Here is a 46,254-nt window from a genome sequence, read left to right on the forward strand (position 1 = left end):
CGGCTCGGCTGCTGCCGCGTCGTCTCACACTGCCGTCCGCGGGCCCGGTGTTGGATGTTTTTAAGGAGCGGCCTGGGGGGGAAATTTGGTGAGTTTGAGCCGACTCGGCATCAGGCGAGGGTGCGGACGAATGTCACCGGCATCGAGGTCGGGTAGCGGTAGGAGAGCGAGTCGGTGTTGCGCTCGACCTGGTCGGCGGGCACCGCGAGGGAGACCTCGGGGAGGCGCTCCAGCACGGTGCGTACGGCCGCCTGCACGATGATGGTGCCCGGCCGCTGGGCGGGGCAGGAGTGGGGGCCGGCGCTCCACGACATGTGGGCGCGGTTGCCGATCTCCAGCCACGGGTCGCCGCCGGTCATCATCGGGTCGACGTTGGCCGCAGCGATGCACGGCACCACCGCGTCACCCTTGCGGATCAGCTGACCGCCGAGCTCGACGTCGCGCAGCGCGAACCGTGGGGTGATGTTGTAGCACGGCGGGTCGCGCCACATGACCTCCTCGATCGCCTGGTCGACGTCGAGGCGGCCGCCGCGCAGCCGGCCGGCGAAACGCTCGTCGGAGAGCATCAGCAGCAGGGTCTGGGTGATGGTCGCGATGGTCAGCTCGTTGCCGGCGATGATCATCACGATCATCGCCTCCATGACCTCGTTGTCGTCCCAGAGGCCGGGGTCGTCGATCAGGTGCGAGGTGAGGTCGTCCTGGGGGTCCCTGCGGCGCTTGGCGATGTGGTCGACGATCTCGACGGCGAGCTCGATGACCCCCTCCTGGGCGAGCTGGCCGCCGCCGAGAACCTTGTGGGCCGCCTTGCGCATCGAGTCGCCCACCTCATGACCCATGCCGAACATCGCGGCGACCGAGAGCAACGGGATCAGCACGGCGTAGTCCTGGACCAGGTCGGCCTCGCCGCGCTCGAGCATGTCGTCGACGAGGTCGTTGCAGATGCTGCGTACCTTCGCGGCGTAGCCGTGCTCGTCGACCCGCGAGAGGGCCCGGTCGACCGGCGAGCGCAGCCGTCGCCGGAGCTCGCCGTCGTTGTGGAAGGAGTTCTGCCGGGTGGTCACGAAGGGGTAGATCGGCATGTCCGGCAGGATCTTGCCCTCCTGCACCGCGCTCCAGTTGTCGCCGTTGCGGGAGAAGACCTCCTCGTTGCGGATGACCTCGCTGAACTCGGCATATCCCATCGCGAACCAGACGCGTACGCCGGGGGAGAGCTCGCCGGGGGCGACCGGACCCCACTCGGCCCGGAGCCGCTGGTGCACCTGCCTCGCCCGAGGGCCGACGGTGTCGGGTGCCTGGATCAGGTCGGTGAGGTCGGCGAGACGTACGGTGCGGGTGGGAGTCATCGCGGGTGCCTGTTCGGGTCGTGTGATCGGGTCAGTGATCGGGTCAGTGCGTCTTCAGCGCGTGGCGCACGAGCGCGGCGAGCGCACGGGCGCAGGCGTTGCGGTTCTTGGCGTTGCACACGACGATCGGGGTCTCGTCATCGAGGTCGAGCGCCGTGCGGATCTGGTCGGGCTCGTAGTTCGGCGCGCCGGGGAACTGGTTGATCGCGACCACGAACGGCAGGGACGTACGCGTCTCGAGCTGGTCCAGCACCTCGAAGGAGTCCTCGAGGCGGCGGGTGTCGACCAGGACCAGGGCACCGGCGGCGCCCTCGGCGAGGCCTGACCACAGGTCCCAGAAGCGGCGCTGCCCGGGGGTGCCGAACAGGTAGAGCGCGATCTCGTCGGTCAGGGTGATCCGGCCGAAGTCCATCGCGACCGTGGTCGTCGTCTTCTCCGGGGTCGCCGCGATCTCGTCGATCCCCTCGCTGGCCTGGGTGATCGACTCCTCGGTCCGCAGCGGCTCGATCTCGCTGACCGAGCCGATCAGCGTGGTCTTGCCGACCCCGAAGGAGCCGACCACCAAGATCTTGACCGACTCGACGACCGTCGGCGCCAGGTAGCGGTTGTCGTCAGAGGTGGTTGAGAGCATGCAGGACCTTCTGGAGGGTTTCGCGGGAGGGGCCGGTGGCGGTGTCGCTGTCGGGGCGTACGCCGATCAGGCCGGCGTCGATCATGTCCGAGGCGATCACCGCCAACACGCTGACCGGCTGGCCGAGATGGACGGCCATCTCGGCCATGGAGATCACGCCGAGGCACTGGGAGAGGACCTCGCGTTCCTGGCGGCCGACCTCCGCGGGGGCCGCAGCCGGGCTGGTGTGGCCGAGCAGCAGCGTCGCCGGCGTCAGCCGGTGGGTCGGGCGGGCACGACCGCCCGTCCGGACGTAGGACCGGATCGGGTGGTCGACGTAGTCGTCAGCGGCGTCGGGCATCGGCTCGGATCTGCTCAGACCGAACGTCTCGGGGTGCTCATCGCGCGCTCCCCGATCATCAGGACGGTCGCCTGCATCTGCTGGGCGACCAGCGCCGGGTCGATGCTCATCTCGGTGACCACCGCGAGGCGGGAGCCGTCGCCGGCGCCGCGGATGAACAGGAAGCCGCCGTTGAACTCCACCATCACCTGACGGGGGTGGGCATCGGCGCCGAACTGGCGGCTGATCCCGTGGCCGAGCGAGGTCAGTCCGGCGCACGCCGCGGCCAGCTTGTCGGCCTCTTCGCGCGGGGTGTGGCTCGTGCGGACCCGGACGAGCCCGTCGGCGGAGAGGACCACGACATGACGTACGCCGCGTACTCCCGCGACCAGCTCCAGCATCCAGCTGTTCTCATCGGTCATGGTTCCTCCAGTGGTTCTCGGGTGCGGAATCGGTCTCCGCGGCGGTGCTGCCGTCCATGCGGTCGACGGCCTGGTGCGGGATGGTCGTGCCCGTCGCGGGCGTGACCGGGGTGCTGAGGAAGCTGCTCATCCAGGCGCCGGCCTGCTCAGCGGTCGGCTCCGGGCGCGCAGGGACTGCTTGGCTCACGGCTTGCTGGTGTCCGGTGGCGAGGCGTAGGCCGCGCTTCGATCGGCGCTGGGGCAGGCCGTCGGAGGTGAACAGTGCGGACTCGCGCTGCTCGTGGTCGGGTACGGGATCGGGTGCCTCCGCGGTGGTGTAGACCGGCCAGGCCGGCGTCGCCGAGGCCGGTGGCGCCTTCGGCGCTCGCGCCAGGAGCGAGGAGGGGACCGGGGTCGAGACCGGCGTACGCGGCGCCACCTGCTCCGGAACGGCCGGGGTCAGCGAGGCCGTCATCGACTCGGGGACGAGGACGGCCACCCGCAGGCCACCGTGGACGGACTCGGTCAGATCGACGCGGAACCCATGTCGGCGTACGTAGGTGCCGACCACCGCCAGGCCGGTCTGCGGGATCTCACCGAGGTCGTGCAGGCGAACCTGCCGGGTGCCGGAGGCGATCTCGCGCATCCAGGCCAGGTTGGTCTCGTCCATGCCGACGCCTGCGTCGTCGATCTCGAGGGCAGCGCCGCGGCGTACGGAACGGATCGTGACCAGCACCTCCGTCGCGGGCGGCGAGGACTGGGTCGCGTTGGCGAGGAGCTCGGCGACGAGATGGATCAGCGGCTCGACGTAGGCACCCTGGATCGCCACCGGCGGGTCGCCCTCGACCCGGACCCGGCGGTAGGCGGTGATCCGGCCGGCCGCGCCGCGTACGACGTCGGCGATCGCGAGCGGGTCACGCCAGTGCTGCCCGGGCTGCTCCCCGCACAGCGTGGCGATGCTCTGTGCCAGCCGCGCCTGCTGCGCCGCCGCATGGTCGACCCGCATCCCCGCCTCGAGCACATCCGGCTCGGCCGGGAACTTCGCCACCATCCGCGTCGACTCCTCCTGGATCCGGTGCGCCGACGCCTGCACCTTGCGAGACAGCGACAGCACCGCCACCCGCATCCCGGCATCTCCGCCCCGCCCATTCGACTCAGCCGAATCCGCACTTGCGGGGGCCGAGTCGTCATTTGTGGCGGGCGAATCTGCGCTTATGGGGGACGAGACGACACTTTCGTCGTCCATTTCTGCAGATTCGGTCTCCGGTTCTACAGACTCGGGCGCCACTTCTACGGATTCGGCCACCGTTTCTACAGATTCGGCCGGGGTGCGGTCGTACGCCATCGCGGTGAGCCACAGGGTGAGGGCGACGACGGGTACGCCGGCGAGGATCCAGGGCCAGAACCACTGATCACCGGTGGTGACGAAGATGACGGGGGAGAGCGCGACGAAGAGGACGATCGCGGTACTGCAGAACCATGGACCGGCTCGGTGGAGTCGGGCCAGGAGTGGTCGGGTCATGTCAGGGCACCTGGTGTGGGGGTGAACAGTCAGGGCATGAACCCGCGGGTTCAGGGCGGTCTGGACGAATCCTGATCCAGTCCCCGGAGACCGGCGCACACACGCGCTCCACTTCATATCACCAACAGAGCGCTTGGTCACCTACCGCGGGTGATTTTGACCATATTTCGATGATGCATCCTCGACGCGGCCGGATCCGCCCGGGCGACTAAGGTGACGGGGTGTCACAAATGGGTCCAGGCTTCGGTGCGAGCGGCGGGGCGATGGGCGGCGGCGGAATCATGCGCAACCTGCGTGCCGACCGGACGGTTCTCCAGCGCGGGCTGCCGAAGGGCACGCTGAAACGCGTCGTCTCCTACGCCAGGCCGCACCGGGCCCTGATCAGCGCGTTCCTGGTGTTCACGGTCTTCGACGCCGCGCTCGTCGTGGTGACCCCGCTGCTGACCCAGCGCCTCATCGACGACGGTGTGCTCGAGCAGAACGTCTCGCTGGTGGTCTGGCTGGCCCTTGCGATGGCGTTGGTGGCCGTGGTCGACATGGGATTCGGGATCGTCTCGGGCTGGCTCTCGACCCGCATCGGTGAGGGACTCATCTTCGACCTGCGTACCCAGGTCTTCGGCCACGTCCAACGCCAGTCGCTGGCCTTCTTCACCCGGGCCCAGACCGGCGCACTGGTGAGCCGCCTGAACACCGACGTGCTGGGCGCGCAGCGGGCCTTCACCTCGACCCTGTCCAACAGCGTCTCCAACCTGATCTCCCTCGTCGTGGTCGGCGCGGCGATGCTGGTGCTGTCGTGGCAGGTGACGCTGATGTGCGTCGCGCTGTTCCCGATCCTGTTCCTGACCTCGCGCTGGGTCGGCCGCCGCCTGGCCGGCCTGACCCGCGAGCAGATGGACGGCAACGCGGCGCTGGCCACGACGATGACCGAGCGGTTCAACGTGGGCGGCGCCCTGTTGCTCAAGCTCTTCGGCCGCCGCGAGGAGGAGGATGCCGCGTTCGCCCAGCGCGCCGATGTCGTACGCCGCCTGGGCATTCGGATCGCGCTGCTGACCCGCCTGTTCGGGGCGACCATGCAGGTGGTGCCGGCGCTGGCGACCGCGCTGGTCTACGGCGTCGGCGGCTGGATGGTGATCCAGGGCGACGTCACGCTCGGCACCCTGACCGCGCTCGGTCTGTTGCTGGTGAGGCTGCTGGGGCCGTTGCAGGCGCTCTCCAACGTACGCATCGACGTGATGACCGCGCTGGTCAGCTTCGACCGCGTCTTCGAGGTCCTCGACCTGCCTTCGCTGATCAAGGAGAAGCCCGACGCGGTCGAGGTGCCGGCCGACGCCGCGTCGGTGCGGTTCCGCCATGTGGCCTTCACCTACCCGCACTCCGAGGAGGTCTCGCTCGCCTCCCTGGAGACCATCGCGCGGCCGGAGAGCCGGGAGGTGCGCGAGGTGCTCTCCGACATCGACTTCGCGGCCGAACCGGGGGAGATGGTCGCCCTGGTCGGTCCCTCCGGTGCCGGGAAGTCGACGATCACCCACCTGATCGCGCGGCTCTACGACGTACGCTCCGGGGCGGTCGAGGTCGGCGGCCTCGACGTGCGCGAGGTGACCCTGGAGTCGCTCGAGGCCGCGGTCGGCTACGTCACCCAGGACGCCCACATGTTCCACGACACCGTGCGCGGCAACCTGCTCTACGCCCGCCCCGGCGCCTCCGACGACGAGATCTGGGCCGCCCTCGACGCCGCCCAGGTCGCCGGGGTCATCAAGGGGCTCCCGGACGGTCTGGACACCGTCGTCGGTGACCGTGGCTACCGCCTCTCCGGCGGCGAGCGCCAGCGGCTCGCGATCGCCCGGCTGCTGCTCAAGGCACCCCACATCGTGGTGCTCGACGAGGCCACCGCCCACCTCGACTCCGAGTCCGAGGCCGCGGTCCAGACCGCCCTGGATGCCGCGCTGGAGGGACGTACGTCCATCGTCATCGCCCACCGGCTCTCCACCATCCGCGCCGCCGACCGCATCCTGGTCGTTGAGGCCGGGCGGGTCGTCGAGGCGGGCACCCACGAGTCGCTGCTCGCCGCCGGTGGGCTCTACGCGGAGCTCTACGAGACGCAGTTCCGTCGCTAGGCGGGGCGGTCAGCTCTTCCCGCTGCGCTCCTTCTCGTACGCAGCCTGGTAGGCCGCCTTCACGGCCTGCTTCTGGGCCAGCTTGGCGGCCTTCTTGCGGGCGCGCTCGTCGGCCGGCTTGTCGCCGTCGGCGGTGCCATCGTCTTGTGCAGGCTCGTCCGGGCGCTGCGTACGCCGCTCGTCATACATCAGGTAGAAGAACCCGGCGATCGCGAGGATGCCGAAGAACCACCACTGCAGTCCGTAGAAGAAGTGGGGGCCGTTGTCGAGCTCGGGCAGGTCGGCCGGGCGCAGTTGCGTGGCGGGCTCGGGGGACTCGGTGTCGAGGTGGAGCCAGCCGGTCAGGAGCAGTTCGTCGACCACCTTCGCGACCTGGGTCGAGGAGAGCGCGCGGGTGGCGTGGTAGCCGTCGACCTGGGCGACGTCGGTGGAGTCGCCGGTGCCGTCGGCGCGCACCCAGCCGGTGATCGTGACCTCACCCGAGGGCGGTGCCGGGAGGTCATCGAACTCGTCCTGCGACTCGGTCTGGAGCCAGCCGCGGTCGACGAGCACCGCGCTGCCGTCGGCGAGCACCAACGGGACGACGATGTCGACACCCTTCGCGTCGTCGGGGGTGCGGTAGCGCCAGATGATCGTGTCGTCGACCGCGTACGTCCCGGTAGCGGTCACCCGCCGCCACTCGTCCTCCTCGGAGACCTCGCGGCCCGGGGCCAGCACGTCGGAGACGGGCGACGCCTCGGCGTGCTCGTTGGTGCGGACGATCTGGTTGCTGGTCTTGCGGTCCTCGAGACGGTCGAACTGCCACTGGCCCAGCCACCAGGTCCCGTAGGCCAGGATCAGCACGAACACCGTGAAACCGGCCCAGCGTCGGCTGAGCAGGAAACGGAACGAACTCACCCGACGAGACTAACTGGCATGCGGTCCTCACTCACGATCCGGGTCCAGCCTGCCTAGACTGGTGTGATGACGACCTCCCCGACAGATCAGACCGAGCAGAGGCTCGTCGACCGGTTCGGCCGGGTCGCGACAGATCTGCGGGTCTCTCTGACCGACCGCTGCAACCTGCGGTGCACCTACTGCATGCCGGCCGAAGGGCTCGACTGGCTGCCTGGTGACGAGGTGCTCACCGAGGACGAGGTGGTCCGGCTGATCGGAGTGGCCACCGGTCACCTCGGGGTCCGCGAGGTGCGGTTCACCGGTGGCGAGCCGCTGGTCCGCCGCGGGCTCGTCTCGATCGTCGCGCGCACCCGCGAGATCGCTCCCGAGGCAGAGCTCTCGATCACCACGAACGCGCTGGGGCTGGCCAAGATGGCCGGGTCGCTCGCCGAAGCCGGGCTCGACCGGGTCAACGTGTCGCTGGACTCGATCCGGCCCGAGACCTTCGCGCAGATCACCCGCCGCGACCGGCTGGCCGACGTGGTCGCCGGGCTGGAGGCCGCGGCCGCCGCCGGTCTGGGCCCGATCAAGATCAACGCGGTCCTGCTGCGGGGAGTCAACGACGACCACGCCGCCGAGCTGCTCGGCTGGTCGGTCGAGCGCGGCTACGAGCTGCGGTTCATCGAGCAGATGCCTCTCGACGCCCAGCACGGCTGGTCGCGCGACAAGATGGTGACCGCCGACGAGACCCTGGCGGCGCTGTCGGCGGCCTTCGAGCTGACGCCCGCGGAGGAGCCCCGCGGCAGCGCCCCTGCCGAGCTCTTCTACGTCGACGGTGGCCCGGCCAAGGTCGGCATCATCGCCTCCGTCACCCGCCCCTTCTGCGGCGACTGCGACCGGGTGCGCCTCACCGCCGACGGGCAGGTGCGCGACTGCCTGTTCGCGCGCTCGGAGTCGGATCTGCGTACGCCACTTCGTGCTGGCGCCTCCGACGCCGATCTCGCCGCCCGCTGGGTCACCGCCATGGCCGGCAAGCGCGCCGGTCACGGCATCGACGACCTCGGCTTCCTCCAGCCCGACCGTCCGAGGGCCGCCCGGGGCGCCTAACCACCCGCGGTGCCGACCCCGGCGTGGGCGGTGTTGGCGCCGCGTTGACCCGCCGCCCGACGGGAGTGACGCCTCGTCAGGTGCCTACGCGGTCCAGGGCGTCCAGGACGAGGTCCCAATAGCCCCGTACGTCGAGGGTGATCGCCACCTGGGCGTTGGGTGGCTCGCCGAGGCGGCCGTGCAGGTCGACGACGGTGGCGCCGCGGGTCCAGCGGCCCTCGGTCTCGGCGGCCACGAACGACTTGTGCCAGGTGATCAGGCTGGGGTCGATGAGAGCCGCGATGGTGCAGGGGTCGTGGACCGGGGGAGCGGCGAAGTCGAAGACGTCGGAGTAGGTGCCGCCGAAGAAGCCCATCAGGTCGGCGCACGCCCGGCCGACCGGATGATCCATGGCCTGCATCCGCGCGACGACGTCGGGGGTGGCCAGCGCCTGGTGGGACAGGTTGAGCCCGACCATCCGGATCGGGAGGCCGCTGGTGAGGACGAGCTCGAGAGCCTCAGGATCGGCGTAGGCGTTGAACTCGGCGGCCGGCGTGGTGTTGCCGCGCTCGGTCGAGCCGCCCATGAAGACGATCTCGGCGATCTTCGGGCCGACCTCGGGATGGTCGCGCAGCAGCAGGGCGATGTTGGTGATCGGTCCGGTGGCGACGACGGTGACGGGCTCCGGGGCGGCCAGGAGGGACGTACGCAGGAACTCGACCGCTCCGGCGGCGACCGGGGGAGCGAGCGGGTCGGGGAGGTCGGGACCGTCGATCCCGGTCACGCCGTGGATGAAGTCGCCGATGTGGATCTCGCCGGCCAGCGGCCCGGCGGCTCCGGTGGCGACCGGGACATCGGGCCGCTGCGCCAGCGCCAGGATCCGCTGGGCGTTGTAGGTCGCCTTCTCCACCCGGCAGTTGCCGAACGTGGTGGTGATGCCGAGCAGGTCGATGTGCGGGCTGCCCAGGGCCAGCAGGATGGCGATGGCGTCGTCGTGGCCGGGGTCGCAGTCGAGGAGCACAGGGATCGGGTTCAACGCACGACCTCTCCGGGGGAACAACTAGTGAGGGACGACGTCCTTGAGGAATCCGCGCGCTCCCAGGAAGTCACCGAGCGACTCCTTGTGGGTCTCGCACGCGAGCCAGATCTTACGCCGATCGGCCGTGTGGATCTTGGGGTTGTTCCACTGCAGTTCCCACGAACCGGGGTCCTGGCAGCCCTTGGCCGAGCACAGGTCGGAGTCGAGCGCGCCCATCAGCGCTCGTCCTTCTCGTGGAGCTGCTGTTCGCGTCCGCTCTCGAGCTGGCGGGGGCCGTAAGGAGAGTCCATCAGGTTCATCTCGTCGCTCTTGGTGTTGGTCGCGTTGGCCATGACGACTGCGACGTAGGGCAGGATCAGAGCCGCCGCGATCAGGATCGGCCACAGCCAGCCGATGCCGGCCAGACCGGCGATCACGGCACCGATGAAGCACAGCGAGCGGATCGACATCGAGATGGCGTAGCGCTTCTGGCGCATGGCGATGTCCTCGGCGCGGCTACGGCCTGCGGTGGTGATCCTGATCGGTTGTGCCTTGGACATACCGCCAGTCTAGGTCGTGGCCGATGGCCTCCGGTCAATGGTGCGGACCCAACAGGGGCGCTCCGATGGACTTTGGATGGTTCTCACAAGCAAATCCAAGACATTGGTCGTACGCCGAAGTAATCGCTACCGTCGCGCCTGTGACTGACAGTGAAAACCCCACAAGCAAGCTGCCCCGTTCGGTGCTTGTCACCGGCGGCAGCCGCGGCATCGGCCGGGCGATCGCCGAGGCCTTCGTGGCCAACGGCGACAACGTGGCCGTGACCTCCCGCAAGGGCGGGGCTCCGGAAGGGGCCCTGGACCTGGTGTGTGACATCACCGACCCGGCCGCCGTCGAGGAGGCGTACGCCGCCGCCGAGGCCGCCCACGGACCCGTCGAGGTCCTCGTCGCCAATGCCGGGATCACGAAGGACACCCTCGTGCTCCGGATGTCGGAGGACGACTTCACCTCGGTGATCGACACCAACCTGACCGCGTCGTTCCGGCTCGCCAAGCGGGCCTCGAAGGGCATGCTGCGGCTGCGCCGCGGGCGGATCATCTTCATCTCCTCGGTCGTCGGGCTGCTGGGCAACCCGGGCCAGGTCAACTACGCGGCGTCGAAGGCCGGGCTGGTCGGCATGGCCCGCTCGCTCGCGCGTGAGCTCGGCTCGCGGGGGATCACCGCCAACGTGGTCGCGCCGGGGTTCGTGGAGACCGAGATGACCGCGGTCCTGACCGATGAGCAGCAGAAGGCGATCACGGACCGGGTGCCGTTGGGGCGCTACGCGTCACCGGACGAGGTGGCCTCGGCCGTGACGTGGTTGGCTGATGCGGGTTATGTGACCGGGGCCGTGATCCCGGTCGACGGCGGACTTGGAATGGGGCACTGATCATGGGTTTGTTGGACGGCAAGACTGTTCTCGTCGCAGGGGTCACGATGGACTCCTCGATCGGCTTCGCGGTGGCGAAGGTGGCCCAGGAGCAGGGCGCCCGCGTCCTGATCTCCAACTTCGGCCGCGCGCTGTCGATCACCAAGCGGATCGCGAAGCGGCTCCCCGAGGAGCCGCCGGTCCTCGACCTCGACGTGACCAACCAGGAGCACCTCGACGGCCTCGCCGACGCGCTCCGGGCCGAGGGCGTCGAGCGGCTCGACGGGGTCGTGCACTCGATCGCGTACGGCAACCCCGAGACGCTCCTCGGCGGCAAGTTCCTCGACGGCCCGTGGGACGACGTCTCCCAGGCGGTCCAGGTCAGCGCCTACTCGCTGAAGTCGCTCGCGATGGCGACCCGGCCGCTGCTGTCCCCTGGCTCGTCGATCGTGGGGCTGACCTTCGACGCGACGATCGCCTGGCCGGCGTACGACTGGATGGGTGTCGCCAAGGCCGCGCTCGAGTCGACCTCGCGCTACCTCGCCCGCGACCTCGGTCCGGACGGGATCCGCTGCAACCTCGTCTCCGCCGGGCCGCTCAAGACGCTTGCCGCCAAGGCCATCCCGGGCTTCGAGGAGCTCGACGAGGGCTGGGGCACCCGGGCGCCGCTGGGCTGGGACAACACCGACCAGGGCCCGACCGCGAAGGCCGTCTGCGCGCTGATCTCGGACTTCTTCCCGGCGACCACCGGCGAGATCATCCACGTCGACGGGGGCTATCACTCGCTGGGGGCGTGAGGTCATAGGGTTGCCCGCATGCGGACCCTCGTCATCATGCGGCACGCCAAGGCGGAGTCGTCGGCACCCACCGACTACGAGCGCCAGCTGACCGAGCGCGGCCATGCCGACGCGGTCGCGGCGGGGAAGTGGCTGGCCGAGCAGGGCGTGGTCCCGGACTACGCCCTGGTCTCGGCGGCCGACCGCACCACCCAGACCTGGGAGGACGTCGCGCTCGGCGCTTCGTGGGACCTGACGCTGGCCGAGTACGACCAGGGTCTGTACGCCGCCGGCACCTCCACCGCCCTCGACCTCGTCCGCGGCGTCGATGACGGCATCTCGACGGTCATGGTGATCGGTCACAACCCGACCGTGTTCTCGCTCGTGCAGCTCCTGGACGACGGCGAGGGCGACGACGAGGCCGGCAACGAGCTCGCCCTCGGCTTCCCGACAGCCGCCGTCGCCATACTCACCTACGACGGCGACTGGTCCGAGCTCGACGAGGCCGAGGCCTCCGTCACCGCCCTCCACGTCGGCCGAGCCTGACCGCCGAGAGGTCACCCGCGTCGGGCGAGACGTCACGTACGTTGCTCGAGAGGTCACACTGCTGCCACCTCGGCCAGCGGGAGTGACGTCTCGACAGATCGGCTTGGGCGGGTACCCGGACTGAGTCTGAGGTTGTGCGGTCGAGACGTCACTCGCGTCGGTCGAGACGTCACTCGCGTGCCACTCGGCCGACGCGAGTGACGCCTCGGCCGACCTACGTGACGCCTCGGCAGGATCTCAGAGGAGGGGAGGGGCGGGGGTGACGATGCCGGCTTCGGCGTCGGCGGCCTCGATCTCCTCACGGGAGATCCCGAGGAGGTACATGATCGTGTCGAGGTAGGGGACGTTGATGGCGGTTCCGGCGGCGGAGCGGACCGCGGGCTTGGCGTTGTAGGCGATCCCGAGGCCGGCGGCGGCGAGCATGTCGAGATCGTTGGCGCCGTCGCCGATGGCGACCGTGGCGGCCTCGGGGATGCCGATCTCGGCGGCGAACTCGCGAAGCGCGCGAGCCTTGCCGGCGCGGTCGACGACCTCGCCGACGACCTCACCGGTCAGCACGCCGTCGACGATCTCGAGCTCGTTGGCGCGGGCGTAGTGGATGCCGAGGTCGGCCGCCAACCGGTCGGTGATCTGCGAGAACCCGCCGGAGACGATGGCGAAGCGGTAGCCGAGGCGGCGCAGGGTGCGGACCATCGTCCGCGCTCCCGGGTTGAGCTGCAGGCCGGCGTAGACCTCGTCCAACGCGGTCGCGGGGACACCCTTGAGATACTTCACCCGCCCGCGGAGCGACTCCTCGAAGTCGAGCTCGCCGCGCATGGCCGCCTCGGTGACCGAGGCGACCTCCTTCTCGTAGCCGGCGTGGGCGGCGATCATCTCGATCACCTCCCCGTCGATCAGCGTCGAGTCGACGTCCATGACGATCAGGCGCATGCCGCGACGGACCAGATTGGCGGGCTGCACCGCGATGTCGACGCCCTGGGCGGCGGCCTCGGCCGCCAGCGTCACGCGCAGCTCGTCGGGAGCCGCACCGGAGACGTGCAGGTCGAAGGCGGTGACCGGGTAGCGGGCCAGCCGGATGATCCGGTCGATGTTGCCGCCGGCCGAGGCGATCGTGCGGGTCACCGACGCGAGCGCGGCCGCCTTCAGCGGCAGGCCCAGCACCGTCACCCGGGCGCGGTCGGCGGGCTCCCGCGGGGTGTCGCCGACGCCCTCCTCGATCTCGACGGTCATGTCGAGAGCGTGGGCGGTCTCCTCGATCGCGTGCTTGAGCGCGTCGGTGCTCGCCGCGTCGGCCGGCGCGGTCACCAGGAGCCCGAGCACGAGCCGCGCCCGCAGCACGATCTGCTCCAGGTCGACCACGTCGACCCCCGCCAACGCGAGCGTCGCCAGGGTGGCCGAGGTCAGCCCGGGACGGTCGTTTCCGGCGAGGGTGATCAGCAGAGTGTCGGGACGGCGCTCGAGCGCGTCGAATTCCTCGGTCATCGCTGCAAAGCCTAGTGGAGCCGGTCCCCGCGTCTCAGTTCGGCGGCCACACCTCGGGCGATCCCGCCGCGGTGAGCGCCCTCCGTGCCGCGCGGTCGAGGCCGACCAGCGCCTCTCGCCGCCGGAGCATCTCCGAGGCGGACACGGCACCGCCGTCGTCCTCGAGTGCCACCGCGACGATCTCCCGGGCCTGTACGCCACGAGCAGCGAGCTCCACGCACCGCGGCGGCACCCCGGGCGCCCCGGCCAGGGAGGGCCGGTGGCGGAGGTTCATCAGGCGGTCGGCGACCTCGGGCCGCCACCGGGCGACGTCGAGCTCGGCGAGCGCCGTCGCGGACTCGCTCAGCGCGAGCCGCAGCGCACGGTCGGCCTCACCGACGTCGGGCAGCTGACGTCGGGAAGCCGCGTACGCCTGCCACTCGACGACCGCGCCGACCCGGACCGGAACCAGCCCGATGCCGGCGTCGCACACCGCCGCCTCCCCGGCCTCCATCGCGGCCGAGTTGAAGGCCCGCGGCCCACCCAGCCCGACCGGGTCGCCCTCGGCCGGGAACGCGACCCCGACACCGGTCGCCCCCTCCGTACGCAGCCGTCCCATCCCGCTGACCAGGGTGTCCGCGACCCCCTCGGTGCCACCGAGCCCGAGTGCGGCGAGCCCGCTGACGGTATGGGTCGCATCAGGCCCGATCACCGCATCCAGCACCAGGTCGGTGACCGCCTCACCGCGCAGCCACGCCGTCACCCACCAGGCCAGCCGCAGTGTCTCCGGCGTGGTCTCCAGCGACTCGGATTCGTCAACACTCACAGCCGCCTACCCTAACCCCGAGCCGGCCGACCCCTGCCGATAGATTTGCCGCCATGGCAGCCGTGCTGGAGTTCACCGACGTCACCGTACGCCGCGGGGGCAACGCCCTTCTCGACTCTGTGAGCTGGGTGGTCGAGGAGGACGAACGCTGGGTCATCCTGGGCCACAACGGCGCTGGCAAGACCACGCTGCTCCAGGCCGCCGCGGCCCAGCTCCACCCGACCTCGGGCGTCGTGAAGATCCTCGGCGAGCAGATCGGCCGCATCGACGTCTTCGAGCTGCGCCCGCGCATCGGCCTCACCTCCGCGGCGCTCGCCGACCGGATCCCGCGCCACGAGCTCGTCCGCGACGTCGTGGTGAGCGCCTCCTACGGCGTGGTCGGGCGCTGGCGTGAGCACTACGACGACCTCGACCACGACCGTGCCCAGGCACTGCTGATCGAGGTCGGCATCAAGCACCTCGGCGAGCGCCGGTTCGGCACCCTGTCCGAGGGCGAGCGCAAGCGCGTCCAGCTGGCCCGCGCGCTGATGGTCGACCCCGAGATGCTGCTCCTGGACGAGCCCGCCGCCGGGCTCGATCTGGGCGGTCGCGAGGACCTGGTCTCGACGCTGTCGACGCTGGCCTACGACCCCGACAGCCCGGCGACCGTGCTCGTCTCCCACCACGTCGAGGAGATCCCGCCCGGCTTCAGCCACGTGCTGATGATGCGCTCCGGCCGGATCACCGCCCAGGGGCTCATCGAGGACACCCTGACCTCGGCCAACCTCTCCAAGACCTTCGGTATGCCGCTCGAGCTCGAGGCGAGCGAGGGCCGCTTCTGGGCCAAGCGTCGCGCCCGTCACACCCGGTAGGCGGAACGTTAAGAAGTCGGTACCCGAACGTCCCCACAACGCATGGCCCGTCTGGATAGGGTGACGCCCATGGACTGGCAGGACTGGGACTGGGCGATCTGGACGGCACTCGGAGCGCTGCTCGTCGTCGGAGAGCTCTTCAGCCTCGACCTGATCCTGCTGATGCTCGCCACCGGCGCCTTCGCGGGTGCCTTGACCGGCGCGTTCACCGACAGCTTCGTGATCCAGGCGATCGTCGCGATGGCGGTCTCTGTCTCCATGCTCGCGGTCGTACGCCCGGGGTTGGCCAGGCGGCTCCACAACGGCCCGGAGATCCAGATCGGCGCGCAGAAGCTGATCGGTGTCCAGGCCATCGCGCCCGTCGAGATCAGCGCCCACAAGCCTGGGCAGCTCAAGCTCGAGGGCGAGCTCTGGACCGCTCAGCCCTATGACGAGACGCTCGTGATCGCGGCCGGCACGCCGGTCGAGGTGCTCGAGATCAGAGGAGCGACGGCGTACGTCCATCCTCTTCCGGAGCTCGGGACTCCGTAGCTTCCGGGCAACCTGACGCACAACGAACAGACAAGGACTGATTGGCAATGGGTGGCATCATCCTGGCCCTCCTGGTCATCTTGGCGGTGCTGGTGATCACCACGCTGGCCAAGACGATCAAGATCATCCCGCAGGCGCGGGTCGGCATCGTGGAGCGCTTCGGCAAGTTCCAGTCGAAGCGTGACCCCGGCCTGAACGCGGTGATCCCGTTCGTCGACAAGGTGCGCTACATGATCGACATGCGTGAGCAGGTCGTCGCGTTCGCACCGCAGCCGGTGATCACGGAGGACAACCTGACCGTCTCGATCGACACGGTCATCTACTTCCAGGTCAACGACCCGGTGGCGGCAACGTACGAGATCGCCAACTACATCCAGGCCGTCGAGCAGCTCACCATGACCACCCTGCGCAACATCGTCGGTGGCATGACCCTGGAGGAGACGCTGACCAGCCGCGAGCAGATCAACTCGGGTCTCTCGATCGTCCTGGACGAGGCGACCGGTCGCTGGGGCATCAAGGTCAAGCGCGTCGAGATCAAGTCGATCGACCCGCCCATGTCCATCAAGGACGCGATGGAGAAGCAGATGCGCGCGGACCGCGACAAGCGCGCCGCGATCCTGACCGCCGAGGGTCAGCGCCAGTCCGCGATCCTCTCCGCCGAGGGAAACAAGCAGTCCGCCATCCTCAACGCCGAGGGCCAGCGCGAGTCGCAGATCCTCGCGGCGCAGGCCGACCGGGAGGCCGCGATCCTTCGCGCCCAGGGTGAGGGCCAGGCCATCCAGACCGTCTTCCAGGCGATCCACGACGGCCGCCCCGACCAGTCGCTGCTGGCCTACCAGTACCTGCAGATGATGCCGAAGATCGCCGAGGGTGACGCCAACAAGGTGTGGATCATCCCGAGCGAGATCGGCGCCGCGCTCGAGGGCCTCGGCTCGACGATGAACAGCCTCAAGGGCATCCCGGACGAGGTCGAGGGCCCGGTCAAGCGCGTCGACATGGGCTCGGCCGAGCCGAAGCTCGACCTCGAGCAGTCCGCCGCGGCCAAGGCCGTCGAGCAGGCGCTGGCCGAGGCCAAGGAGGCCGAGGCCCCCAACCGGCCGAAGCCTCCTGCAGAGCCGACCGCCTAAGTGGATCCTCTTCAGTCCGCCCTCATCCTGATCGCCGGGGTGGGGGCGGGCACCATCAATGCCGCCGTCGGTTCCGGGACTCTGATCACGTTCCCGACGCTGCTGGCCTTCGGCGTACCTCCGGTCGTCGCCAACGTGTCCAACACGATCGGCCTGGTGCCGGGCTCGCTGGCCGGCGCCTGGGGCTACCGTCGCGAGCTCGCCGGTCAGCGCGGGCGGATCCTGCGGCTCGGGGTGGCCGCGCTCATCGGTGGCGCGGTCGGCGGGATCCTGCTGCTGGTGCTGCCGCCGGGTGCCTTCGAGGCGATCGTCCCGGTGCTGATCGGGCTCGGCGTGGTCCTGGTGATCACCGGTCCGCGCATCTCCCGGTGGGTGGCCAAGCGCCACGGCGACGCACCCGCCGATGGCAGCGAGCGCTGGTGGGTCTGGCCCGCGATCGCGATGCTCGGCGTCTACGGCGGCTACTTCGGTGCCGCTCAGGGCGTGCTGATGATCGCGATCATCGGCATCGGGGTCGCCGAGTCGCTGCAGCGCCTCAACGCGCTCAAGAACATCCTCGTCGCCATCACCAACGGCATCTCCGGGCTCATCTTCGCCCTCGTGGCCGACGTCGACTGGCAGATCGCCGCCCTGATCGCCGTCGGCGCCACGATCGGTGGTCTGCTGGGTGCCAGGATCGGCCGCCGGCTGCCGCCCAACGTGCTCCGCGGTGTGATCGTCGTGGTCGGCATCACCGCGCTGGTGGCTTTCCTGGTGGGCTGAGTCCGGCCGGAGTCTGATGGGATGGGTCCCATGGAGCTCTACGACGCGATGCGGACCACCCATGCCGTACGCGAATTCACCGACGACCCGCTGCCCGACGAGATCCTCGCCAGGATCCTCGACAACGCCCGGTTCGCGCCCTCGGGCGGCAACCGGCAGGGCGCCCACGTCGTGGTCGTACGCAGCCAGGAGACCCGCGAGCGTCTGGTCGAGCTGACGGGGACGGGTGCCCGCAGGTACCTCGCGCAGCAGCGGTCGGGGGAGATGCCGTGGAACACGGTGCACCCGACGGCGGTGACCGACGAGCAGATCGCCGCGACCCGGGTCCCGCGCGGGATGACCGAGCCGCTGCGTACGGCTGCGGTGGTGCTCGTCTTCCTCGTCGACCTGGCAGTGGTCGCCTCGATCGACTCGGAGCTGGACCGGGTGGGCGTCGTCTCCGGCGCCTCGGTCTACCCGCTGGTGTGGAACACGCTCCTGGCCGCCCGCAACGAGGGGTTCGGTGGGGTGATCACCACGATGGCGGTCGCCGAGGAGCCGGCGCTCCTCGAGCTGCTCGGCGCCCCCGAGGGACATGCCGTCGCCGCGGTGGTCCCGATGGGCAGGCCGGTCAAGCAGCTCACCAGGCTGCGCAGGCAGCCGGTCGAGGAGTTCGTCACCCTGGAGACGTACGCAGGGACACCGCTGAGAGACGACTGATGGCGGGTCCCGGAGGACCCGCCATCAGACTCAGACCTCGAGGATCAGGCCTTGTCGGCCGGGACCGCTTCGGCAGCCGGGTCGGCGCCGTTGCTGCTGTGGTCGTCCTCAACGACCGCGAGCGCGAAGTCGTCGCCGTGCTCGGTGACGCCGGTGATGACGGCCTGCTCGACCGCCTCCGCGGCGTACTGACCACGCACGATCAGCGGATCATGGGCCAGGTCGCGCTGCAGCGAGACCGCCAGCCCGACCATGATCACCGCGAACGGCAGTGCGGCCACGATCGTGATCGTCTGCAGACCCGACAACGCATCCGCACCGCCGGCGATCAGGCCCAGGATGGCCACGACACCGGTCGCGACACCCCAGAAGACCACCGTCGGCCGGCTCGGCTCCTCGGAGCCGCGCTCGGAGAGGGTGCCCATCACGATCGAGGCCGCGTCGGCGCCGGAGACGAAGAAGATCGCCACCAGGACCATGACCAGGATGCTCATCACGGTGGCCAGCGGGAACTGGTCGAGCGTGGTGAACAGCTGCGACTCGACCCCGCCGAGACCGGCGATGTCGACGGTGCCGTCACGCTGCAGGTCGATGGCGGTGCCGCCCATGATGCAGAACCAGATCACGCTGACGGCGCTCGGGACCAGGAGCACGCCGGCGACGAACTGCCGGATGGTGCGCCCACGCGAGATCCGCGCGATGAACATGCCGACGAACGGCGTCCAAGAGATCCACCAGGCCCAGTAGAAGACGGTCCAGGAGCCGAGCCAGGCGGAGGTCTCCTCGCCGCCGACACCGGTGCGGGCCGACATCTGAGCGAGGTCGCCGATGTAGGTGCCGAGCGAGGTCGGGATCAGGTCGAGGATGAAGACCGTCGGGCCGACCACGAACAGGAACAGCGCCAGGAGCAGGGCCAGCACCATGTTGATGTTGGAGAGCCACTGGATGCCCTTGGCCACACCCGAGACCGCCGAGATCACGAAGCAGACCGTCAGGACCGCGATGATCCCGATGAGGACGTTGTTTCCGACCTCGCCGAGCCCGGCCACGATCTGCAGGCCGCTCTCGATCTGGATCGCGCCCGTGCCGAGCGAGGTGGCGGAGCCGAACAGGGTCGCGAAGATCGCGAAGATGTCGATCGCCTTGCCGGCCGGACCCTCGACGGTCTTCTTGCCGAGCAGCGGCGTGAAGGCCGAGGAGATCAGGCTGACGCGACCCTTGCGGTAGGCGCCGTAGCCGATCGCCAGACCCACGACCGCGTAGATCGCCCACGGGTGCAGCGTCCAGTGGAACATCGTGGTCGCCATCGCGTGCTGGATGGCTTCGGGGTTGCCTGCCTCGCCGGTGCCCGGCGGCGGGGTGACGTAGTGCGAGATGGGCTCGCTGACGCCGTAGAACATCAGACCGATGCCCATTCCGGCGCTGAACATCATCGCGATCCAGGAGGCCGTGTTGAACTCCGGTTTCTCGTCGTCACGGCCCAAGGGGATGTTGCCGTACTTGCTGACGGCGAGCCAGACGATATAGATGACGAAGCCGCTGGCGGTCAGGACGAAGACCCAGCCGGCCTTGTCCAGCACCCAGGTGAGGGCGTCGCCGGCGACCTTGCCCATGCCGTCGGTGTTGATGAAGCCCCAGGCCATGAACGCGATGGCGATGGCCGCCGCGACGCCGAAGACTACCCAGTCGATTCCCTTGCGTTGGTCCTGTTCGCTCGAGATCGGCAGGTCCAGCGCGGGGTGGGGGACGACTTCACCGGTAGGGGACTTGATGAGGCCAGAGGGGATGTGATTTTCGGAATGTTTCGGACTGTCTGTCTTCTTCTCAGAAGTCACACTGTTGTCCTTCCGGTTGGGTTCGGGACCACAGCACCCTAACGCGCACCGTCTTTGCTTTACGTTCACCGGGGGACCTCGGCCGACCTGCCGAGGGTGACTTCTGGCCGGACCGTGTCCGGTCGGTGCGCGTGTTGTTCCGCCTTCGTGGCCGTGCTACGCCGCCCCTCCGACCCTAAGTTCGGCGGACATATTGTGGCTCGACCGTGACCATTGCGGTGCCGGGAGAACCACCCGCGAGCTATTGCTGGGGTTGGCCGAGGTGTGACTCGGGCCTGAGGTCGGCGGCGAGACCGTCGCCGGTAGTGGCCCGGGCTAGGGCGCGACCCAGCGCCGGTGCCTGCTTGAAGAGGTTGTGACCGGCGACGAAGAGGACCTGATCTGCCTCCCAGGCGGCCACGCCGTCCTCGCTCCACGGGAGGTCGGTCACCCAGCAGTGGACGAACTCTCGCGGCTCGGGGTCGAGGCCGGGCAGCGCTCGTGCCACGTACTCACGCGCGCGTTCGTCCAGGGATCGAACCGCCGCCGGGTCGAGGAACGTCCCGTCGTCGCGGACGCCGACACTCTCACTGAGCCCCAGCGCATAGCGGCCGTTGCCCGGCAGCGGCGTCGCGTAGACGCCGACCTCGCCGAAGTCGCCGCTGCCGTCCTGCAGGCAGGCCACCCGTTCCGGGGCGGCGCCCTTCACGGCGAAAGTCAGCCGTACGTGGGCGGCGAGGCGGACAGGGAGGGAGAGGCCGACGCTCCGCGCCAGGCGGGCGGTCTCGCGCCCGGCGCACACGACCACCTTCGAGTAGACGGCACGCTCGGTGACACTGCGCACCTCGACCGTTCCGTTGTCGCGGGGCTCGATCGCGATGACCTCGCCGGTCACCACGGCGTCCCCGAGCTGATCCGTGAGCGCCTTGATGGCAGCGCGCGTACGGATCGCGCCACCCGCCTCGTCGAGCACCGCCGGGCCGGAGTACCCGGCGAGCAGCGGCATCCGCTCGGAGAGCTCGTCGGAGTCGATCGCACGCGCGGCCACGCCACCGACACGGTCGAGCACACGAAGCCGCGCGAGCGCGTTCTCACCGATCGCCACCACCCCGTCTGAGGAGACCAGCTCGACGTCGAACCGTTCGGCCCACTCGGCCCACACGCCACGGCTCTCGCGCGCGAACGCGACGAGCCGCGGGTCGTCGTGCGCATGCCGGAAGATCCGCGACTCGCCCGCGGACTGGCCGTGACCGGGCAGACCGGTCTCGTACAGCCGCACTCCGACGCCCTGCTCACCTAACGCGTAGGCAGTCGAGAGGCCGACGATGCCGCCGCCGATCACGGCAACTTCAGGCGAACCCGTCATCGGGCCGCGCGTGCTGCGCCGAGCTCGGCCACGAGCGCGTCACAGAACGCGGGCAGGTCATCGGGTGAACGGCTGGTGATCACGTTGCCGTCGACCACCACTTCCCGATCGACGACTTCCGCGCCGGCATTGCGCAGGTCGGTACGGATGCTCGGGTAGGACGTCAGGGTCCGACCCTTGACCACGCTGGCCTCGATCAACGTCCAGGGCCCGTGACAGATGGCAGCGACCGGCTTTCCGCTGTCCACGAAGTCACGTACGAAGGCGACGGCGTCGGCGTCCACCCGCAGCTGGTCAGGGTTCACCGTGCCGCCGGGGAGCAGCAACGCGTCGTAGGCGGCCACGGTGGCGTCCGCCACCAGACCGTCGACGGGGAAGGTCCCCGCCGGGTTCAGATCGTTCTCACGCGCCCGGATCTCCTCATCGTGGACCGACAGCAGCGTGGTCTGGGCGCCGGCAGCGTTCAGGGCCTCGCGGGGTTGCTCGAGCTCGACGCGTTCCACGCCGTCCGCGGCGAGGATGGCGACCTTCTTGCCGTGCAGTGCCTGGGTCATGAGAACCTCCAGATCGATACGGTCTGATCTCCTCCGCCGACCCTGGTACCCGGGCCCACCGTGTTCATGCTCCACGGCCACATCGCGGAAATATTGCGGCTCTACCGTTGATCTCATGCGCTACCGGCAGAGTCTCCACGGGCACGGCTTCGAGTTCGACGGCCTGGTCGAAGTGATGGCGCGGGCGACGCCCCTGCGCTCCGGCGACGTCCTGGCCGGCTGCGCCGCGCGGTCCGACACCGAGCGGGTCGCGGCGCGGATGGTGCTGGCCGATCTCCCGCTCAGCATCTTCCTCGAGGAGCAGGTGGTCCCGGCCGAGTCCGACGACGTCACCCGGCTGATCCTGGAGACGCACGACATGGACGCGTTCGCCCAGGTCAGCGACCTCACCGTGGGTGCCTTCCGGGAGTGGCTGCTCGACGCCGCCGCCCGTCGCGACACCGCGGCCCTGACCGCCCTCGCGCCCGGGCTGACCCCGGAGATGGTGGCGGCGGTGTCCAAGATCATGCGCAACCAGGACCTGATCACGGTGGCCGCGGCCACCGAGGTGGTGACCCGGTTCCGCACCACGATGGGCCTGCGGGGGAGGTTGTCGACCCGGCTGCAGCCCAACCACCCCACCGACGATCCGGGAGCGATCGCGGCCTCGATCCTGGACGGGCTGCTCCTCGGCTCCGGGGACGCGCTGATCGGCATCAACCCCGCCTCGGACAACCCGCGTACGGTCGCCGACCTGCTCCGGCTCGTCGACGACGTGCGTCTGCGCTACGAGATCCCCACGCAGAGCTGCGTCCTGACGCACGTCACCACGACGATCGACCTGATCGAGGCGGGGCTGCCGGTCGACCTGCCGTTCCAGTCGATCGGCGGCACCCGAGGCGCCAACGAGGGCTTCGGGGTGACCTTGGCGATGCTGGCGGAGGCCGACGAGGCCGCCCGGTCGCTGGATCGGGGGACCGTCGGGAACGATGTGATGTACTTCGAGACCGGTCAGGGCTCGGCGCTCTCCACCGGCGCCCACCTCGGCCGCGGCGGCAGACCGGTCGACCAGCAGACCCTGGAGGCCAGGGCATACGGGGTGGCGCGGGCGTTCAAGCCGTTCCTGGTCAACACGGTGGTCGGCTTCATCGGTCCCGAGTACCTCTACGACGGCAAGCAGATCATCCGGGCGGGGCTGGAGGACCACTTCTGCGGCAAGCTGCTGGGCGTCCCGATGGGCGTCGACGTCTGCTACACCAACCACGCCGAGGCCGACTCCGACGACATGGACAACCTGCTCACCCTGCTCGGCGTCGCCGGCTGCACCTACGTGATGGCCGTCCCGGGCGCCGACGACGTCATGCTCGGCTACCAGTCGACCTCCTTCCACGACGCCCTCTACGCCCGCCAGGTCCTCGGCAAGCGCCCCGCGCCGGAGCTCGAGGAATGGCTGGCCGCGGCCGGCCTGCTCGACCCCGACGGCTCCGTACGTCACGTCGACCCGGCCACCACATTGCTGAAGGAGCTGGCCCGGTGAGTGACTTCTGGGAGCCGTTGCGCCGGGCCACGCCGGTGCGGATCGGCCTCGGCCGGGCCGGCAACGCCGTCCCGACCGCCGAGGTCCTGGCCTTCGGTGCCGCGCACGCGGCTGCACGCGACGCGGTCCATCTCCCGCTCGACGTCGACGCCCTCGTCGAGCGCCTGACCGACCTCGACCTCGGTACGCCACGCGTGGTCGCCTCCGCGGCACCTGACCGCGCCACGTACCTCACGAGGCCCGACCTCGGCCGGATCCCGGAAGCGGGAGGGCTGGACCTCCCGGAGGAGACTCCCGACCTCGCGATCGTGATCGCCGACGGACTCTCCGCCGAGGCGGTCGCGAAGCACGCGGTGCCGCTCCTGGAGCACCTGCTCCCGCTGCTCGACAGCGCCACGACCGTCGCCGCGCCGGTGGTCGCCACCCAGGCCCGGGTGGCCCTGGGCGACCACATCGGGAAGGCGCTCGGCGCACCCCTGGTCCTGGTGCTGATCGGCGAGCGGCCAGGGCTCTCCTCCAGCGACTCGCTGGGGGCCTACCTCACCTGGGACCCGCGGCCGGGCGTGCTCGACTCGGCCCGCAACTGCATCTCCAACATCCGGCCGCCCCACGGCCTGGACCACGCGAGTGCCGCGCGCACCATCGTGAGCCTGATCGCCGGGGCCCGCGAGCTCGGCGCGACCGGCGTGGCGCTCAAGGACGGATCTTTCACAGGGCCGTTACCTGGCGCGACCGCAGCCGCCACGGACGATTCCTAGCCTCACGATCTCCACCCCCACGAGATCCGGAGGCGTGCCATGCCCGAGGCACACGAAACCGTCGAGCCGGTCCAGCTCGACGACGAAGCACATCTGGCCAGGCTCGGCTACAAGCAGGAGCTGGCCCGCACCTGGTCGGGGTTCTCGAACTTCGCCATCTCGTTCTCGATCATCTCGATCCTCGCCGGCTGCTTCACCACGTTCGGACAGGCCTGGAACAACGGCGGTCCGGTGGCCATCTCGTGGGGCTGGCCGATCATCGCGGGCCTCATCCTGATCATCGGCTTCACGATGTCCGAGCTGGTCTCGGCGTACCCGACCTCGGGCGGCATCTACTGGTGGGCGGCCAAGCTCGGCGGACCCGCCGCGGGCTTCTTCACCGGGTGGCTCAACCTGATCGGGCTGCTCGCGGTGACCGCGAGCGTGGCGTACGGTGCCGCCACCTTCCTCGACCTGACCCTCTCGACCCTGAGCCAGGGCTGGGCGGAGGGCTACTCCCTGGGCCGTGTCTACCTGATCTTCCTGGCCATCCTGGTGCTGGCCGCGCTCGCCAACATCTTCTCCAGCCACCTGCTGGCCGTCATCAACAACATCTCGGTGTGGTGGCACGTCGCCGGTGCAGCGGTCGTGGTCCTGGTGCTGGTCATCGTCCCCGACCACCACCAGAGCATCGCCTATGTCTTCACCGAGCGGATCAACAACTCCGGCTACGCCGACGCGAAATACTGGTTCCTGGTGCTCCCGCTCGGGTTCCTGCTGACGCAGTACACGATCACCGGCTTCGACGCCTCCGCACACCTCTCCGAGGAGACCCAGGGTGCCGCCGACGGCGCCGCCAAGGGGATCTGGCGCTCGATCTTCTACTCCGCGGTCGGCGGGTACGTCCTGCTGCTCGCGTTCGTCTTCGCCGTGCAGGACCCCGAGGGCGTGAGCGCGGGCGGCGGCGCGGTCGACGTGATCTTCGGCCAGGCGCTGCCCACCTCCTGGCACTTCGTGGTGCTGCTGATTTCCACCGCCGGGCAGCTCTTCTGCACCACCGCCTGCCTGACCAGCGCCTCCCGGATGACGTACGCCTTCGCTCGCGACGGCGCGGTCCCGGGCTCGTCGCTGTGGGCGAAGGTCAACGAGACCAGGAAGGTCCCGGTCAACGCGGTGCTCCTGGTCGCGGTCGTCGGAGCGGTCATCACCCTCCCCGCGCTGTGGGGCGTCGGGGGCATCCCGCTGGCCTTCTACGCGATCACCTCGGTCGCGGTGATCGGCCTCTACCTCGCCTTCGCGATCCCGATCTTCCTGCGCTGGAAGGCCGGGGACTCCTTCGAGACCGGGCAGTGGACCCTGGGCCGGCACTACAAGTGGCTCAACCTGGTCGCCGTCGCCGAGATCGCGGTCATCTCGGTCTACTTCATCCTGCCGTTCGTGCCGTCCGGTTGGATCACCAGCGACGACTTCTCCTGGAAGTCGGTCAACTACGCGCCGGTCCTCACCATCGGCTCGCTGATCGTGCTCGCCCTGTGGTGGAGGCTCTCGGCGCGGACGTGGTTCAAGGGTCCGAAGACAACCCTCGACTGAGCCGGGCTCAGACGCCGTACGCAGCCAGCCAGCGCTCGATCTCGGCGTAGGCCTGCTTGCGGACCTCGGGGCGGGACAGGATGACGTCGTGCTTCGCCCCGGGGACCGCGATGTAGGTGACGTGGCTGCCGATCGCGGTCGACCAGCGGCGGATCTGGCGCACGTCGAGGACGATGTCGGTCGAGTGGACGAGCTCGCCCATCGCCTTCGGCTTGCTGGAGCGGTCCGAGGAGAGGACCAGCACGGGGGCCTTTACGTTCAGGCCCCGATGGAGCCGGGAGTGGCCGTCGCGGATCGCCTTGAGCCAGCCGAGCCGGATCGGGTAGGAGCCGACCGGCTTGAGGCCGAGGTCGAACTCCCACTCGCCGTCGTGCTCGACGTGGAGCGACATGGTGTAGAAGCCGCTGACGTCGCGGCCGAGCTCGCGCATCGGGGCCCGGTGGCCGACCCGGCGCACGACCGGGGTGGCGACCTCGCGCAGCAGGAACGAGCCCTGCAGGTCGAGCCACGGCGAGTTGAGCACCATCCCGGCCAGGGCGTCGGGCTGCCGATCGTCGGCCCACAGCGAGACCGTCAGTCCGCCGGTGGAGTGGGCGCTGAGCATGACCTTGGAGTGGCCGTCGCGCTCGGTGATCCGCTCCCAGGCCGCGTCGATCTCGTCGAAGTACTCAGCCAGATCACCGACGTACGTCCCCGACTGGTGCTCACGCAGCGAGCGACCGTACTTGCGCAGGTCGAGACCGTAGAAGTCGTAGCCGCGGGCGGTCCACCACTCGGCGTACTCCTTCTGGAAGAAGTAGTCGGAGAACCCGTGGACGTAGAGGACGGCACCCTTGGCGTCGCCGTCGGCCGGCCGCTTGACGAGCGTGGCCACGACGGTGCCCTCGAAGTCGTCCGCGAGCTCGATGGTCTCCACGGTGTAGGGGTCACCGAGTACGTCGATCGTCATGAACGCATCCTCTCACCAGGCTGTGCGTTACCAGAAGGCAGGAACCAGGCCCCAACGTCCGTAGACGGTGGTCACGATCTCCTTCAGGCGCTCGGAGTCGGGGATCGCGTCGGGGTCGAGCGCCCGGATGCCGAAGGTGCAGGTCGCTCCGACCTCGCTCCACCACGACGTGACGCCCCCACGCATCCGGCGCAGCTCGCCCCGGGTCGCGCCGAGCGCCAGCGCGCGGAAGAGGATCGAGTCGGCGGCCACGCCGAACGGCGCCACGAAGTCGGGGTCGGGCCGGCCCAGGTTGGAGGCGAGACCGAGCGGCGTGACGACCCCCTTGAGCAGCGGCTTGGCGAGCCTGTCCGGGATCATCTGCGCCAGCGGTGCGATGTGCGCGATCGGGTCGGGGCGGGTGCCCTTGAAGAGAGCGGAGAACTCCTTCTTCGAGCGCTCCCGGATGTGGGCGAGATCGGTGACCCGGCCGACGCCGTCGCGCAGCTCGGTCTCGACCGCGATCGAGACGCCCGAGGTGGCGTTGGAGCGCAGGTCGCCCTCGCCGCGCATCGAGACGGGCAGCGACATCTTGACCGGCTCGCCGGGGCGTACGATCCCGGCCTCGAGGAGCACCTCGACCGAGATCGCGACCTGCAGCGCGTTGGAGGTGCCACCGGCCCGCTCCACGGCCGCGTTCCACTCCTCGGCGGGGCAGTCGGCGCCGGCGAAGGCGACCTCCTGGACGACGTCGTCGTCGGGCTGCGGGGCGGGCAGCGGCCGCTTCTCGGAGGACTGGGCCTCCAGCACCGGGGGCTTCCCGGCCTTCCGGGCCGCCCGCAGGCCGCGAGCGGCGGCGCGGGCCATCGTGCGCGCGTCGCGCCGATCGTCCTTCCGGGTGCCCTCGGCCTCCGCTTCAGTCATGGGGAGGCGGGGCAGGGGCTGGCGGCGTACGGCCGCGACCAGCGCACCGAGCTTCATCCCGCCGTCGCAGACGATGTGGGAGGCGTTGTAGGTCACGACCGTGCCGCCGTCGGTGGTGTGCGCCATGAAGAACGCCCACAGCGGTCCCGCGACCGGGTCGAACGGCACCTCGTCGGCGGTGGTGTCGAGCCAGGCCATGACCTGGTCGGGCTTGATCCGGTCGGGGTGCAGACGGACCGGTTCGGCCGTCGTCGCCGGCACCCAGCGCGAGCGCGCGCCGATGGCGCGGGGGCGCACCACCAGCCGGTTGAGCGGACCCCTGGCCAGCTCCTCGACGACCTCCTGGACGGCCTCCACCGGGATCTCCGCCGGGAACCTCCAGGCACTCTGGGCGACCACCGGGACCCCGATCACGGTCGCAGTCCGGAGGAAGACCTCGTCGTCGTAGGTCAGCCGGTTGGTCGGCTGGGGAGTGAACGGCGCCGGGCGGGCACCGAGGCTCGCGGGCGGCAGCATCACCACACCTCGACGCTCAGACCCCATGAGCCGAGCTCCTCGACCACCAGGTTCTCGAGGAAGCCCAGGTCGGGCACGCGGTCCGGCTCGGCGGCGACCAGGTTGAGCGTCGTACGCGGTCCCGACTGGATCAGCCAAGAGATGATCCCGCCACCGACGTCGTAGGCATCCTGGGCCGTGGCGTTCTGGTAGCCGGCGAGCCCGGCCACGAGGCGTACGTCCTGGCCCATCGCGTAGCGGTAGTCGTCGGGGAGCTGCGGCAGGTTGGAGGCCATGCACGCGGCCGCCGGCGGCTGCGGAAGCTTGTCGAGCACCGCGTCGGGGAGCATCTGCATCATCGCCAGCGGCACCGGGACCAGCCCCGGACCGGCCTGGCCGAGGCGGATGTAGGCGGCCTTGGAGAGCTTCTTGATCGCAGCGAGATCGCGCGCGTCCAGCACGTCGCGGGGCACCTCGACCATGGCCACGCGCGTCGAGTTGGAGCGTACGTCCCCGGGCTGGAAGTCGCTCATCGGCAGCGAGACCGGGACGTCGCCCCGGTCGACCGGCACGTGGTCGATGCGGACGAGCAGGTCGGCGACCACGTTGATGAACCAGGCGTTGGTCGAGCCGCCGTGCTCGGCGGCGATCTTCGTCATCGCCTCGGTGTCGAACTCGGCGATCATCCGCGGCATCCGCCAGGTCTCGGGCGCCGGGTTCGGGGTGGCCTCCGGGTAGACCCGCGGTGCCTTGGTGGCCAGGGCCGCGGTGCCGTCCTTCTTCGCCTGACGACGGGCCTTGGTCCAGTCGCGGACGGCGCGCCATTGCGCTCGACTGTCGGCGGCCTCGGCACGGACGCGGTCCCAGCCCGTGGCGGGCGCGGGCGGGAGCCGCAGCGGCTCGCCGCGAGCGGCCCTGGACACGGCGTCGAGGACGGAGCCACCGTCGCCGACGGCGTGGGCGAGCAGCATCGAGACGACCGAGGTGCCGTCGTCGAGGTTGATCGCGGTCAGCCGGTAGGTCAGGCCCTCGTGCGGGTCGAGGTGGTCGCTGTGACGCTCCTGGAGCCAGCCGGTGATCTCGGCGACGGGGAGGACCTCGTCGTAGAGCTCGATCGACGGGTCGCGGTCGGAGTTGGTCCACAGGTCGCGAGCGCCCGGGAACTTCGCCCGGTGCAGCAGTCGCGACAGCCCGCCCTCGGCCAGGCCGGCAGCGATGTAGCGCAGCCGCTCGGCGTCGTAGGGACTGTTCATCCGCCAGATCCACTGGTTGGCGATCGGACTTCCGAGACCGCGATGACGGCGGGCGAAGAGATCGTCGGCGAACTGCAGGCGACCGGAGTTGTCGATCGGCGCACGGGTGGCAGCGGGCATGGGGGAGTCCTCGAGATAGGGCGGGCGGCCAAGAGGGAGGAGTCAAGCGGAGTCGATACCGCATGTAAACCCCCAGGGGCAATTTGGTTGGTGTGGGAATTACCACGTCCAGGGGTGCTCGAAACCGAGGGCGGACCTGTGTGCACAATAGGCCGCGACGTGGGACGACATCGCTGTCGTCCCAGGCAGTACGCCTTCTCGGGCTACGGCGTTCTTGAGGTTCGTTCGGGTCCCTGAGATGGCGTTGTGCTGCACATGAGCCCCCACCTCAGAGAGGAACTCCACCTCCGATGGAGTACACCGAGCTGTCCGCGTACGACGTACCCCCGGGCGAGGTGACCGCGTGGATTCCGACCGCGGAGCCGAGTGCTTGGGTCGACGACGACCGCCGACTGTCCCACAATCACGAGCTGCACCTCGACACCGCCGAGGCGGGCTCCTGGATCGGCTCGATCATGCGGGTCCACGGGCGGCTCGACGAGACGGCGCTCGGCCTCGCCCTCCGGGCCTGGATCGGTCGCCACGAGGCGTTGCGCGGGACCGTCGAGGAGACGCCGACCGGCCGGCAGCGTCGTGCGGTCGCCCCCGCGGACGTGTCGGTGACCACGACCGTTCTCGGCCGGTTCGACGGCGAGGACGCCCGGGGCTGGGTCTCGGACTTCCTCGCCGACCACATCGACCCCTCGGCCTGGCCCTACGTCGTCTTCGCGACGGTGGCCGACGCCGACGGCTTCACCTTGGTCTTCGGCGCCGACCACGGCGTCATGGACGCCTACTCCCAGCTGCTCTGGTTCGAGGAGGTCGCCTCGCTCTACGAGCGGGCGCTGGCCGGCGAGCCGTTCGCGGAGCTGGCCGCTGCCACCACCGGCAGCCACATCGACCACGCCGCCGCGGAGCGGATCACCGGCGACGCGATGTCGCTGGAGAGCGAGTCCGTGCAGGTCTGGCGCGACTGGCTGACTCGTCCTGACGGTCGGCTGCGGTTCGCCGACTTCCCGGTCACGGGCATCACCGACGTACCGGCCTCGGCGGAGCCCCTGCCGCAGGCCAGCCTGTCGCAGTGGCTCGGCGACCCCCGCCAGGCCCGGGTCCTGGGCGAGCTGTGCAAGAGCGCCGGCGTCTCCTTCCAGGCCGGGATGATGGGCGCGATGGCGTACGTCCTGCGGGCCCGGTACGGCGTGGAGCGGATGCGTTTCGTGGCGCCCATGCACACCCGCTACACCGCCGAGCACGCCGCGGCTGTCGGTTGGTACGTCGGCCTCGTCCCGGTCACCCTCGACATCTCCGGGGCGTCGACGCTGCCCGAGGTCGCCGCCCGCGTCCAGGCCGCGCTCGCCGAGACGAAGCCGCTGGTCCCGCAGCCTTTCGCGCGGGTCGCGGACCTCCTCGGCGTCGACGATGCACCCCATTTCGTGGTCACCTTCGTCGACACCCGCTTCATCCCCGGCGCCGAGCGCTGGAGCTCCTGGGACGCCCGTACGCTGCGTGCACCCGTCCGCGCCGACGACGAGGTCTATCTCTGGCTCGTGCGTGACCGGGACGGTCTCAACGTCTCGACGCGCTACCCGGAGACCGTCGCCGCCGAGCGGGTCGTGCGCGACCTGATCGGCGGGATGAGCTCGCTCTTCGAGGAGATCGCGCGGCCCGAGACCGCCGAGCTGGAGGGCACCGCATGAGGATCGGGGCGCTCGCGGAGCTTTCTCCGGTGGAGGGTCGCGTGGTGGTGCTGCGACCGACGGCGCAGTGTCAAGCGGCGGCTGATGCCGCGCCTGTCTCTCCCGGGGCGCCCTCGTTCCTGCAGGCCGACCACCTCAACGCCTACCGTGCCAAGGTCGCCTCCGGTGGCGTTCACCGGGCCTGGACCGGCACCGCGGGCGAGTTCGCCGTCGCCTTCTCGGCCCCGGCCTACGTCGAGGCGCTGACCTCGTTCGTGAGGCGCCACGAGGGGCTGCGGACCTGGTTCGACCTCACCGGCGATGCGCCGGTCCGGCACCTCGTACCGGCCGAGGCGGTCGCCTTCGAGGCCGTCGAGGTCGAGGCGCCGGCCGACTGGTCCGGCGGCTGGCAGGACCTCCTGGTCAGCCTGTGGGACGAGCGGTGCCGTCCCGACTCCTGGACCCCGTTCCTGCTCGGCGCGATCGTGCGCGAGGACGGCTTCAGCTACTTCTGGGGTTGCGACCACGCCTTCACCGACGGCGCCTCGCAGCTGATGGTCCCGGCCGAGCTCGGCGCCGCCTATGCCGCCGCCCTGGGAGCCCCGTCGCCGGACTTGCCGGAGGCCGAGAGCTTCGTGACGTACGCGGCCGCCGAGCAGCAGCTGGCCGCCGAGTGCGACGCGGAGACACCGGCAGTCCGCGAGTGGGCCGACATCGTCTCCCGCCACGACGGGCGGCTGCCGCGGTTCCCGGTCGACCTCGGGCTGGCCGCGGGCGAGACCGCGCCGGTCCGGATCCGGCGCTGGACCGCTCTCGAGGGCGAGGCGGTGGAGGCGCTCGAGTCGGTGTGCCGTGCCGCCGGCGGGCGGTTCACCAGCGGCGTCTTCGCGCTGCTGGCCCACGCCGAGCAGCGACTGACCGGCGCCTCCGACTATCTGGGCATCACCGTGCTGGGCACCCGGTCGCCACAGACCGCGATGTCGCACGGCTGGTTCTGCAACTTCGCTCCCGTCTCGATGCCGGTGGGGGAGACCTTCGCCGAGACCGTGCTCGGCGCGGAGAAGGCCTTCGGCGTGGCTCGTGAGCTGGCCAGGACCCCGGTCCACGTGCCGCTCGGCGCGATGGTCGCCGGCGGGGTGCTCGCGCCGACCGAGCTGGCGAGCCCGCAGATGGTCTCCTACCTGGACGTACGCAAGTTCCCCGGCGCCGGGACCACTCCCTTCGACACCGGGCTGCACTTCACCGGCGAGGGCCGCACCGCCAACGCGAGCCTGTGGGTCAACCGCTTCGAGGACCGCTTCGAGCTGGCCACGCAGAGCCCCGACACCGAGCAGGGCGGACGGGCTGTGGCGACCTTCTTCGAGGCCGTCCACGACGTCCTCGCCGGTCTCGGCCTGTCGGTGCGTCCTGTCGATGCCGAAGCGATCATCGGGACCGGACATGCTGGTCACGACCGCTGACCTGTGGGCGCCGCGGCCGGGCACGCTGCTCCGCTGGGACCTCGCCGCGCCTGGTCGTGGTGCGCCCGCTGAGCTCTCGCTCAACCAGCGCAACCACCTCGCGGGCGCGACGGCCGGGGCACCGACCGTCTGGCTGGCGGCCGCCTTCGACGTCGAGGGGCCCATCGAGCCGGTCGCGCTCTCGCGCACCTGGCGCGCCTTCCTCGCCCGCCACGGCAGCCTGCAGCTCGAGGTCGTCGCCGGGTCCGAGGGACCGCGGGCCCTCCGCCACCACCCCGGCACGCTGACCTGGTCGGTCGCCACCGTCGGTCACACCAGCACCGTCGAGGAGACCCGCGCCGCACTGCACGCCGCCCTCGACGAACGGTGCGGCCCCTTCGCCTACCCGGCCTTCCTGCCGGCCGCGATCTCCCGCCCCGACCGATCCACGATCGTCCTCGGCATGGACCACCTGCACTGCGACGCGCACTCGGTCGCCGTCGCGGTCGACGAGCTCGCCCACCTCTACGCCGCCTTCACCGAGAGCGGCGAGGAGCCGTCGCTGCCGCCGGTGACGTCGTTCCTCGACGCCGTCGCCGAGGGAGACGACGGTCCCGCCTGGGTAGCCGCCGACGACCCGCTGCTCCGTGGCTGGAGCGAGTTCCTGAGCGGTCGCGACCACCGGCTGCCGACCTTCCCGCTCCCGCTCGGCCTCGAGCCGGGGGAGCGGGCCACCCAGGCCACGGCCGTCGCTCCGCTGGCCGACGCCGCCCTGATGGAGCGCATCGGCACCCGCGCCCGCAACAGCGGCGCATCGACGTACGCCGCCGTGCTGGCCGCCCTCGCCACCGCGATCTCGGATCTCGGCGGCGGAGACCGGCTGGACACGATGGCGCCGGTCTCCACCCGCTCCGCGGAGGCGCTGACCCGCTCGATCGGCTGGTACACCACCACCGTCCCGCTCACCGTCCCCGCCTCGCTCACCGACCTGGGTCTGGCCGAGGCCGGCGACGCAGTCCGTCAGGGCGTACGTCTCGGGTCGGTGCCGCTCGACCAGGTCCTCGGCTCGCTCACCGAGCCGCTGGTGCAGACCCGCAGCGACGTCTTCGTCGTCTCCTGGGTCGACTACCGCCACGTCCCCGGTGGCTCGGCCCACCTCGACCTCGACGCCCAGCACATCTCGGCCTCCACCCAGGCAGACGACGTCCAGATCTGGTTCGCCCGGACCCATACCGGCCTCGCCGTCCGTGTCCGCTACCCCGACACCGCGGTCGCCGCAGCCTCCGTCGCCGCACTCCTGGACCGCCTGCGCCACACCCTCGAAGACCTCTCCCGCCAGCCCGACGACCTCACCATCCTCCGCGCCGAGCCCTGAATCAGCTAGTGCCGGCGATTGGCGGCAACTATCGTCAGGCAGATGGCCGTCGAACGCGTACACCCCTGATGCCGTCCTACGTCGCCCTCCTGCGAGGCATCAACGTCGGTGGACGGAATCCGGTCGCGATGCAGGCGCTGGCCGCCTGCTTCCTCGACGCCGGCTACGCGAACGTACGCACGCACCTGCAGAGCGGAAACGTCCTGTTCGACGCCGCGCTCTCGGACGGAGCCGCGTTGGAGACCGCGCTCGACGACCTGCTCGCGACCGCGTTCGAGGTGGCGATCCCGACGGTGGTGCGATCCCGGGACGAGCTCGCCGACACCATCGCATCCGCCCCGGCGGACCACGGCTCGCCCGATCTGCGCAGCGACGTGTTCTTCCTGAAGCGGCCGCTGACCGTCGAGGCTGCGATGGGCCAGGTACCCGAGCTGCGGGAGGGCGTCGACTCGATCGCCCCGGGCCCCGGCGCTCTCTACTTCTCCCGCGTCGCGGACCGGGCGACGAAGACCCGGATCACCAAGTTCATGAGCATGCCGGTGTTCCAGCAGATGACCGTGTGGACCTGGCGCACCACCACGCGTCTGCTCCAGATGCTCGACGAGTAGCCGCTCAGCTTCAGCGCGAGTAGAGCTGCCGGATGACGTCCTCGATGTCGGGCTCGTGGATGGAGAGGTCGGCGACGTCGTACGCCGCGGCGACCTGCGAGACCAGAGGAGCGGCGGAGGCGCCGGCGGGGAAGGCGAGCCACTGGCGAGGGCCTTCGACCTTGACGACCGTGGCGCCGTCGATGGCGATCGGGGAGGCCTCGTCGACGAGGTCGACGACGAGGGTGCGAGAGGCGTCGCCGTTGGCTCGCAGGGAGGGCAGCGGGCCGTCGAAGACGGCGGTGCCGTGGTCGATGACGATGACCCGGTCGCAGAGCGCCTCGATGTCCTGCAGGTCGTGCGTGGTGAGCATCAGGGTGGTGCCGCGCTCGCGGTTGAGGGCGCGTAGGAACTCCCGCAGACGTCCCTTGGAGATCACGTCGAGGCCGATCGTGGGCTCATCGAGGTAGAGGATCTCGGGGTCGTGAAGCAGCGCGGCGGCGATGTCGCCCCGCATCCGCTGCCCCAAGGAGAGCTGCCGCACCGGGGTGTCCATCAGGTCACCGAGGTCGAGCAGGGCGACGTGGTCGTCCAGGTTGCGGTGGAAGGTCTGGTCACCGATCCGGTAGATCCGTCGCAGCAGCTCGAAGGAGTCGCGCAGCGGCAGGTCCCACCACAGCGACGTACGCTGCCCGAAGACCACCCCGATCCGCCGGGCGAGCTCCCGGCGCTGGCGGGAGGGCTCCAGCCCGGCCACCCGCGCCGACCCGCCGGAGGGCACCAGGATGCCGGTGAGCATCTTGATGGTCGTCGACTTCCCGGCGCCGTTCGGGCCGATGTAGCCGACCATCTCACCGGCATCGATCTGGAAGGAGAGGTCGTGGACGGCCTGTTTCACCACCGACGTACGTCTCAGACGACCCGCTCTCTTGCGGATCGTGAACTCGCGGGACAGGTCCCGCACCTCGATCAGCGACACATCAGCTCCCTGTCGATCGGTAGCGGCGAAGCCCCTGGCGCCACACCAGCGTGGTCACGCCGACCAGCACGAGCGCGGCCAGGGGAGAGGCGAAGCGGAACCAGTCCGGGGCACCGAACGGGTCGTGGAGGCCGAGCAGGAACAGGCAGGGGTACCAGTTCACGAACGCCAGCGGCAGCAGGTAGGTCAGCGACCGGACGACCTCGCGCGGGAAGATCGTCATCGGGTACTGCATGATCGTGTTCCCGCCGTAGGTGAAGGCGTTGGCGAACTCGGAGGCGTCCAGGGTCCAGAACTGGATCGTCGAGAACGTCACGAACACGCAGAAGTAGATGACCACGCCCGAGACCAGCGCCATCACGAGCACCGCCAGCCGCTGCGGGGTCCACTCGACGATCGGCGCGGCCCACGCGAACACCGCGACGGCCTGGGCGATCTGGCCGAGCCGGCGCAGCTCGAACCGGTCGGCGCACAGCTGCACCAGCACCGGGACCGGCTTGGTCATCATCGCGTCCAGGTCCCCGGTGCGTACCTTCTGACCGATCCTCTCCACGCTCCCGACCAGCATGTCGGCGACGCGGAACGCGATCGAGGTGACCCCGTAGAGCAGCGCGATCTCGCGCAGGGTGAAGCCGCCGTAGGAGTCGATGTGGCTGAACATCAGCCAGATCGCCACGAAGTCGAGGAAGGTGATCAGCACCCCGCCGACGGTCATCGTCCAGAACGAGACCGGATAGGCCATCGACGCCCGGATCCACAGCAGCGCGATCAGCCAGTAGGAGCGCACCGCATGAGCGACCTCAACCACCCTGGACCACCACCTTGCGGGTCGCCGCGCGCAGCACCAGCGCGCACGTCCCCAGCAGGACGACCGCCCACAGAACCTGCAGCCCGATCGCGGCGAGCATGTCGAGCCCGGTGTGGCGGCCCAGCCAGATGTCGGCCGGGGTCTGGATGTAGGAGGCGAACGGCAGCGCCAGTGCGACCTGGCGCAGGCCGTCGGGGAAGAGGTTGAGCGGCAGCGTCAGCCCGCTGAAGAAGGTGGCCAGCACGCTCAGCAGGACCCGTGGGCCGGTCGCGTCCAGGAGCCAGAACGCGCTGGCGGCGAAGAGGAACCGGACGGCGAAGCTGACCACCACCGCGAGCGCCACGCTGACCAGGAAGCCGACCGCACCGGCGGGGGAGGGCATGACCAGCCCGAACAGCAGTGCGCCGATGATCGTCGGGGCCACGCCCCGGGTCGCGAAGTGGTAGAGCGCCCGGCCGAGGTCGGCGGCCAGATACCAGCCGAGCACGCTGACGGGACGGTAGAGGTCGACGGCGATGTCGCCGTTGCGGATCCGCTCGGCCAGGTCGTCGGTCGATCCGCCGTTCCACAGCGCGATGGTCATCAGCAGCGCCTGCCCGATCCAGACGAAGGTCACCGCCTGGTCGGCCTGGTAGCCGCCGGCCGACGGATTCTGCTCCCACAGCGCCAGGTAGGCGAAGCTGAGGATGATGCCGAAGACCGAGTTGGTGAAGATCCCGGCGAGCGTCGCCACGGTGTAGGTCGAGTAGCGGCGGAAGGACCTGGTCGCGATCGCGGCGTACAGACTCATCTGTGCATGCAGCGCCCCGGACACCTGACGTACGTTGGCACAACAGGGCCTGCGAACGCCAAGGGGTTTCCTGGAATAAGGTTGATCCAGCAACTGTTTGCCGAGTAGTTCGGATTTCAACTATCGTGGAAGAGTCCACGAAAGGGGCAGGGAACCATGGGTATGCAGTTCGGCATCTTCACCGTCGGTGACGTCACGATGGACCCGACGACCGGCAGGACCCCGACGGAGCACGAGCGCATCAAGGCGACCGTCGAGATCGCCAAGCACGCCGAGGAGGTGGGCCTGGACGTCTTCGCGACCGGTGAGCACCACAACCCGCCGTTCATCGCCTCCAACCCGACTGCGACGCTGGCCTACATCGGTGCCAAGACCGAGAACATCATCCTGAGCACGGCGACCACGCTGATCACCACCACGGACCCGGTGCTGATCGCGGAGGACTACGCCAAGATCCAGCACCTCACCGACGGTCGCGTCGACCTGATGATGGGCCGCGGCAACACCGGCCCGGTCTACCCCTGGTTCGGCAAGGACATCCGCCAGGGCATCAACCTGGCGGTCGAGAACTACGCCCTGCTGCGCCGGCTGTGGAGCGAGGACGTCGTCGACTGGTCCGGCCGGTTCCGGACCCCGCTGCAGGGCTACACCTCGACGCCGCGGCCGCTGGACGGCGTCGCGCCGTTCGTCTGGCACGGTTCGATCCGCTCGCCCGAGATCGCTGAGCAGGCTGCGTACTACGGCGACGGCTTCTTCCACAACCACATCTTCTGGCCGGCCTCGCACACCAAGCAGATGGTGCAGCTCTACCGGCAGCGCTTCGAGCACTACGGCCACGGCACCGCCGACCAGGCCATCGTCGGGCTGGGCGGGCAGTTCTTCATGCGGCCCAACTCCCAGGACGCGGTCGACGAGTTCCGGCCCTACTTCGACAACGCCCCGGTCTACGGCCACGGCCCCTCGCTGGAGGACTTCACCGAGGCCACCCCCCTGACCGTCGGCTCGCCGCAGCAGGTCATCGAGCGGACGCTCTCGTTCCACGAGTACGTCGGTGACTACCAGCGCCAGCTCTTCCTGCTCGACCACGCCGGGCTGCCGCTGAAGACGGTGCTGGAGCAGCTCGACCTCTACGGCGAGATCCTCCCGACCCTGCGCGCCGAGTTCGACAAGCTGCGCAAGCCCGGTGTCCCCGACGCCCCGACCCACGCCTCCCTGGTGGAGAAGGCCGGCGGCGCGAAGGACTCGACCGTCTACGCCGAGGGCGACTCCGCCACCGGCTCCTCCGACCGCGACCTGACCGACCCCGAGGTCGCCAAGGTGCTCGAGGGGGAGCTGTGACCCGGATCGTCGTGGTCTCCGCGGGGCTCTCGGTCCCGTCCTCGACCAAGCTGCTCGCCGACATGCTCGGCGACGCCACGACCCGGGCCGTGCAGGCCCGGGGCGCGGAGGTCCAGGTCGAGCACATCGAGCTGCGCGGCCTGGCGCACGAGCTGACCGACAACCTGCTCACCGGGTTCGCCAAGCCGGCGCTCCAGACGGCCATCGACCAGGTACGCCGTGCCGACGCCGTCATCGCGGTGACGCCCGTCTTCTCGGCCTCCTACTCGGGCCTGTTCAAGACGTTCTTCGACGTACTCGAGCAGGGCGTCCTCGACGCGAAGCCGGTCCTGATCGCCGCCACCGCCGGCACCGCCCGGCACTCGCTGGTGCTCGAGCACGCGCTGCGGCCGCTCTTCGCCTACCTGCACGCCGTGGTCGTCCCGACCGGGGTCTTCGCCGCCACCGAGGACTTCGCTGGTGGCCCGGAGCTGCCCAAGCGGGTCGACCGTGCCGCCACCGAGCTGGCCGCCCTGCTGGCAGTGGGCGGCGACCTGCCCTCCCCGGCGCCGCACCGGACGCTGGTGGAGGACGAGTTCGCCAACCCGACGTCCTTCGAGACGCTGCTCAAGCGAGCCTCCGAAGGTCCGCCGGAGTACTGACCGCCCGGGGGCTTCGTTCGGCTGCCGATGCGAACACGGAGCCGAGATACCGGGGGTTTGCGAGGAAGTGCGACAGAATGCGTCTCGACCGCTACCCCCAGCACCGAGCGGAGCCGTTGTGCCCAGCTATGAGCCGAGCGTCGTCGTTGCCGACGCGTCGCCTCTCCTTCGTGCTGGACTCACGGCCCTGCTCGCGCGCGGTGGCTACCAGGTGGTCGCCGACGCCGGTGACGGCGAGGCGCTCGTCCAGGCCGCGACCGACACGCTGCCCACGTTGGTGGTCACCGACGCCCGGCTGGGTCCGGCCGACGAGGGGGTCAGAGCCGCGATCCGACTGCACGAGAAGGTGCCGGAGATGGGCATCGTGGTGCTCGCGGACTCGGTCGACACGGCGTACGCCGCTGCGGTCTTCGCCAGCGTCGGCACCGGCGGTCTCGGCTACCTGCGCAAGTCCCGCGTCCGCACCGTCCCGCACTTCCTCGACGTCGTCGGCCGGGTGGCGTCGGGTGAGGTCGTGGTCGACCCCGAGGTCATCTCGCGGATGGTCGAAGCGTCGCCCGATGCCGATCCCGAGGCGATGGCGAGGCTGACGACGAGGCAGAGCGAGGTGCTGGGCATGATCCAGGCCGGGTTCCCCGAGCGCGCGATCATCAGCAGGTTCTTCAGCGGCAGGCGGCAGTTCGAGCGGTGTCTGAGCGAGATGTTCCTCGCCTTCGGCCTGCCCGGCGACGTCGAGCACCGCCGTACGCCGACGCTGCTGACCCACCTCGCGACCGGCTGACGACGGGAGCCCTGGGGCTCCCGCCGTCGTAGCTCAGTGCTGGTAGGTGCCCACCACGACGGCGCGGGCCAGGGCCTTGAAGGCCAGGTTGAAGGAGACCACCGCCGGGGTGACCTCGTCATCGACGCCCAGGGTCTCCTCGCCGACGGCGTGGACGACGAAGTAGTAGCGGTGGACCTGGTCGCCGGCCGGGGGAGCGGCGCCGCCGAACTCCTTGGTGCCGAAGTCGGACGCGACGTGGAACGCCTTGCCCGGGAGCTCGGCGGTGCCGGCCCCGGCGCCGGCCGGCAGCTCGGTCACGTCGGCGGGGACGTCGACCAGTGCCCAGTGCCAGAAGCCGCTGGGGGTGGGTGCGTCGGGGTCGAAGCAGGTGATGACGTACGACTTCGTCCCCGCGGGCGCGCCGCTCCAGCCGAGCTGCGGGGAGGTGTTGCCGCCGTCGTAGACCTGGTCCTGCTTCAGCGGCTGGCCGTCGGTCACGTCCTCGCTGGTCAGTGTGAAGGCGGGTAGGGCGGGCATGAGGGAGTAGGGATCCGGCTTCACCGGACGATCGAGTGCCATGCCCACCAACGTAGCCCACGTGGGTAGTCCGCGAATCGACCCGTTGTCAGGCCGCGGCCCGGTGTTGGGCGAGGATGTACCCATGAGTTCTGAGCATGCCGTTCCCTATCCCGCCGGTCTCATCCTGGAGGGACGCAGGGTGGTCGTCGTGGGTGGTGGCCGGGTGGCGCAACGGCGCGTGCCTGCGCTGATCGCCGCGGGGGCGCGGGTCGAGGTCGTCTCGCCGTCGCTGACCCCCGCCCTGGAGGGGCTGCTCGGCTCGGGCGAGATCACCTGGCACCAGGCCCGCTTCTCGGCCGACGTGCTCGACGGCGCCTGGTACGTCATCGCCGCGACCCAGAACGCCGACGTCAACGAGGAGGTCTCGGCCGCCGCGGAGGAGCGACGGATCTTCTGCGTACGCTCCGACGACGGCACCCAGGCCACCGCCTGGACCCCGGCGACCGGACACGACGGCGACCTGACCGTCGCCGTGCTGGCCAACCGTGACCCGCGGCGCTCCGCGGGCGTGCGCGACCGGATCCTCGACGGACTGCGCTCCGGTGACCTGATCGCTCCGCACGAGCGTCAGCGCGTGCCTGGGGTGACCTTGATCGGTGGCGGGCCGGGTGACCCCGGGCTGATCTCGGTCGCCGGCCGCAAGGCGCTGATGGAGGCCGACATCGTCGTCGCCGACCGGCTGGCGCCACGCGAGCTGCTCTCCGAGCTCCCCGCCGACGTCGAGCTGGTCGACGTCGCCAAGCTTCCCCGCGGCCGCTCGGCCCAGCAGGAGGAGATCAACCGGATCATCGTCGAGGCGGCCCTGGAGGGGAAGGCGGTCGCGCGCTTCAAGGGCGGTGACAACTTCATCTTCGGCCGCGGGTTCGAGGAGGTGCTGGCTTGTCGTGAGGCGGGCGTGCCGGTCCACGTCATCCCCGGTCTGACCTCGCCGGTGACGGTGCCCGGCGTCGCCGGGATCCCGGTGACCCACCGCGGCGTCGCGCACGAGTTCACCGTCATCTCCGGCCACGTCCCGCCGGGGGACCCCACGTCCCTGACCAACTGGTCCGCCGTCGCGGGCCTGGGTGGCACCCTGGTCCTTCTCATGGCCGTCCAGAACGCCCCAGCGATCGCGACGGCTCTTCTCGATGGTGGCCGCGAGCCCGGCACCCCTGTCGCGGTCATCTGCGACGGCACGATGCCCACGGAGCGTACGGTCTTGGCGACCCTCGAGAGCCTCGAGAAGGCCCTGGCCGACGAGAACGTCCAGCCCCCGGCGATCATCGTCGTCGGCGAGGTCGTCCGCGTCGCCCACCCGGACGCGTTCTGAGCGCGTCATGGCCGACCTGATCGAGATATCCGACCCCGCCGATCCACGGCTCGCCGACTACCGCGACCTGCGCGACGTCGAGCTGCGCAAGTCCCTCGAGTCCGCGGAGGGGCTCTTCCTGGCCGAGGGTGAGAAGGTCGTACGCCGCGCCGTGACCGGGGGCTTCGAGGCGCGTTCGTTCCTGATGGCGCCGAAGTGGCTCGACGGGCTCGCCGACGTGCTCGCCACCACTGATGCGCCGTGCTACGTGATGAGCGAGAAGGCTGCCGAGGAGGTGACCGGGTTCCATGTGCATCGTGGTGCGCTGGCTTCCTTGAAGCGGCGACCGCTGCCGTCGGTGGAGTCGGTGCTGGAGGGTGCGCGCTCCGTCCTGGTGCTCGAGGACATCGTCGACCACACCAACGTCGGCGCGATCTTCCGGTCAGGTGCCGCGCTGGGGTTCGACGCCGTCCTGCTCTCGCCGCGCTGCGCCGACCCGCTCTATCGCCGCTCGATCAAGGTCGCGATGGGCGCGGTCTTCGCGCTGCCGTGGACCCGCCTGCCGGACTGGTACGAAGCGCTCCCGTCTCTCTCCGCCGCCGGCTTCACCACCGTCGCCCTGACCCTGGCCGATGACGCCGTCGACATCGAGAAGGCCGTCGAAGGCGTCGACAAGATCGCCCTCGTCCTCGGCTCGGAGGGCCACGGCATCTCCCCTCGCTGGCAGCAGGCCTCCGACCGCCGCGCCATCATCCCGATGTCCGCCGGCATCGACTCCCTCAACGTAGCCGCCGCCACCGCCGTCGCCTGCTACGTCACCGCCCGCCGCTAACCGGCCGAGGCGTCACGTACGTCGGCCGAGCCGTCACGTACGTCGGCCGAGCCAGCACAGCAGTGCCAACTCGGCCGACGGGGGCGACGCCTCGGCGAGGGGTGGTCTCGGCTAGAGCTGCCACCAGACGGTCGTATCGCCGGGGAGGTCGGCGGAGCCGTCGGTCACCGGGATGGGGCCCGCGGAGGAGAGGAGTACGTCGCCGGGGGCGGCGATGCGTACGGGCTCCTTGGTGGTGTTGACCGTGCACGCGAAACCGTCACGCTCGAACCAGAGGACCCCGGCGGGGGCCTCGTCGTGCCAGGTGACGGCGTCGCCGGCGCCGAGGCCGGAGGTCTCGTGGCGGAGGGCGATGGCGGAGCGGTAGAGCTCGAGGGTCGAGCCGTCCACGCCGGTCTGGGCCTCGACGCTCAGCTCGCCCCACTCGGCAGGCTGCGGCAGCCAGGAGCCACCGTCGCCGAAGCCGTAGGACGAGCCGGAACGGGTCCACGGCAGCGGCACCCGACAGCCGTCGCGGAAGCCGTCCTGGCCGTTGGCGCGGTGGAAGGACGGGTCCTGGCGGACCTCGTCGGGGAGGTCGGTGACGTCGGGGAGGCCGAGCTCCTCGCCCTGGTAGACGTACGCCGAACCGGGCAGCGCGAGCATCAGCAGCGTCGCCGCACGAGCCCGTCGAAGGCCGAGCGGACGGTCCCCGGCCGTGCGGATCTGGGTGCCCGACCCCGGCGGGTTGGCGAACCGGGTGGCGTGCCGGGTGACGTCGTGGTTGGACAGCACCCAGGTCGCCGGAGCCCCGACCGGCCGCATCGCGTCCAGGGAGCTGTCGATGACCTTGCGCAGCGCCGCGGCGTCCCAGGCGGTGTCGAGGTACTCGAAGTTGAAGGCCTGGTGCAGCTCGTCAGGGCGTACGTAGTTGGCCGACCGCGCCACGGTCGGGGTCCACGCCTCGGCGACGAAGATCCGGCCCGGGTAGTCCGCCAGCACCTTCCGCCACGACCGGTAGATCTCGTGGACGCCGTCCTGGTCGAAGAAGGGCATCACGTCGTTGCCGAGCAGGTGGAGCTGGTCCGCGTGGCCGATGGAGGGCAGGCCCTCGGCCTTGACCAGGCCGTGGGCGACGTCGATGCGGAAGCCGTCGATGCCGAGGTCGAGCCAGAACCGCAGGATGTCCAGGAACTCCGCGTGCACCTCGGGTGAGTTCCAGTTGAAGTCGGGCTGCTCGGGGGCGAAGAGGTGCAGATACCACTCACCGTCCTCCACCCGGGTCCACGCCGGACCGCCGAAGATCGAGTCCCAGTCGTTCGGCGGCTCCTCGCCGTTCTCGCCGCGCCCGGGCAGGAAGTGGTAGCGCGACCGCATCGGCGATCCGGGACCCTCCGCCAACGCCTGCTGGAACCACACGTGCTCCGAGGAGGAGTGGTTGGGGACGATGTCGGCGATGAGCTTCAGCCCCAGCTCATGGGCAGCAGAGATCAGCGCGCGAGCGTCGTCCAACGTCCCGTAGCGCGGGTCGACCGCACGGTAGTCGGAGACGTCGTAGCCCCCGTCGGCCTGCGGCGAGGCGTAGAACGGGCTCAGCCAGACGGCGTCGACCCCCAGCGAGCGGAGGTAGGGGAGTCGGGACCGAATCCCGGGAAGGTCGCCGGTGCCGTCGCCGTCGCTGTCGGCGAAGCTGCGCGGGTAGACCTGGTAGATGACGGCGTCGCGCCACCATTCGGTGCTCATGAGAGAGAAACCTTTCAGCCCTTGACACCGCCGGCGGTCAGACCGGTGACGACGTGTCGTTGGACGAGATAGAAGAAGATGGTCACGGGGATGGCGATGAGGACAGCGGTGGCGGCCATCAGGTTCCACTGCGCGTCGTGCTCGCTGACGAAGCTCTGCAGCCCGACCGCGAAGGTGTACTTCGAGTCGTCGAGCAGGAACGTCGAAGCGAAGGCGACCTCGGCGAAGGCGGTGATGAAGGCGTAGAACGCGGCCACCGCGAGGCCCGGACGAGCCAGCGGCAGGATCAGCCGCCAGAACGTACCGAACGGGGTGAGCCCGTCGATCATGCCGGCCTCGTCGAGCTCGATCGGAATGGTGTCGAAGTAGCCCTTCAACAGCCAGGAGCAGTAGGGGACGATCGTGGTGCAGTTGACCAGGATCAGGCCCAGGTGCGAGTCGATCAGGCGGAGCTGGGAGAAGATCTCGTACATCGGCACGATCAGCACGGCGATCGGGAACGCCTGGGTCAGCAGCAGCACCCACATCAACGGCCGGTGACCGGGGAACCGCATCCGGGAGACCGCATAGCCGGTCGTCGCGGCCGACATCACGCCGAACAGGGTCGTGCCCCCGGCGACCACCAGGGTCGACCACAGCCAGTTGAAGAAGGCGGTGTTGGTCAGCACGAACGAGTAGTTGTCCAGCGTCGCCTTCGCGAAGATGCCGCCGGGGTGGAGGTAGTCGTCCTTGTCCGGTCCCAGGGACAGGTAGAGGAGCCAGACGATGGGGAACAGCGCGATCAGCGACGCCACCGTGAGCGTCACGTGCGTGCCCACCCGGGCGGCCGGGCTGAGCTCGCCGCGTCGCCTCGGCCGCTTTCCGGGCGTGGTCGTCGTGGGCGCGATGGTGCTAGGCGAGCTGGTCATTGCGTTTCAACCACCGGTAGTAGAAGGACGTGAAGACGATCAGGATCGCGAGCAGGAGGACGCCGTACGCCGCCGACATGGCGAAGTCGCGAGGCTGCTGCCCGAACCCGAGTCGATAGGCCCAGGTGACCAGGATCTGCGCGTCCGGCGCGGTGTTGCCGAAGAGCAGGAAGATGATCGCGAACTGGTTGAAGGTCCAGATCACGCCGAGCAGCACGACGGTCGAGCTCACCGACGACAGCCCCGGCAGGGTGACGTGGCGGAACCGCTGCCAGGCGTTGGCGCCGTCGATCTCGGCCGCCTCGTAGAGGTTCTCGTCGATCGACTGCAGCCCGCCGAGCAGGGAGAGCATCATGAACGGCACGCCGCACCAGGTGTTGACCATGATCGCGGCCGTACGCTGCCAGGTCGGGTCCTCGAGCCAGCTCGGCGAGGCGAGACCGATCGTGTCGAGCATCGAGTTGATCACGCCCGCGTCGGCCAGCATGATCCGCCAGGCGAAGACGGTGACGAACGTCGGCACCGCCCAGGGCAGGATCAGCAGCAGCCGGTACGCCACGCGCCCGCGCAGCCGCTGGTTGAGCAGCATCGCCAGCCCGAGGCCGATCGCGTAGTGCAGGAGGACGCAGGTGACGGTCCAGACGATCGTCCACACGAAGTGGGACCAGAAGCGGTCGTAGGCCGCCGGGCCCCACAGGATCTCGGCGTAGTTGTCCAGACCGATGAACTTGTACGTCGCGTCGATCGTGTTGACACCGATGGTGCGTGCCGAGTTGAGGCTGTTGGCGTCGGTCAGGGTCAGGTAGAAGCCGCGCAGGAGCGGGTAGCCGACCAGCACGCCGAGGACGATCACCACGGGGGCGACCATCGCGTAGGCGTACCAGTAGCGCTGGTAGGAATCTCGCACGCGCTGGAAGGGGCGGGGCGCCCGCCGCCGAGACCGCGGGGTCTCGGCG

At 70.1% G+C, this 46,254-nt stretch carries 46 protein-coding genes; 22 read left to right on the forward strand and 24 right to left on the reverse strand.

Going from position 1 to position 46,254, the window contains the following annotated elements:
• Positions 1-110: 110 nt before the first annotated feature.
• The 5 genes from ACFV9G_RS19915 to ACFV9G_RS19935 are packed head-to-tail and all read right to left on the reverse strand — an operon-like array spanning position 111 to position 3,820.
• A complete protein-coding gene (locus tag ACFV9G_RS19915; protein ID WP_378729259.1) occupies positions 111-1,343 on the reverse strand; it encodes a hypothetical protein in 1,233 nt (410 codons plus the stop codon).
• Between the two features lie 43 nt (positions 1,344-1,386).
• A complete protein-coding gene (locus ACFV9G_RS19920; protein ID WP_378729311.1) occupies positions 1,387-1,908 on the reverse strand; it encodes an ATP/GTP-binding protein in 522 nt (173 codons plus the stop codon).
• 46 nt (positions 1,909-1,954) lie between these two features.
• Positions 1,955-2,314: a DUF742 domain-containing protein gene (locus tag ACFV9G_RS19925; RefSeq protein WP_378729260.1), complete on the reverse strand. Its 360-nt coding sequence runs from the start codon at positions 2,312-2,314 to the stop codon at positions 1,955-1,957.
• A 14-nt stretch (positions 2,315-2,328) separates the two neighbouring features.
• On the reverse strand, positions 2,329-2,715 hold the full coding sequence (locus tag ACFV9G_RS19930; RefSeq protein WP_091041067.1) for a roadblock/LC7 domain-containing protein: 387 nt from the start codon (positions 2,713-2,715) through the stop codon (positions 2,329-2,331).
• The gene (locus tag ACFV9G_RS19935; protein ID WP_378729261.1) at positions 2,705-3,820 is read right to left on the reverse strand and encodes an ATP-binding protein; all 1,116 of its coding nucleotides are present in this window, start codon (positions 3,818-3,820) and stop codon (positions 2,705-2,707) included. Before ACFV9G_RS19935 ends, ACFV9G_RS19930 begins: the two co-directional genes overlap by 11 nt.
• Before the next feature lie 626 nt (positions 3,821-4,446).
• Between ACFV9G_RS19935 and ACFV9G_RS19940 the strand changes: the two genes are divergently transcribed.
• Entirely contained in the window at positions 4,447-6,330 is a 1,884-nt protein-coding gene (locus ACFV9G_RS19940) for an ABC transporter ATP-binding protein (protein WP_378729262.1), read from the forward strand.
• 9 nt (positions 6,331-6,339) lie between these two features.
• Here ACFV9G_RS19940 and ACFV9G_RS19945 read toward each other — a convergent pair whose 3' ends face one another.
• The gene (locus ACFV9G_RS19945) at positions 6,340-7,227 is read right to left on the reverse strand and encodes an SURF1 family protein (protein WP_378729264.1); all 888 of its coding nucleotides are present in this window, start codon (positions 7,225-7,227) and stop codon (positions 6,340-6,342) included.
• Between the two features lie 66 nt (positions 7,228-7,293).
• Between ACFV9G_RS19945 and moaA the strand changes: the two genes are divergently transcribed.
• Positions 7,294-8,313: a GTP 3',8-cyclase MoaA gene (gene moaA / locus ACFV9G_RS19950; protein WP_378729266.1), complete on the forward strand. Its 1,020-nt coding sequence runs from the start codon at positions 7,294-7,296 to the stop codon at positions 8,311-8,313.
• Positions 8,314-8,389: 76 nt separating this feature from the next.
• On the opposite strand, the gene ACFV9G_RS19955 is transcribed toward moaA, so the two are convergent.
• Genes ACFV9G_RS19955 through ACFV9G_RS19965 form a run of 3 tightly spaced genes read right to left on the reverse strand, consistent with a single transcriptional unit; the run spans position 8,390 to position 9,870 of the window.
• Complete coding sequence (locus ACFV9G_RS19955; protein ID WP_378729267.1) at positions 8,390-9,328, reverse strand: nucleoside hydrolase; 939 nt, start codon at positions 9,326-9,328, stop codon at positions 8,390-8,392.
• Positions 9,329-9,352: 24 nt separating this feature from the next.
• The gene (locus ACFV9G_RS19960) at positions 9,353-9,547 is read right to left on the reverse strand and encodes an acetone carboxylase (protein WP_378729269.1); all 195 of its coding nucleotides are present in this window, start codon (positions 9,545-9,547) and stop codon (positions 9,353-9,355) included.
• Complete coding sequence (locus ACFV9G_RS19965) at positions 9,547-9,870, reverse strand: DUF3099 domain-containing protein (RefSeq protein WP_378729271.1); 324 nt, start codon at positions 9,868-9,870, stop codon at positions 9,547-9,549. The genes ACFV9G_RS19960 and ACFV9G_RS19965 overlap by 1 nt, the downstream gene beginning before the upstream one ends.
• A 170-nt stretch (positions 9,871-10,040) precedes the next feature.
• Between ACFV9G_RS19965 and fabG the strand changes: the two genes are divergently transcribed.
• From fabG to ACFV9G_RS19980, 3 genes are read left to right on the forward strand one after another with little or no spacing between them, the layout of a single operon-like run.
• Positions 10,041-10,739 carry a 3-oxoacyl-ACP reductase FabG gene (gene fabG, locus ACFV9G_RS19970; RefSeq protein ID WP_378729312.1) on the forward strand — a complete coding sequence of 233 codons (699 nt, stop codon included), beginning with the start codon at positions 10,041-10,043 and terminating at the stop codon, positions 10,737-10,739.
• 2 nt (positions 10,740-10,741) lie between these two features.
• Positions 10,742-11,515: an enoyl-ACP reductase FabI gene (gene fabI, locus ACFV9G_RS19975; RefSeq protein WP_355227769.1), complete on the forward strand. Its 774-nt coding sequence runs from the start codon at positions 10,742-10,744 to the stop codon at positions 11,513-11,515.
• An 18-nt stretch (positions 11,516-11,533) separates the two neighbouring features.
• Positions 11,534-12,040 carry a SixA phosphatase family protein gene (locus ACFV9G_RS19980; RefSeq protein WP_378729272.1) on the forward strand — a complete coding sequence of 169 codons (507 nt, stop codon included), beginning with the start codon at positions 11,534-11,536 and terminating at the stop codon, positions 12,038-12,040.
• 237 nt (positions 12,041-12,277) lie between these two features.
• On the opposite strand, the gene serB is transcribed toward ACFV9G_RS19980, so the two are convergent.
• Together serB and ACFV9G_RS19990 are read right to left on the reverse strand one after the other, a co-directional pair.
• Entirely contained in the window at positions 12,278-13,522 is a 1,245-nt protein-coding gene (gene serB / locus ACFV9G_RS19985) for a phosphoserine phosphatase SerB (protein WP_378729273.1), read from the reverse strand.
• Positions 13,523-13,556: 34 nt separating this feature from the next.
• Entirely contained in the window at positions 13,557-14,327 is a 771-nt protein-coding gene (locus ACFV9G_RS19990) for a hypothetical protein (protein WP_378729274.1), read from the reverse strand.
• A gap of 53 nt (positions 14,328-14,380) precedes the next feature.
• Between ACFV9G_RS19990 and ACFV9G_RS19995 the strand changes: the two genes are divergently transcribed.
• The 5 genes from ACFV9G_RS19995 to ACFV9G_RS20015 all read left to right on the forward strand — a co-directional run bounded on the left by ACFV9G_RS19995 (position 14,381) and on the right by ACFV9G_RS20015 (position 18,297).
• The gene (locus ACFV9G_RS19995) at positions 14,381-15,178 is read left to right on the forward strand and encodes an ABC transporter ATP-binding protein (RefSeq protein ID WP_378729275.1); all 798 of its coding nucleotides are present in this window, start codon (positions 14,381-14,383) and stop codon (positions 15,176-15,178) included.
• Between the two features lie 69 nt (positions 15,179-15,247).
• The gene (locus ACFV9G_RS20000) at positions 15,248-15,709 is read left to right on the forward strand and encodes an NfeD family protein (RefSeq protein ID WP_378729276.1); all 462 of its coding nucleotides are present in this window, start codon (positions 15,248-15,250) and stop codon (positions 15,707-15,709) included.
• Between the two features lie 47 nt (positions 15,710-15,756).
• Positions 15,757-16,836, forward strand: coding sequence for an SPFH domain-containing protein (locus tag ACFV9G_RS20005; RefSeq protein ID WP_378729277.1), 1,080 nt, complete (start codon positions 15,757-15,759; stop codon positions 16,834-16,836).
• Complete coding sequence (locus ACFV9G_RS20010) at positions 16,837-17,598, forward strand: sulfite exporter TauE/SafE family protein (RefSeq protein WP_378729279.1); 762 nt, start codon at positions 16,837-16,839, stop codon at positions 17,596-17,598. It begins immediately after the preceding gene.
• A gap of 30 nt (positions 17,599-17,628) precedes the next feature.
• Positions 17,629-18,297, forward strand: coding sequence for a nitroreductase family protein (locus ACFV9G_RS20015; protein ID WP_378729280.1), 669 nt, complete (start codon positions 17,629-17,631; stop codon positions 18,295-18,297).
• Between the two features lie 44 nt (positions 18,298-18,341).
• Here the strand turns inward: ACFV9G_RS20015 and ACFV9G_RS20020 are convergent, their stop codons facing one another.
• The 3 genes from ACFV9G_RS20020 to ACFV9G_RS20030 all read right to left on the reverse strand — a co-directional run bounded on the left by ACFV9G_RS20020 (position 18,342) and on the right by ACFV9G_RS20030 (position 22,031).
• Positions 18,342-19,940, reverse strand: a complete 1,599-nt coding sequence (locus tag ACFV9G_RS20020) for a BCCT family transporter (protein ID WP_378729281.1) — start codon at positions 19,938-19,940, stop codon at positions 18,342-18,344.
• A 433-nt stretch (positions 19,941-20,373) separates the two neighbouring features.
• Positions 20,374-21,477: an NAD(P)/FAD-dependent oxidoreductase gene (locus tag ACFV9G_RS20025; RefSeq protein WP_378729282.1), complete on the reverse strand. Its 1,104-nt coding sequence runs from the start codon at positions 21,475-21,477 to the stop codon at positions 20,374-20,376.
• Positions 21,474-22,031, reverse strand: a complete 558-nt coding sequence (locus ACFV9G_RS20030) for a type 1 glutamine amidotransferase domain-containing protein (protein ID WP_378729283.1) — start codon at positions 22,029-22,031, stop codon at positions 21,474-21,476. Before ACFV9G_RS20030 ends, ACFV9G_RS20025 begins: the two co-directional genes overlap by 4 nt.
• Before the next feature lie 115 nt (positions 22,032-22,146).
• On the opposite strand from ACFV9G_RS20030, the gene ACFV9G_RS20035 reads away from it, so the two are divergent.
• From ACFV9G_RS20035 to ACFV9G_RS20045, 3 genes are read left to right on the forward strand one after another with little or no spacing between them, the layout of a single operon-like run.
• On the forward strand, positions 22,147-23,547 hold the full coding sequence (locus tag ACFV9G_RS20035) for an ethanolamine ammonia-lyase subunit EutB (protein ID WP_378729284.1): 1,401 nt from the start codon (positions 22,147-22,149) through the stop codon (positions 23,545-23,547).
• Complete coding sequence (gene eutC / locus ACFV9G_RS20040; RefSeq protein ID WP_378729285.1) at positions 23,544-24,305, forward strand: ethanolamine ammonia-lyase subunit EutC; 762 nt, start codon at positions 23,544-23,546, stop codon at positions 24,303-24,305. Before ACFV9G_RS20035 ends, eutC begins: the two co-directional genes overlap by 4 nt.
• Before the next feature lie 39 nt (positions 24,306-24,344).
• Positions 24,345-25,874: an amino acid permease gene (locus ACFV9G_RS20045; protein WP_378729286.1), complete on the forward strand. Its 1,530-nt coding sequence runs from the start codon at positions 24,345-24,347 to the stop codon at positions 25,872-25,874.
• Positions 25,875-25,881: 7 nt separating this feature from the next.
• Here the strand turns inward: ACFV9G_RS20045 and ACFV9G_RS20050 are convergent, their stop codons facing one another.
• The 3 genes from ACFV9G_RS20050 to ACFV9G_RS20060 are packed head-to-tail and all read right to left on the reverse strand — an operon-like array spanning position 25,882 to position 29,594.
• Entirely contained in the window at positions 25,882-26,823 is a 942-nt protein-coding gene (locus ACFV9G_RS20050) for an alpha/beta hydrolase (RefSeq protein WP_378729287.1), read from the reverse strand.
• A gap of 27 nt (positions 26,824-26,850) precedes the next feature.
• Positions 26,851-28,269 (reverse strand): hypothetical protein, encoded by a 1,419-nt coding sequence (locus ACFV9G_RS20055; protein WP_378729288.1) that lies wholly within the window; start codon positions 28,267-28,269, stop codon positions 26,851-26,853.
• Entirely contained in the window at positions 28,242-29,594 is a 1,353-nt protein-coding gene (locus tag ACFV9G_RS20060; protein WP_378729289.1) for a hypothetical protein, read from the reverse strand. The genes ACFV9G_RS20055 and ACFV9G_RS20060 overlap by 28 nt, the downstream gene beginning before the upstream one ends.
• A 290-nt stretch (positions 29,595-29,884) precedes the next feature.
• Here ACFV9G_RS20060 and ACFV9G_RS20065 point away from each other — a divergent pair, with 290 nt between their 5' ends.
• From ACFV9G_RS20065 to ACFV9G_RS20080, 4 genes are all read left to right on the forward strand, one after another.
• Positions 29,885-31,270 (forward strand): condensation domain-containing protein, encoded by a 1,386-nt coding sequence (locus tag ACFV9G_RS20065; protein WP_378729290.1) that lies wholly within the window; start codon positions 29,885-29,887, stop codon positions 31,268-31,270.
• Positions 31,267-32,709, forward strand: a complete 1,443-nt coding sequence (locus tag ACFV9G_RS20070) for a condensation domain-containing protein (protein WP_378729291.1) — start codon at positions 31,267-31,269, stop codon at positions 32,707-32,709. Before ACFV9G_RS20065 ends, ACFV9G_RS20070 begins: the two co-directional genes overlap by 4 nt.
• Positions 32,690-34,063 carry a condensation domain-containing protein gene (locus ACFV9G_RS20075; protein ID WP_378729292.1) on the forward strand — a complete coding sequence of 458 codons (1,374 nt, stop codon included), beginning with the start codon at positions 32,690-32,692 and terminating at the stop codon, positions 34,061-34,063. The genes ACFV9G_RS20070 and ACFV9G_RS20075 overlap by 20 nt, the downstream gene beginning before the upstream one ends.
• Before the next feature lie 68 nt (positions 34,064-34,131).
• Positions 34,132-34,671, forward strand: coding sequence for a DUF1697 domain-containing protein (locus tag ACFV9G_RS20080; protein ID WP_378729293.1), 540 nt, complete (start codon positions 34,132-34,134; stop codon positions 34,669-34,671).
• A 10-nt stretch (positions 34,672-34,681) separates the two neighbouring features.
• Here ACFV9G_RS20080 and ACFV9G_RS20085 read toward each other — a convergent pair whose 3' ends face one another.
• Genes ACFV9G_RS20085 through ACFV9G_RS20095 form a run of 3 tightly spaced genes read right to left on the reverse strand, consistent with a single transcriptional unit; the run spans position 34,682 to position 37,227 of the window.
• Positions 34,682-35,629, reverse strand: a complete 948-nt coding sequence (locus ACFV9G_RS20085; RefSeq protein WP_378729294.1) for an ATP-binding cassette domain-containing protein — start codon at positions 35,627-35,629, stop codon at positions 34,682-34,684.
• 1 nt (position 35,630) lies between these two features.
• Entirely contained in the window at positions 35,631-36,437 is an 807-nt protein-coding gene (locus ACFV9G_RS20090) for an ABC transporter permease (protein ID WP_378729296.1), read from the reverse strand.
• Positions 36,430-37,227: an ABC transporter permease gene (locus ACFV9G_RS20095; protein WP_378729297.1), complete on the reverse strand. Its 798-nt coding sequence runs from the start codon at positions 37,225-37,227 to the stop codon at positions 36,430-36,432. Before ACFV9G_RS20095 ends, ACFV9G_RS20090 begins: the two co-directional genes overlap by 8 nt.
• Positions 37,228-37,389: 162 nt before the next feature.
• On the opposite strand from ACFV9G_RS20095, the gene ACFV9G_RS20100 reads away from it, so the two are divergent.
• The 3 genes from ACFV9G_RS20100 to ACFV9G_RS20110 all read left to right on the forward strand — a co-directional run bounded on the left by ACFV9G_RS20100 (position 37,390) and on the right by ACFV9G_RS20110 (position 39,987).
• Positions 37,390-38,565 carry an LLM class flavin-dependent oxidoreductase gene (locus ACFV9G_RS20100; protein ID WP_378729313.1) on the forward strand — a complete coding sequence of 392 codons (1,176 nt, stop codon included), beginning with the start codon at positions 37,390-37,392 and terminating at the stop codon, positions 38,563-38,565.
• Positions 38,562-39,206: an FMN reductase gene (locus tag ACFV9G_RS20105; RefSeq protein WP_378729298.1), complete on the forward strand. Its 645-nt coding sequence runs from the start codon at positions 38,562-38,564 to the stop codon at positions 39,204-39,206. Before ACFV9G_RS20100 ends, ACFV9G_RS20105 begins: the two co-directional genes overlap by 4 nt.
• Positions 39,207-39,324: 118 nt before the next feature.
• Positions 39,325-39,987 carry a response regulator gene (locus ACFV9G_RS20110; protein ID WP_378729300.1) on the forward strand — a complete coding sequence of 221 codons (663 nt, stop codon included), beginning with the start codon at positions 39,325-39,327 and terminating at the stop codon, positions 39,985-39,987.
• A 33-nt stretch (positions 39,988-40,020) separates the two neighbouring features.
• Here ACFV9G_RS20110 and ACFV9G_RS20115 read toward each other — a convergent pair whose 3' ends face one another.
• Positions 40,021-40,548: a YbhB/YbcL family Raf kinase inhibitor-like protein gene (locus ACFV9G_RS20115; protein WP_378729302.1), complete on the reverse strand. Its 528-nt coding sequence runs from the start codon at positions 40,546-40,548 to the stop codon at positions 40,021-40,023.
• 82 nt (positions 40,549-40,630) lie between these two features.
• On the opposite strand from ACFV9G_RS20115, the gene cobA reads away from it, so the two are divergent.
• Entirely contained in the window at positions 40,631-41,857 is a 1,227-nt protein-coding gene (gene cobA, locus ACFV9G_RS20120; RefSeq protein WP_378729304.1) for a uroporphyrinogen-III C-methyltransferase, read from the forward strand.
• Positions 41,858-41,864: 7 nt separating this feature from the next.
• Positions 41,865-42,668, forward strand: a complete 804-nt coding sequence (locus tag ACFV9G_RS20125; protein ID WP_378729305.1) for a TrmH family RNA methyltransferase — start codon at positions 41,865-41,867, stop codon at positions 42,666-42,668.
• Positions 42,669-42,779: 111 nt separating this feature from the next.
• Here ACFV9G_RS20125 and ACFV9G_RS20130 read toward each other — a convergent pair whose 3' ends face one another.
• From ACFV9G_RS20130 to ACFV9G_RS20140, 3 genes are all read right to left on the reverse strand, one after another.
• Positions 42,780-44,390: a glycoside hydrolase family 13 protein gene (locus tag ACFV9G_RS20130; protein ID WP_378729306.1), complete on the reverse strand. Its 1,611-nt coding sequence runs from the start codon at positions 44,388-44,390 to the stop codon at positions 42,780-42,782.
• Between the two features lie 14 nt (positions 44,391-44,404).
• Positions 44,405-45,298: a sugar ABC transporter permease gene (locus tag ACFV9G_RS20135; protein ID WP_378729308.1), complete on the reverse strand. Its 894-nt coding sequence runs from the start codon at positions 45,296-45,298 to the stop codon at positions 44,405-44,407.
• Positions 45,282-46,254 (reverse strand): carbohydrate ABC transporter permease (locus ACFV9G_RS20140; protein ID WP_378729310.1); only part of this gene is annotated, 973 nt, incomplete at its 5' end. The genes ACFV9G_RS20140 and ACFV9G_RS20135, both read right to left, overlap by 17 nt.

The organism is Nocardioides sp. NPDC059952 (genome assembly GCF_042730435.1).
Classification (GTDB): Bacteria; Actinomycetota; Actinomycetes; order Propionibacteriales; family Nocardioidaceae; genus Nocardioides.

Bases quoted from the DNA above. Each gene is read 5' to 3' on its own strand.
- ACFV9G_RS19915 (WP_378729259.1), bottom strand. From the start codon at position 1,343: ATGACTCCCACCCGCACCGTACGTCTCGCCGACCTCACCGACCTGATC.
- ACFV9G_RS19925 (WP_378729260.1), bottom strand. From the start codon at position 2,314: ATGCCCGACGCCGCTGACGACTACGTCGACCACCCGATCCGGTCCTAC.
- ACFV9G_RS19930 (WP_091041067.1), bottom strand. From the start codon at position 2,715: ATGACCGATGAGAACAGCTGGATGCTGGAGCTGGTCGCGGGAGTACGC.
- ACFV9G_RS19935 (WP_378729261.1), bottom strand. From the start codon at position 3,820: ATGCGGGTGGCGGTGCTGTCGCTGTCTCGCAAGGTGCAGGCGTCGGCG.
- ACFV9G_RS19940 (WP_378729262.1), top strand. From the start codon at position 4,447: ATGGGTCCAGGCTTCGGTGCGAGCGGCGGGGCGATGGGCGGCGGCGGA.
- moaA (WP_378729266.1), top strand. From the start codon at position 7,294: ATGACGACCTCCCCGACAGATCAGACCGAGCAGAGGCTCGTCGACCGG.
- ACFV9G_RS19960 (WP_378729269.1), bottom strand. From the start codon at position 9,547: ATGGGCGCGCTCGACTCCGACCTGTGCTCGGCCAAGGGCTGCCAGGAC.
- ACFV9G_RS19965 (WP_378729271.1), bottom strand. From the start codon at position 9,870: ATGTCCAAGGCACAACCGATCAGGATCACCACCGCAGGCCGTAGCCGC.
- fabI (WP_355227769.1), top strand. From the start codon at position 10,742: ATGGGTTTGTTGGACGGCAAGACTGTTCTCGTCGCAGGGGTCACGATG.
- ACFV9G_RS19980 (WP_378729272.1), top strand. From the start codon at position 11,534: ATGCGGACCCTCGTCATCATGCGGCACGCCAAGGCGGAGTCGTCGGCA.
- serB (WP_378729273.1), bottom strand. From the start codon at position 13,522: ATGACCGAGGAATTCGACGCGCTCGAGCGCCGTCCCGACACTCTGCTG.
- ACFV9G_RS19995 (WP_378729275.1), top strand. From the start codon at position 14,381: ATGGCAGCCGTGCTGGAGTTCACCGACGTCACCGTACGCCGCGGGGGC.
- ACFV9G_RS20000 (WP_378729276.1), top strand. From the start codon at position 15,248: ATGGACTGGCAGGACTGGGACTGGGCGATCTGGACGGCACTCGGAGCG.
- ACFV9G_RS20005 (WP_378729277.1), top strand. From the start codon at position 15,757: ATGGGTGGCATCATCCTGGCCCTCCTGGTCATCTTGGCGGTGCTGGTG.
- ACFV9G_RS20015 (WP_378729280.1), top strand. From the start codon at position 17,629: ATGGAGCTCTACGACGCGATGCGGACCACCCATGCCGTACGCGAATTC.
- ACFV9G_RS20020 (WP_378729281.1), bottom strand. From the start codon at position 19,940: ATGGCCTGGGGCTTCATCAACACCGACGGCATGGGCAAGGTCGCCGGC.
- ACFV9G_RS20025 (WP_378729282.1), bottom strand. From the start codon at position 21,477: ATGACGGGTTCGCCTGAAGTTGCCGTGATCGGCGGCGGCATCGTCGGC.
- ACFV9G_RS20030 (WP_378729283.1), bottom strand. From the start codon at position 22,031: ATGACCCAGGCACTGCACGGCAAGAAGGTCGCCATCCTCGCCGCGGAC.
- ACFV9G_RS20035 (WP_378729284.1), top strand. From the start codon at position 22,147: ATGCGCTACCGGCAGAGTCTCCACGGGCACGGCTTCGAGTTCGACGGC.
- ACFV9G_RS20045 (WP_378729286.1), top strand. From the start codon at position 24,345: ATGCCCGAGGCACACGAAACCGTCGAGCCGGTCCAGCTCGACGACGAA.
- ACFV9G_RS20050 (WP_378729287.1), bottom strand. From the start codon at position 26,823: ATGACGATCGACGTACTCGGTGACCCCTACACCGTGGAGACCATCGAG.
- ACFV9G_RS20055 (WP_378729288.1), bottom strand. From the start codon at position 28,269: ATGGGGTCTGAGCGTCGAGGTGTGGTGATGCTGCCGCCCGCGAGCCTC.
- ACFV9G_RS20060 (WP_378729289.1), bottom strand. From the start codon at position 29,594: ATGCCCGCTGCCACCCGTGCGCCGATCGACAACTCCGGTCGCCTGCAG.
- ACFV9G_RS20065 (WP_378729290.1), top strand. From the start codon at position 29,885: ATGGAGTACACCGAGCTGTCCGCGTACGACGTACCCCCGGGCGAGGTG.
- ACFV9G_RS20070 (WP_378729291.1), top strand. From the start codon at position 31,267: ATGAGGATCGGGGCGCTCGCGGAGCTTTCTCCGGTGGAGGGTCGCGTG.
- ACFV9G_RS20075 (WP_378729292.1), top strand. From the start codon at position 32,690: ATGCTGGTCACGACCGCTGACCTGTGGGCGCCGCGGCCGGGCACGCTG.
- ACFV9G_RS20080 (WP_378729293.1), top strand. From the start codon at position 34,132: ATGCCGTCCTACGTCGCCCTCCTGCGAGGCATCAACGTCGGTGGACGG.
- ACFV9G_RS20095 (WP_378729297.1), bottom strand. From the start codon at position 37,227: ATGAGTCTGTACGCCGCGATCGCGACCAGGTCCTTCCGCCGCTACTCG.
- ACFV9G_RS20100 (WP_378729313.1), top strand. From the start codon at position 37,390: ATGCAGTTCGGCATCTTCACCGTCGGTGACGTCACGATGGACCCGACG.
- ACFV9G_RS20115 (WP_378729302.1), bottom strand. From the start codon at position 40,548: ATGGCACTCGATCGTCCGGTGAAGCCGGATCCCTACTCCCTCATGCCC.
- cobA (WP_378729304.1), top strand. From the start codon at position 40,631: ATGAGTTCTGAGCATGCCGTTCCCTATCCCGCCGGTCTCATCCTGGAG.
- ACFV9G_RS20125 (WP_378729305.1), top strand. From the start codon at position 41,865: ATGGCCGACCTGATCGAGATATCCGACCCCGCCGATCCACGGCTCGCC.
- ACFV9G_RS20130 (WP_378729306.1), bottom strand. From the start codon at position 44,390: ATGAGCACCGAATGGTGGCGCGACGCCGTCATCTACCAGGTCTACCCG.
- ACFV9G_RS20135 (WP_378729308.1), bottom strand. From the start codon at position 45,298: ATGACCAGCTCGCCTAGCACCATCGCGCCCACGACGACCACGCCCGGA.